We start from the raw sequence: 57,671 nt of genomic DNA on the forward strand, positions 1-57,671 counted from the left end.
GAGACCAAGGCGCCGCTGGACCCGGAGCAGCCGCCGTGCGAGCAGGCCCGCCAGGGCCTCGGCCCCAGGCCGATCAACAACAAGTACGAGATGAAGTACATCAACATCGATCCGGGCTCGATCGGCCCGCTCGGCGACCCGATCTACTCCGCCAGCTCCGCCGACCTCGGCCTGATCGACGGATCCACCGTCAAGTACGCCCGGCTGTACTGGGGCGGTACCCGCGGGATCGGCGACACCGTGCTCCCGGAGAACCAGATCGACGAGGTGTACCTGAAGGTCCCGGGCGAGACGCAGTACCGGAACATCTCCAACGACCAGCCGTCCATCGGCTACATCACCACCGACGTGGAGAGCAGCTACCAGGCGTCCGCCGACATCACCGACCTGGTCAAGAACGCCGGCAACGGCACCTACACCGTCGCCAACATGGACTCGGTGGTGAAGCCGCACAGCTGGGGCGGCTGGACGATCGTCGTCGCCTACGAGAACGACTGCAAGCCGCTCCGGCACATCCACCTCTGGGACGGCTTCCAGGTGGAGCTGCCGGACAGCCCGGCGCTGGACGTCAAGCTGTCCGGGCTGCACACCCCGGACAGCGGGCCGGTCGGCGGCAAGCTCGGCTTCGTCGTCTACGACGGCGACCTCAAGTGGACCGGCGACACCCTGTCGGTCAAGTCCACCAACGGGCCCGCGGCGCTGTTCCAGGACGCCAACCACGCGCCGGACGACGCGTTCAACTCCACCATCGAGGAGCTGGTCCCCGCCGACCAGTTCGCCCGCAACCCGTACAACCGCAACAACTTCGGCTACGACTCCAACCGCTGGGACATCTCGCCGTTCCTGCGCAACAAGGACACCGACCTGACGGCCACCTTCAAGACCCAGAAGGACGGCTACAACGTCGGCGTCTTCTACGCCTACGTCAACCTGGACGGCTCCACCGACGTCTGAGTCTCCGACGCCTCCCCGCGCCGCTGCCGCACCACCCGCGGCAGCGGCGCCGCCGCGCGCCCGGAGCGCAGCAGCCGCTCGCAGGGGCGCTCCACCCGGCGGTACAGCGCACCGGCGGCGAGCAGCGAGACCCCGGCCAGCAGCAGCCAGACGCCCGCCGTGGCGGCGCCCGGCGTGGGGCGGCCGACGGCGGTCAGCCAGCAGCGGATGCCGATCTCGTGCACCAGGTACCAGGCGTACGACCACTCGCCGAGCCGCACCGCCGCCCGGCCCGCGAGCAGCCGCGGCGCCGTGCCCGCCGCGTCCCGCTGGGCGGCCGCCACCAGCAGCGCCGCGAAGAGCGGGGCCGGGAACAACTGCGAGGCGCTGTAGGGGCCGTACCAGAGGCCGTCGGGGACGGCGGCGTGCCAGGGCACCAGGACGAGGTGCCAGCCGAGGACGGCGGCGACCGCCGGGGCGAGCCGCAGCCGGGGGAGCAGGCCGTGCCGGACGGCCAGGCCGGTCACCACGCCGAGCACGAACTGCGGGGTGCGGGTCAGCGGCAGGTAGTCCAGCAGCCAGCCGCGCAGGCCCGGGTCGGCGGGCAGCAGGGCGCCGGCGGCCCACAGGGCGGGGCCGAGCGCCGAGCAGAGCAGGGCCAGCGGCAGCCGGCCGCGCGGGCGGGCGGAGAGCCGTCGCAGCAGGAACGGGAACAGCAGGTAGAACCAGGCCTCGGCGCCCAGCGACCAGGAGGCCGGGTTGCCGCCGTACACGGTCGACGGCGCCCAGGGGTGGACCAGGACCAGCGACCAGAGCGTGGCGGCCAGCGGCAGCACCGCGCCGGTGACGGCGTCCACGCCCAGCGAGAGGGCGGTGGACAGCAGGTGCAGCGGCTGGATCCGGGCGAAGCGACGGCGGGCGAAGGTCAGGGCGCGGACCGGGGCGCCGTCGTACGTCCAGGCGAGCACGAAACCGGACAGCACGAAGAAGAACGTCACCCCCGAGCGGCCGTACCAGGCGAGCGGGCTGAGCAGCGGCAGCTCGCCGACCTTGCGGGACAGGTGGTACAGCACCACCAGCAGGGCGGCCCAGAAGCGCAGCCCGGTGAGCGAGGGCAGGCGGCGGGGCATCGGGCGCTCCGTGAGGGCGGGGAGGGGACGGGCGGCGTCGGGTGAACGAGCGGGGCGGTGGCGAGGTCACGTCGGCGCGGGGCCCGTCCACCCGGCGGTCACGCCCGGCACGCGGCCGCCCGGGCGCGTAACCTGCTGGGGCGGACGGATGGAGGGGCCGATGGCGGTGGAGGAGCAGCGGGCCGGGAGCCGGGTCAGCCGGCCCGAGATCAGGCTGGTCCGGCGCGGGTTCACCGACCCCGCCAAGGCGGTCCGGCTGCTGGACGGCCCCGGACTGGAGGGCCTGGCCGACGACCCCGTGCTGCTGGACGCGCTCGGCGCCACCGCCGACCCCGACCTCGCGCTGCTGGGCCTGGCCCGGCTGCTGGAGGCCGCCGACGAGGCCGAGCGGCACACCCTGCGCGACACCCTCACCACCTCCAAGCCGCTGCGCGACCGGCTGCTCGGCGTGCTCGGCGTCTCCACCGCGCTCGGCGACCACCTGGCCCGGCACCCGCACGACTGGCACGTGCTGGTCACCTTCGAGCTGCGCGACATGCACCCCGGCCCGGCGGACTTCCGCCGCGCCCTCGCCGAAGGCGTCCGGGGCACCGGGCACGCCCCGGAGAACGCGCTGCGGATCGCCTACCGCCGCTGCCTGCTGGCCATCGCCGCCCGCGACCTCACCGGCACCACCGCCCTCGCCCAGACCGCCGCCGAACTCGCCGACCTGGCCGGCGCCACCCTCCAGACCGCCCTGGACATCGCCGCCGAACAGGACCCGGAGGCCGCCGCGGCCTGCCGGCTCGCGGTGATCGGGATGGGCAAGTGCGGCGGCCGCGAACTCAACTACGTCTCCGACGTGGACGTCATCTTCGTCGCCGAGCCGCGCGAGGGCGTGGCCGAGCACGAGGCGGTCCGGGCCGCCACCCGGCTGGCCGCCGCGCTCACCCGGCTCTGCTCGGACACCACCGGCGAGGGCACCATCTGGCCGGTGGACGCCAACCTGCGCCCCGAGGGCCGCAACGGGCCGCTGGTGCGCACCCTGGCCAGCCACCTCGCCTACTACCAGCGCTGGGCCAAGACCTGGGAGTTCCAGGCTCTGCTCAAGGCCCGCCCGGTCGCCGGGGACGCCGAACTCGGCGCCGCGTACGTCGAGGCGCTCGCCCCGATGGTCTGGCAGGCCGCCGCCCGGGACAACTTCGTCACCGACGTGCAGCAGATGCGCCGCCGGGTGATCGACTCCATTCCGGCCCCCGAACTGGACCGCCAGCTCAAACTCGGCCCGGGCGGGCTGCGCGACGTCGAGTTCTCCGTCCAACTGCTCCAGCTGGTGCACGGCCGCACCGACCAGGCGCTGCGCAGCGGCAACACCCTGGAGGCGCTGGCCGCGCTCTCCCGCGGCGGGTACGTCGGCCGGGCGGACGCCGCCTCGCTGGACACCGCCTACCGGTTCCTGCGCTCGCTGGAGCACCGGATCCAGCTGCACCGACTGCGCCGCACCCACCTGATGCCCACCGCCGAGGAGGACCAGCGCCGGCTCGCCCGCTCGCTCGCCGCGCTGATCAACGACGACACCCGCTCCGACCCGGTGGCCGCGCTGCAGCGCGAGTGGAAGCGGCACGCGGTGGAGGTCCGGCGGCTGCACGAGAAGCTCTTCTACCGGCCGCTGCTCGACGCCGTCGCCGAACTGCCGCCCGGCGCCACCGGGTTGAGCCCGGAAGCGGCCCGGGCCCGGCTGGAGGCACTCGGCTACGCCGACCCGGCCGCCGCGCTGCGGCACATCAGCGCGCTCGCCTCCGGGGTCAGCCGCAAGGCAGCGATCCAGCGCACCCTGCTGCCGGTGCTGCTCGGCTGGTTCGCCGAATCCGCCGACCCGGACGCCGGGCTGCTCAACTTCCGCCAGGTCTCCGACGCGCTCGGCCGCACCCCCTGGTACCTGCGGCTGCTGCGCGACGAGAGCGCCGCCGCCGAGCAGCTGGCCCGGGTGCTGTCGGCCGGCCGGCTCGGCCCCGACCTGCTGCTGCGCGCCCCCGAGGCGGTGGCCATGCTGGGCGACCCCCAGGGCCTGGTACCGCGCGGCCGGGCGGCCCTCCAGTCGGAGATACTGGCCGCCGTCGGCCGGGCCGGCTCGACCGGCGCCGCGGTGGCCGCCGCCCGCTCGGTGCGCCGCCGGGAGCTGTTCCGGACCGCCGCCGCGGACGTGCTCGGCCGGCTCGGCGAGGACCCGGCCGAGGCCCTGGACGCCGCGGGCGAGGCGCTCACCGCGCTCAACGCCGCCACCCTCCAGGGCGCGCTGCGCGCCTGCGTCGCCGGCTGGGAGGCCGAGCACGGGGACCTGCCCACCCGGATCGCGGTGATCGCGATGGGCCGCTTCGGCGGGCACGAGCTGGGCTACGGCTCCGACGCGGACGTGCTCCTCGTCCACGAGCCACTGCTCGGCTCGCTGGAGCAGGAGGCGGCCAAGGCCGCCCAGGCGGTCTGCAACGAGTTGCGCACCCTGCTGGCCGCGCCGTCCACCGAACCGCCACTGCTGGTCGACGCCGACCTGCGGCCGGAGGGGCGCAGCGGCCCGCTGGTGCGCACCCTGGCCTCGTACGCGGCGTACTACCGGCGCTGGTCGCACGCCTGGGAGAGCCAGGCACTGCTGCGGGCCGAGCCGGTGGCCGGGGACGAGGAGCTGGGCGCGCGGTTCCGGCAGCTGATCGACCCGCTGCGCTACCCCGGAGCCGGGGTGCCGGAACGGGACCTGGTGGAGATCCGCCGGATCAAGGCGCGGATCGAGGCCGAGCGGCTGCCGCGCGGCGCCGACCCGACCACCCACACCAAGATCGGCCGGGGCGGGCTGGCGGACGTGGAGTGGACGGTGCAACTGCTCCAGCTCCAGCACGGGCACGAGGTGCCGGGGCTGCGCACCACCCGGACCAGGGCCGCGCTGGCGGCCGCCGTCGGGGCCGGGCTGGTGGAGCCGGCCGACGCGGAGGTGCTGGAGGCGGCCTGGGTGCTGGCCTCCCGGGTGCGCTCCGCGGTGATGCTGGTGCGCGGGCGGCCGGGGGACAGCTTCCCGGGGGAGGCCCGGGAGCTGGCCGGGGTGGCCCGCTACCTCGGGTACGGCGCCGGGCACAGCGGGGAGCTGGTGGACGACTACCGGCGCACCACCCGGCGGGCCCGGGCGGTGGTGGACCGGCTGTTCTACGGGACGGGCTGAGCCTCCGCGCGGCCGCCCTTACCGGAGCCGCCGATGCGTGAGGGGCCCCGACGGGGGGCCCTCACGCATCGGCGGCAAGATCCGTCGGGCGGACCCTAGCGTCGGGCGCTGCCGACGGCCGGCTCGCTCCACTGCTCGGGGACGGTGACCGGCTGGTCCGCGGTCTCCCGGGCGGGCACCCGGGGCAGCTTGTACACCCACTCGTGGTAGAGCCAGCGGGCGGCGAGGAAGCCGACCGTCAGGCAGATCAAGCCGCCGACGGCGTCCATCCAGAAGTGGTTGGCGGTCGAGATGATGACCGTCAGGGTGGCCAGCGGGTACAGCAGGCCGAGCACCCGGACCCAGGTCCGCCGGGCCAGGAAGAAGATCGCCAGGCCGCACCAGGTCGACCAGCCGATGTGCATCGAGGGCATGGCGGCGTACAGGTTGGAGACGTGCGCGGCCGGACCGGAGGCGAACGAGCCCCAGGTGTGGTGGGTCTGAACGGTGTCGATGAAGCCGCCGTCCGTCATCAGCCGGGGCGGGGCCAGCGGGAAGAAGTAGAAGCCGACCAGCGCGATCCCGGTGGTGACGAACAGCACCGTGCGGGCCGCGACGTAGCGCCCGGGGTGGCTGCGGTAGAGCCAGACCAGCACGCCGATCGTGATGATGAAGTGCAGCGTCGCGTAGTAGTAGTTCATCCCGGTGATGAGCCACCCGACGCTGTCCGCGGCGTGGTTGATCGAGCGCTCCACGGCGATGCCGAGGTGGTGCTCCAGATCCCAGATCCAGCTCGCGTTCCGCTGGGCCACCGCCTCCTGCTCGGGGACGGCGTTGCGGACGATCGAGTAGAGCCAGTAGCTGATCCCGATCAGCGCCAGCTCGAACCAGATCCGCGGCCGGGCCGGTGAGCGGCGCTGGTCGCGGACGCGGTTGCGCAGGGCGGCGGTGCGGGACTGGGCGGCACGGGTGGCTCCTTCGGGCCGCCGGGCCGCGGTGGCCCCGGCTGCCTCGGAACCGCCACCGTGGGCCGTGGCGGCGCGCCCGGTGTCGCCTCGCTGGATCTCGGTCGGTTCCCCCATGGGCGAGAAGTCTGCCAGACCACTCGTAGCCGTCTGCTCATCCTCTGGAAGTGGATTCTTCACCGGATGTCCCCCTCCAGGGGTAGGGGGCGGATCCCACCGGGGTAGGGGGTGCGATCGGGTCTGGTGGTTACCGGTGGGACGGACATACGTCCCATTGTCACGCCGTCCGCCGTTGGGACGTAACCGGGGTCGCCGGGAGGGCCGCAGGCCTGGATTTTCCCGGCACGAAACCGTTTCTGCATCTTGCTGAAACATATTGCAGGCCGCTAGCTTCCTGGGAAATCGATCGCCCCTTCCCCTAAGGGAGCCCCTCAGTGACCGATGCCGCGCTCCGCCCCGGGCGGAGCCCCGCTCCACCGCGCACCGGCCGGCGCAGACCCGGCCGCACGGCCGCGCTGCTGGCCGCCGCGCTGACCGCCGCCACCCTCGGCGGCGCCCCCGCGGCCCTCGCCGCCGCCCCGCCGGCCCCGCCCTCGGACGCCGCGCTGGCGGCCACCGCCGGGCGGCACGACCTCACCCGCGAGCAGTACTACTTCGTCCTGCCCGACCGCTTCGCCAACGGCGACCCCGGCAACGACACCGGTGGCATCACCGGCGGACGGCTGGACAACGGCCTCGACCCGAGCGACAAGGGCTTCTACCACGGCGGCGACCTGGCCGGCCTGATCCAGAAGCTCGACTACATCCAGAACCTCGGCACCACCGCGATCTGGATGGCCCCGATCTTCAAGAACAAGCCGGTGCAGGGCAGCGGGGCCGACGCCTCGGCCGGCTACCACGGCTACTGGATCACCGACTTCACCCAGGTCGACCCGCACTTCGGCACCAACGAGCAGCTCAAGGAGCTGATAGCCAAGGCGCACGCGCGCGGCATCAAGGTCTTCTTCGACGTCATCACCAACCACACCGCCGACGTCATCGACGACGCCGAGCAGCAGCACGGCTACCGCTCCACCGGCGCCTACCCGACCCTGGACGCGGACGGCAACCCGGTCGACGAGACCGCGATCGCCGACGCCCGCAGCCCCTGGCCGAAGACCACCAAGGACTCCTTCCCCTACACCCCGGTCTTCCGCACCCCGGCCGACGCCGAGGCCAAGACCCCGTCCTGGCTCAACGACCCGGCGCTCTACCACAACCGGGGGGACTCCACCTTCGTCGGCGAGTCCGCCACCGAGGGCGACTTCAACGGCCTGGACGACCTCGACACCCAGAACCCCCGGGTGGTCAAGGGCTTCGAGCAGGTCTACCAGCAGTGGGTCAAGGACACCGGGGTCGACGGCTTCCGGATCGACACCGTCAAGCACGTCGACCTGGCCTTCTGGCAGCAGTGGGCGCCCGCGCTCAAGGACTTCGCCGCCAAGCAGGGCAACAAGAAGTTCTTCATGTTCGGCGAGGTCTACTCCGGGGACCCGGCCGTCACCTCGCCCTACGTCACCAAGGGCAAGCTCCAGGCCACCCTGGACTTCCCGTTCCAGGGCGCGGCCCGGTCCTACGTCTCCCAGGGCGGCTCGGCCCGGAACCTGGCCGACGTCTACGGCCAGGACTACCGCTACACCAGCGCCGACACCGACGCCTACGAGCTGCCGACCTTCCTCGGCAACCACGACATGGGCCGCTTCGGCTCCTTCCTGCTCGCCGACAACCCGGGCGCCGACGACGCCACCCTGCTGAAGAAGGACCGGCTCGGCAACGAGCTGCAGTTCCTCACCCGCGGCCAGCCCGTCGTGTACTACGGCGACGAGCAAGGCTTCACCGGCGCGGGCGGCGACAAGGACGCCCGGCAGGACATGTTCGCCTCCAGGACGGCCTCGTACAACGGCGACCGGGTGCTCGGCGGCCCCTCCGGCCCCGCCGACCGGTACGGGCAGGGCGGCGAGCTCTACCAGGGCATCGCCGGCCTGGCCGAGCTGCGCCGCGCCAACCCGGCACTGGCCGACGGCGCGCAGATCGAGCGCTACGCCGCCGACGGCGCGGGCGTGTACGCCTTCTCCCGGATCGACGCCGGCCAGCAGGTCGAGTACCTGGTGGCGGTCAACAACGCCACCGAGGCGAAGACCGTCACGCTGGACACCTTCTCGGCGGGCATGGGCTTCGACCCGATCTACCCGTCGGCGGGCTCGCGGATCACCAGCGGCGCCGACCGCAAGGTGACGGTGACCGTGCCGGCGCTGTCCTCCGTGGTGTTCAAGGCGGGCGCCAAGCTCGCCCCGGTCGCCGCCGCGCCGCAGCTCTCGGTCCGGCCGCCCGCGGACGGATCCACCGGGCTCGTGACGATCGGCGCCACGCCGGACGGCGGCGGCTTCGACCGGGTCTCCTTCGCCGCCCAGATCGGCAACGGGCCCTGGCAGACCCTGGGCACCGCCGACACCGGGAAGTACGCGGTGACGCAGGACCTGGGCGCCGTCGCCCCCGGCACGGTGGTGCGCTACAAGGCCGTCGTCCAGGACTCCAGCGGCCACCTGCGCTCCGCCACCGCGAGCTTCACCACCGGCACCCCCGCGCCCGTGCCGGTGCCCACCGCCGGTGCCCGCCCGTACGCCGTCGTCCACTACAACCGGCCGGACGGCGACTACGACGGCTGGAACCTCTACGCCTGGGGCGACCTCGCCGACGGCGAGGGCACCCAGTGGCCCGCCGGGCACCCCTTCACCGGGCGGGACGCGTACGGCGCCTTCGCGTACGTGCGGCTCAAGCCCGGCGCCTCGGACATCGGCTTCATCGTGGAGAAGAACGGCGTCAAGGACGTGGACGCCGACCGGCACCTCGACGTCGGCGCCACCGGCGAGGTCTGGCTGAAGCAGGGCGACCCGACCGTCCGCACCACCGACCCGGGCCCGGCTGACAGCCCGCCCGCCGGCACCGCCGTCATCCACTACAACCGGGCCGACGGCAACTACGACGGCTGGGGCCTGCACGACTGGACCGGCGCCGCCACGCCCACCGACTGGGGCAAGCCGCTGCTGCCGGCGCGCCGCGACGCCTTCGGCGCCGTCTTCGAGGTGCCGCTCGCCCCCGGGGCGACCAGCCTCAGCTACATCCTCCACAACGGCAACGACAAGGACCTGCCCGCCGACCAGTCGCTGGACTTCGCCGTCAACGGCCGGGAGGTGTGGGTCCTCGGCGGCCGCGAGGGCTACCTGCTGCCGCAGAACCCCGCCGCCTCCTCGCAGTTGGACCTCTCCGGTGCCAAGGCCCAGTGGATCGACGCGAAGACCGTCGTCGTCCCGGCGAACTACGGTGCCACCGACCAGGCCCTGGCCGGCGGCACCAGTGCCCAGCTGGTCTACGACCCGCAGGGCGGCATCCGCGCCGACAAGGGCGTGCTGACCAAGCCGGGCCAGTGGATCCGGCTCACCCCCGTCACGGGCGGGCTGACCGGCGCCCAGAAGGCCAAGTACCCCCATCTGGCGGGTTACCGGGCCTTCACCGTGGACGCCCGGGACACCGCCCGCGTCCCGGCCGCGCTGCGCGGCCAGCTGCTGTTCACCGAACACCTGCCCAGCGGCGCCGCGTTGGCCGCCACCGGGGTGCAGACCCCGGGCGTGCTGGACGACTTGTACGCCGGCCGGACCGGAAAGGTGGACTTCGGCCCGGCGTACTACGACGGCAAGGTCGCGCTCTCGCTCTGGGCGCCGACCGCCCAGCAGGTGTCCGTCCAGGTCTTCGACAGCGCCACCGGGGGCACCCCGAGGACGCTTCCGCTGAAGCTGGACGACGAGACCGGCGTGTGGGAAGTCGTCCGGGACAGGAAGGAGTTGGACGGCAAGTACTACCTGTACCAGGTGAAGGTCTGGGCGCCCTCGGTGCAGCAGCTGGTGGTCAACACCGTCACCGACCCGTACTCGGTGGCGCTCGCCACCGACTCCGAGCGCAGCCTGGTCGCCGACCTCGACGCCAAGGAGCTCAAGCCGGCCGGCTGGGACGACCAGGCCCACCCGAAGGCGATCCCGCCCGCGCAGCAGCAGATCCAGGAACTCCACGTCCGGGACTTCTCGGTGGAGGACACCAGCGTCCCGGCCGCCGAGCGCGGCACCTACCTGGCCTTCACCGAGTCGAACTCGGCCGGGATGCAGCACCTCCGGGACCTCGCCAAGGCCGGGGTGACCACCGTCCACCTGCTGCCGACCTTCGACATCGCCACCATCCACGAGAACCGGGCGGACCAGAAGCTGCCCGCCTGCGACCTCAAGTCCCTTCCCCCGGACGGGCCGAAGCAGCAGGAGTGCGTGGCGGCCGTCGCCGCCGACGACGCCTACAACTGGGGCTACGACCCACTGCACTACAACGTGCCGGAGGGCTCCTACGCGACCGATCCGAACGGCACCGCCCGTACCGTGCAGTTCCGGCAGATGGTCCAGGCGATGCACGCGGCCGGGCTGCGGGTGGTGCTGGACGTGGTCTACAACCACACCGCCGCCAGCGGCCAGGCCGAGCGCTCCGTCCTCGACAAGGTGGTGCCCGGCTACTACCAGCGGCTGGACGCCGACGGCAAGGTGACCACGGACAGCTGCTGCGCCGACACCGCGCCCGAACACGCCATGATGAACCGGCTGGTGGTCGACTCGGTGACGTTGTGGGCCCGGGAGTACCAGGTCGACGGCTTCCGCTTCGACCTGATGGGCCTGGACCCGAAGTCCACCATGCTGGACGTACAGGCCGCGCTGCGGAAGATGACGCCCGAGTCGGACGGGGTGGACGGCAAGAACGTCTTCCTCTACGGCGAGGGCTGGAACTTCGGCACCGTCGCGAACAACGCCCGGTTCGAGCAGGCCACCCAGGCCAACATGGCCGGCACCGGCATCGCCACCTTCGACGACCGGATCCGCGACGCCGCCCGCGGTGGCAACTTCATGCTGAGCTCCGCGCCCCAGCAGGGCTTCGCCTCCGGGCTGTACACCGACCCCAACGGCTCGGCCGCGAACGGCACTCCGGAGGAGCAGAAGGCCCGGCTGCTGCACCAGATGGACCAGCTGAAGGTCGGACTGACCGGCAACCTGGCCGGCTACTCCTTCACCGACAGCTCGGGCAAGGCCGTCACCGGCGCCCAGGTCGACTACAACGGCGCCCCGACGGGGTACGCGGCCAAGCCGGGCGAGGCGGTGGAGTACGTGGACGCCCACGACAACACCGACCTGTTCGACGCTCTCGCGTACAAGCTGCCGGCAGGCACCCCGCCCGCCGACCGGGCCCGGATGCAGGCCCTCGGGCTGTCGCTGACCGCGCTCACCCAGGGCGCGGGCTTCGCCCAGGCCGGCAGCGACCTGCTGCGCTCCAAGTCGCTCGACTCCAACTCCTACGACTCGGGGGACTGGTTCAACGCGATCCACTGGGACCCCTCGCAGGGCAACGGCTGGGGTCGGGGCCTGCCGATGGCCAAGGACAACCAGGAACTCTGGCCGGCCGCCAAGTCCCTGCTGGCCAACCCGGAGTCGACCGTCGGCGCGGCCGACATCCGGGCGACCAGCGCGCAGTTCCAGGACTTCCTGCGGATCAAGCAGTCCTCGCCGCTGTTCTCGCTGCCGACCCTGGCCGACGTCCAGCGGCGGCTGTCGTACCCGCTCTCCGGCACGCCCGGTGAGACGCCCGGGGTGATCACCCTGCACCTGGACGGCACCGGGCTGGCCGGGGCCCAGAAGGGCGTCACCGTGGTGTTCAACGCCACGCCCACCGCCCAGGCGCAGACCGTGGCGGCCCTGAAGGGGACGAACCAGGCGCTGCACCCCGTCCAGGCGGGCGGGCTGGACGGGGTGGTGAAGCAGTCCGGCTTCGACGCCGCGACCGGCACCTTCACCGTGCCGGGCCGGACCGTGGCGGTGTTCGTGCAGGGCTGATTCCGCCGGCCCCGACTCCCGGGCCCCGCAGCGCCGTTCCGGTGCTGCGGGGCCCGGTTCCGTTCCGGCCGGGGTTTGGCCGGAATCAGGTGGTGGCACGGCCGGAACTGTGACGTGCCGGGCCGGTCCGGCGCTGCCGGAGGCCCGGTGGGGTCGGCGGTGGGACCGAGTGCTGGTCAGTCACCTCCGGTGGTGATCGAACTTTGTCGATGGCATGAAAACCGTGTTCAAGACTTCGTCATGACGTAACACAACTGACGAAACGTCGTGCATACGGTTTCGGTAATTAATCGGCCAATCGGTGGCATGCATCTGTCATTAACGACGCGTTTGCTGCCACGATTCCTCCGGCTGCAGACGAGGGGGCCCCACCCCCCGGTGCAGCTGCCCCAGTTCAGGTGCAGCGCGTCCCAACCTGCAAAGAAACCGCACGACTCGTGAGCACCGCATCTTGCGCCGAACCTTGCGCCGCACGTCGCACCGCACCTCGCACCGCACCTCGCACCTCTGTCGCACCCGACGGAGGCCCCCACTGCGCCGCAACCCCGCGGCCCAGGTTCTCTCCACCGTGCGCGCACCCGCGCCGGTCGGAAAAGGAGTCCGCATGTCTCGTCACGCTCACGCCCGGAAGGCGGCAGTCGTCCTGGCCGCCACCACGGCGCTGCTGGTCACCGGCATACCGGTGATCGCACAGGCCGCCCCGGACGCGCCGACCGCCGTCGCCACCCAGCAGGCGAGCCGGGCCGCGCTGATCGCCTCGGCGAACCAGCAGACCGCCTCGCTGGCCCAGGCGCTCGGCCTGAGCGGCAAGGAGCAGCTGGTCACCAAGGACGTCGTCCAGGACGCCAACGGTGCCCGCCACCTGCGCTACGAGCGCACCTACGCCGGACTCCCGGTCCTCGGCGGCGACCTGATCGTCCACCAGGACGCCGCGGGCGCCACCAAGAGCGTGACCAAGGCCAGCGAGGCCAACCTCGCCGGCGTGGACACCACCCCCGCGCTGGCCGCGCCGAAGGCCCAGGAAGCCGCGCTCGCCGCCGAGCAGGGCACCGTCGACGGCGCGCCCCGGCTGGTCGTGTGGGCCGCCGACGGCACCCCGAAGCTCGCCTGGGAGACTGTGGTCAGCGGCCGCGAGTCGGACGGCACCCCGAGCAAGCTGCACGTCGTCACCGACGCCAAGACCGGTGCCGTGCTCAGCAAGGCCGACGGCATCAAGCGCGGCAGCGGCAACGGCGTCTTCGTCGGCCAGGTGCCGCTGACCACCACCCAGAGCGGCTCGACCTACTCGCTCAAGGACGCCACCCGCGGCGGCCAGTACACCACCGACATGAGCAACGGCACCTCCGGCAACGGCACGCTGTTCAGCAAGTCGAGCGACACCTGGGGCAACGGCCTGGCCAGCAACCGGGAGTCGGCCGCCGTCGACGCCCAGTACGGCGCCGCGGTCACCTGGGACTTCTACAAGAACACCTTCGGCCGCAACGGCATCAAGAACGACGGCGTCGGCGCGATGAGCCGGGTCCACTACGACACCGGCTACGTCAACGCCTTCTGGGACGACGGCTGCTTCTGCATGACCTACGGCGACGGTTCGGGCGACACCCACCCGCTCACCGAACTCGACGTCTCCGGCCACGAGATGAGCCACGGCGTCACCTCGGCCACCGCCAACCTGAACTACTCGGGCGAGTCCGGCGGCCTCAACGAGGCCACCTCCGACATCATGGGCACGATGGTCGAGTTCTACGCCAACCTGTCCAAGGACGTGCCGGACTACCTGATCGGCGAGCTGATCGACATCAACGGCAACGGCACGCCGCTGCGGTACATGGACAAGCCCTCCAAGGACGGCACCTCGGCCGACTCCTGGTACTCGGGCGTCGGCAACCTGGACGTGCACTACTCGTCCGGTGTCGCCAACCACTTCTTCTACCTGCTGGCCGAGGGCAGCGGCGCCAAGGTGATCAACGGCGTCAGCTACAACAGCCCGACGGTCAACAACATCACCGTCTCCGGCATCGGCCGGGACAAGGCGGCACAGGTCTGGTACAAGGCGCTGACCGCGTACATGACCTCCACCACCGACTACGCCGCCGCCCGCACCGCGACCCTGAACGCGGCCACCGACCTGTACGGCGCCAACAGCGCCGAGTACAACGCGGTCGCCACCGCCTGGGCCGCCGTCAACGTCGGCTCGCTGCCCAACCCGGGCGGGGTCAGTGTCACCAGCCCGGGCAACCAGTCCACCGCGGTGGGCGGTTCGGTCAACCTGCAGATCAAGGCCTCGGGCGGGACGGCGCCGCTGTCCTACTCGGCCAGCGGGCTGCCGGCCGGGCTGGCCATCAACGCGAGCACCGGTGTGATCACCGGCTCGCCGACCGCCGCGGGCAGCTCCAACGTGACGGTCACGGTGAAGGACTCGGCCGGCAAGTCCGGTACGACCAGCTTCACCTGGACGGTCACCGGTGGTGGCGGCGGCAGCTGCACCCCGGCCCAGCTGCTCGGCAACGCGGGCTTCGAGACCGGCACGGCCTCGCCGTGGACGGCTTCGAGCGGCGTGGTGGACAACAGCTCCTCCGAGCCGGCCCACGGTGGCAGCTGGAAGGCGTACCTGGACGGGTACGGCAGCACCCACACCGACTCGCTGTCGCAGACGGTGACCATCCCGGCGGGCTGCAAGGCGACGCTGAGCTTCTGGCTGCACATCGACACCGCCGAGTCGGGCTCGACGGCGTACGACAAGCTGGCGGTGACGGTGAACGGCACCGCGCTGAAGACCTACTCCAACGCGGACGCGGCGGCCGGCTACCAGCAGCGGACCTTCGACCTCTCGGCCTACGCGGGCCAGACGGTCACCGTGAAGTTCACCGGCACCGAGGACTCCTCGCTGCAGACGAGCTTCGTGATCGACGACACCTCGATCCAGACCGGCTGAGGTCGCGCCGGCTCCTGAGGGACCGGTGAACCAGGACAGGTGAGGGCCCGGCGGCTACGGCTGCCGGGCCCTTGTCGTGTGCCGTTCCGGCTGCTGGCGCCCGGCGACCGGCCGACGACTGCCCATCGACTGCCCGCCGGACGCCCGCCGACTGTCCGTCGATACAGAAACGTATCTCCCGGGACCTTGACGGCCTTTCCCCGTCGCCCTAGGTTCAGCGCTGCAAGTTTCCGGCAAGTTACAGAAACTTCCTGCAGGCTTCACCCCCGGCTGTCCCCCACCCCAGCCACCCCCAGGAGACGACGTGGTCACCACCCCCACCCGCCGGCCCGCCCGTACGGCCGGCGCGCTCGCCGCCTCGGCCGCCCTCGCGCTGTCGCTCGGCACCGCCCTCGGCGCCCCCGCGGCCCAGGCCTCCCCGCCCGCGAACAACGGCAAGGACGTCACCGCCACCCTCTTCGAGTGGCGCTTCGACTCCGTCGCCCAGGCCTGCACCACCACCCTCGGCCCGAAGGGCTACGGCTTCGTCGAGGTCTCGCCGCCCCAGGAGCACATCCAGGGCCCGCAGTGGTGGACCTCGTACCAGCCGGTCAGCTACCAGATCGCCGGGCGGCTCGGCGACCGCACGTCCTTCAAGAACATGGTCGACACCTGCCACGCGGCCGGGGTCAAGGTGATCGCAGACGCGGTGGTCAACCACATGTCGGCCGGCTCCGGCACCGGCACCGGCGGCACCGTGTACACCAAGTACAACTACCCCGGCACGTACCAGGACCAGGACTTCCACACCTGCCGCCAGCCGATCTCCAACTACCAGGACCGCACCAACGTGCAGGACTGCGAGCTGGTCAACCTCGCCGATCTGGACACCGGCAGCAGCTCCGTCCAGACCACCATCGCCCACTACCTGGACGACCTCGGCTCGCTCGGCGTCGACGGCTACCGGATCGACGCCGCCAAGCACATCGCCGCCACCGAACTCGCCGCCATCAAGGCCAAGATGGCCAACCCCAACGCCTACTGGGTGCAGGAGGTCATCTACGGGGCCGGCGAACCCATCCAGCCCACCGAGTACACCGGCAACGGCGACGTCGACGAGTTCCGGGTCGGCACCGACCTCAAGCGCATCTTCACCGGCGACAAGCTCGCCAACCTCAGCAGCTGGGGCGCCTCCTGGGGCTACCTGCCGAGCAACCAAGCGCGCAGCTTCATCGACAACTGGGACACCGAGCGCAACGGCTCCACCCTCAACTACACCTACGGCAACACCTACACCCTGGCCAACGTCTTCCTGCTGGCCTCCACCTACGGCTCGCCCAACATCTACTCCGGCTACTCCTTCGCCAGCACCGACGACGGCCCGCCCAACGGCGGCACCGTCAACGCCTGCTACCAGGACGGCTGGAACTGCACCCACGCCTGGCGGCAGATCGCCAACATGGTCGGCTTCCGCAACGCGGTCGCGGGCACCGGGGTGACCGACTGGTGGTCCAACGGCAACAACGCGATCGCCTTCGGCCGTGGCAACCGGGGCTACGTCGCGATCAACCACGAGACCGGCGCGATCACCCAGACCTTCCAGACCGGGCTGCCGGCCGGCACCTACTGCGACGTCCAGCACGGCGACCCGCAGCCCGGCGGAGGCTGCACCGGCCCGACGTACCAGGTCGGCGCCAACGGGCAGTTCACCGCGACGGTCGGCGCGGGCGACGCGGTCGCGCTCTACGTCCAGCCCGGCACGAGCGCCTCCGACACGAGCGCCTCCGGCGCGTCCTTCAACGTCAACGCCACCACCTCGTACGGGCAGAACCTCTACGTGGTCGGCGACGCCCCGGCGCTCGGCGGCTGGGACCCGGCCAAGGCGCTGCCGCTCTCCTCGGCCGGCTACCCGGTCTGGTCGCTGGCGCTCTCGCTGCCGGCCGGCACCTCGTTCCAGTACAAGTACCTGCGCAAGGACGCGAGCGGGGCGGTGACCTGGGAGTCCGGCGCCAACCGGACGGCGACGGTGCCGGCCACCGGGAACGTCACCCTGAACGACACCTGGCGGTCGTAGGTCCGGGCCCTCGGACCCCCGTCAGCCCTGGGCTGACGGGGGTCCCCCGTACGAGTGGCCGAGCCGTTCCAAACCCCCGACAGGGGTACGGCGCTGACAGCATCGCGGGATGAGAGCCACCCCCCTCGTCCTGGACCTCGAACTGTGCGGCGGCCGCTGGGACGGCCACCGCAAGCGGGTGCACGCCACCGCCCCGCCGCCCGCCCTGCGGATGGTGCTCCGCACCCGACTGCCCGTCGCCGAGGACGGCGAGTACTGGCCGACGACCAGCGTCTACCGGCTGGACGGGGCGGACGGCGGGCTGCGGTACCGGTACTCGCACGACGAGTAGCGGGCCAGCGCCGAGTGCCCGGCTGTCCGCCCGGCGGGGTGCCTCGGCCGCGCCCGGTGGCAGCCGCGGCCGGTGTCAGCCGCGGCCGATGTACGGCATGGCCGTCGCTATCACGGTGGCGAACTGCACATTGGCCTCCAGCGGCAGCGCCGCCATGTGCCGGACGGTGCGCGCCACGTCCGCGACGTCCATGGTCGGCTCGGGCGCGATCCGGCCGTCCGCCTGCCGCACCCCCGCGCCCATCGCGGCCGTCATGTCGGTCGCCGCGTTGCCGATGTCGATCTGCCCGCAGGCGATCCGGTACGGGCGGCCGTCCAGCGACAGCGACTTGGTCAGGCCGGTGACGGCGTGCTTGGTCGCGGTGTAGGCGATCGAGTGCGGGCGCGGGACGTGTGCGGAGATCGAGCCGTTGTTGATGATCCGGCCGCCCTGCGGGTGTTGGGCCTTCATCTGCCGGAAGGCGGCCCGGGCGCAGAGGAACGCGCCGGTCAGGTTGAGGTCGACCACCGCCCGCCAGTCCTCGACCGCCAGCTCCTCCACCGGGACGGCCGGGCCGAAGGTCCCGGCGTTGTTGAACAGCAGGTCCACCCGGCCGTGGCGCTCGGCGGCGGTCGCGAACAGCGCGTCCACGGCGGCCGGGTCGGTGACGTCGGTCGGCACCACGTGGGCGGGCAGCACACCGGCGGGGAAGGCGTCGGCCGTCCCGCGCAACTGCTCGGCGCGGCGTCCGGCCAGCACCAGCCGCCAGCCGGCCGCGGCCAGCTCGACCGCGACGGCCCGGCCGACGCCGCTCCCGGCTCCGGTGACGACGGCGATCTGTTCGAGCATGGTGGCTCTCCTCGGTGGCTCGGTGGCTCGGTGCCGGCACGGGCGCACTCCGCCCGGACGCTGCCGGCGGGCGTGCTGAGGCGATCGTTCCGGATGTGCGGACCGCCGTCACTGGGCAAAGCGCCCAAAATCCGGACCGCCCGGGAGGCCGGCCGCTGTGGCCCCCGCCGTCCGGCCCCCGCCGTCCGACGGGACCGGTGAAGGCCTTTACCTGATCGCGAACAAACATTGGATTTCCGGTGGCCACCTCGCAACCGGCCGGGCCGGGGCCACGTCATAAGATCGCAGGAAGGTGCGCTTCCGCGAGGGTCCGCGCGCCGTCGCTCCGGGGCCCGCACAGCGTCGCGCCCCGGGCCTGTCCGGCCCCACCGGGGGGCCGCCGCCCGGTCAGACGGACCGGGCGCGACATCGGTCGGAGAGTCCTCACCGTGCTTAGGCAGTCGTCCCGTTCCCGTGCCGTCCTGACCGGCGCCGCCGTGCTCGCCCTGGCCGCCTCGCTCGCGGCCTGCGGAGGGTCCGACGGCGGGAAGGGGAAGGGCTCCTCGGCCGACGGCACCCCGGCGGCGACCCCCGCCGAGGGCAGCCCGCTCGCGGGCACCACCGGGACGCCCTCCGCCGAGCAGCCCACCCCGGCCAACGGGAAGGTGCTGATGCCGACCGGTCCGGCCGCGAACCTCACCAAGGTCCGGGACACCGGCGCGGGCCCGATCATGATGACCAAGGTGGCCGGTGCGAAGTCCGGTGTCACCGGCCAGGTCTGGGTCTGGCTGCCGCCCGAGTACAACGACCCCAAGTTCGCCAAGACCGGCTTCCCGGTGCTGACCCTCTACGCGGGCGGCCAGAGCAACGGCTACAACACCTGGACCGACAACCAGCTGCCGATCCAGGAGGTGGACGAGCAGCTGGCCAAGCAGGGCAAGGCCCACCCGTTCATCATGATCATGCCGGTGCAGAACTTCAACGGCGACGAGAAGAACGCGCTGGACTGCTCCGACATCCCGGGTCAGCCGAAGATGGGCACCTGGATGGCCGAGGACATCCCGGCCTGGGTCCGCGCCAACTTCCGCACCCTGAAGGGCCGCGACAGCTGGGGCGTGATGGGCGCCTCCACCGGCGGCTTCTGCAGTGCCAAGATGGCCCTCCAGTACCCGGACGTCTACAAGGCCGCGGTGCCGATCGACGGCTACTTCATCCCGGACTCCGGGCTGTGGAAGGGCCACGACGCCGAGAAGGCGGCCAACAACCCCAACCTGCTGATCACCCAGGGCAAGGCCGACGTCAAGATGTACGTCACCGCGGGCGGCGCCAACGGGTACGAGAAGGACGTGGTCAAGAGCTGGGTGGCCAAGGCCGTCGCCCCGGTGACCATCCAGTACTACGAGCAGCCGGGTGGGAAGCACCTCACGTCGGACTTCAAGAAGATGATCCCGGACACCCTGCAGTGGCTCACCGCCAACCTGGCGGGGCCGGCCTCGGACTGAGCCGGCACGGTGTGCCGCGGGCGGGTGCCGCCCCGCGCGGAGAGGGCCCTCCACCCATCGGGGTGGCGGGCCCTCCGTCCGTTCCGGGTCCTTCCGGGGTTCGTTCCGCATCCGTTCCGCGCGCCTTCCAGGCGCGTCCCGGGGGAGCACGCCCAACCCGCGCGCAGGCCCGTGACCTGCACGTCAATCGGACATTGATTCGCTTCTGATCGACTGAGAGCACCTTGGATGGGGCGGTCCTCACCGGCCGCCCCCGTCCGCCTCACCACGTCGTGAAGAGAGTGTCATGCCGATCCACCTGCTGCCTCAGCCCGCCGCCTCCGTCCCCGCCCAGGCGGAGCCCGGAGTCGACCACCGGGGCGCGGACGCGTACGGCCCGGCCTCGGACGATGAGGCGTTCACCGTCCGCTTCGCGGGGCTGCGGCTCGTCCACGCCGCCCTGCGCCGGGACCTCGCCCGGCTGCCCAACGCGCTCCGGCTGCTCCAGCCCGACGAGGAGGACAAGGGTGAGGCGATGCTGCGGCACTGGACCTTCATGACCGCGATGCTGACCTGCCACCACGAGCAGCAGGACACCCGGATCTGGCCGATCGTGCGGCGCTTCGCGCCCGAGCTGCGCCTGCTGCTCAACTGGCTGGAGGCCGATCACCACAACCTGGACCACTCGTTCACCCGGGTCACCACGCTGGTCCGGATCGCCAGCCGGGACACCGGCAGCGCCTGGCCGGTCGCGTACGCGATGGAGGACCTGGCGGCCCGGCTGGAGACCCACCTGCGGATCGAGGAGCGCCAGTTGCTGCCCCGGATGGAGCGGGTGGTCACCGGCAACTCCCGGCTCGGCGGTCTCGGCGAACTCCTCGACCTGCTGCGCTCGGCGGAGGGTCCGGGTGCGCCGGACGCGCTGGCCTGGCTGCTGGACGGGGTCGACCCGGTGCTGGTCGAGCGGCTGCTGGCCGAGTGCGACGACGATGTGGCCCGCAACTGGCCGCACTGGCAGGCGACCTACCAGCGCTGCACCGCGCCGCTGTGGGGGCCGGTGGACGGCGGCGGTCTGGGGAGCCTGGTCGACTGAGCGCCGGGTCCTTTTTCGGGCCGTTGATCTACGCGCGTGGCATGTGTCGGTGACATATGCCCGATCGCACCTCGGTTGCCGTCGCAGCCTTCGGCGGGGAGCACCCGTTGGACATGACCGTCGGCCACCTCACCGACAAGAACGCCGGCGCCCCCGCACCCCGCAGTCGCGCACCCCGCAGTCGCGCAGCGATCCCGGGCGTACCGGCGGGAACGGCGGGAACGGCGGGAACGGCGGGAACGGCGGGACGGCGGACGCGAGGACGCCAGGACGGGCAGGGCGCCGAAGCCCGTACCGGCCCTACTCCGGCAGCCGGTTGAGCCACTCCAGCGGAGCGACCCGGATCGCCTTCTGCGGCGATCCGTCCCATTCCACCGGAAGGCTGACCGCCTCCAGCGCCGCCGCCACGGCCCGGCCGACCTCCACCGTCCGCCGCCCCGCCGCTGCCGCCGACTCCTCGTCCAGTTCCTCGTCCGACTCCTCCCCGGTGCGGAACGCGCCGTAGCGCAGCATCAGTCCGTGCCCGGCCGCGGCCGCCTCGGTGTCCTGCTGGTGGAAGAAGACGAAGCCCACCGAGTCCTCGTCGGCTTCGCCGCCGATCTCCGCGTAGCCGCAACCGGCGCAGCAGGTGAAGTCCATCGCCGCGACGATGCCCTGATCCTCCAGCAGGTCGAAGGCCTGCCCCAGCCGGTCCACGTCCGTGAACTCCGGCCACCCGGCCTGCTCGGCCAGCCGCTCGCTCCACAGCGGAGCGACGATCCGCTCCGCCTCCTCCTGAGGCAGCCCCTGGTCATCGAGGACCTCGACCAGGGACTCGGCTATCTCGTCCGGCTCCTGGAAGCCGCACCGGATCAACTCGCGAGCCCGCTCGCGGGCTTCGAGCAGCACGTCGGGGGTGAGCGCCGTCTCCTGGGTCATGCCGGGATCCTCGCACCCACCACTGACAATTCCGGTCCGCGGTCCGCGCCGGTGCGCTACCGTCCGCCGATGACCTCTCTGCTGCAACCCCCGCTGATCACCCGGCTGTTGGCCGCCGAGCGCATCCTGATCGCCGGAGCCGGCGGCGGCTTCGACGTGTACGCCGGGCTGCCGATCGCCCTCGCCCTGCGCGCCGCGGGCAAGGAGGTGCACCTGGCCAACCTCTCCTTCACCCACCTCTACGGCCTGCCCGGAGAGGTCTGGCACGAGCCCGACCTGGCCCGGATCGGGCCCGACACCCCCGCCCCCGAGGGCTACTTCCCGGAACGCACCCTGGCCCGCTGGCTGCGTCTGCACGGAATGCCCGACACCGTGTGGGCCTTCCCGACGGTCGGCGTCCGGCTGCTGCGCGAGGCCTACCGCAGACTCGTCGCCCACCTGGGCGTGGACGCGGTCCTGCTGGTGGACGGCGGCACCGACATCCTGATGCGCGGCGACGAGGCCGGACTCGGCACCCCCGAGGAGGACATGGCGAGTCTGGCCGCGGTGGCGGGCCTGACGGAGGTGCCCGAACGGCTGGTCGCCTGCCTGGGCTTCGGCATCGACGCCCACCACGGCGTCAACCACGCCCTGGTGCTGGAGAACCTCGCTGCGCTCGACCGGGCCGGCGGCTACCTCGGTGCCTTCTCCATCCCGCGCGGCAGCCGGGAGGGCGCGCTCTACCTGGACGCGGTCGAGCACGCCCGGGCCGCTTTCCCCGAGCACCCCAGCATCGTCAACGGCTCGGTGGCGGCGGCACTGCGCGGCGAGTTCGGGGACGTGCGGTTCACCGAGCGGACCAAGGGCGAGAAGCTCTTCGTCAATCCGTTGATGACGCTCTACTTCGGGGTCACGGTCGAGGCGCTGGCCGCCGAGAACCGCTACCTGGACCGGTTGGAGCACACCGTGGTGACCCGCCAGATCAGCACCCTGATCGAGGAGTTCCGGGACGAACTGCCGCGACAGCGCCCGCCCCGACAGTTCCCGCACTGACCGGGGGCGGGATCGCCCGAGCAAGCCCCGGGGCCGCTCAGTGCGGGGCGAGCCGGAACTCCAGGTTGCCGAACCGCACCTGGTCGCCCGGCCGCACCCGGATCCCGCCCGCGATCCGCCGCCCGTTCACATGGGTGCCGTTGGTCGACCCGAGGTCGTACAGCACCCAGCCGCCGCCCTCGTGCCGCAGCTCGGCGTGGTGCCGGGAGACCGAGGCGTCGTGCAGCCGCAGCCCCGAGCCGGGGATCCGTCCGATCGTCAACAGCCCGGCCCCGGCCTGCGGCAGGCTCAGCCCGGGAAGCCGCTCGGTGCGCCAGGCCCGGTTCAGCCGGCCACCGAAGGCGGAAACCCGGCCGACCGTCCGCAGGACCAAGCGCTCGACCGGCCCGCCGGTGGGCAGCCCGGCCACCGCCGCGTCCAACTCGCCGCGGCTGGTGGCCTGCAGGACGATGTCCATCCGGCCGAGGAAGGTGTCGTGCGACAGCCGGCCGCTGCCCGCGCCGTCCCGGAGCACCCCGAGCGCCTGGTCCCGTTCGGCGTCGGAGGGCCGGACGGCACCGGTGGGGAGCTCAGGCTGCGTCATGGCCCGATTGTCGGATCGAGCGGCTCCGACTGTCCAGATCGCGCGGTGTCCCGGCGGGTGGTTCGTCCATCGCTTCGTGCCTCACTGAGCGACAGACGCCCGCTCCACCCGAGCGGTTCCAGCCCGTGGGCAGGGCGTTCAGCCCTTCCGGGCGGCCGCCAGGATCTTCTCCGTGGTGTGCAGGAACCGGGACGTCACCGCCCCCCGGTACTGCTTGCCGAACATCTCCCTGGTGACCCATTTGCCGTCCCGCAGGTGGACCACGATGTACGCGGCCCCCGGATCGGCGCCGAGCACCTCGACGTCGCCCTTCGCGGAGCGGTGCGGGAGCGCGAGTTCGGCTGGCAGCGGCTCGGAGAGGAAGGCGACCACCAGCCGGACGTCCGGTGTCACCTCGACGCCCCGGAACGGCTCGGCGGCGAGCAGCGCGGCCACCTCGTCGACCGTCCGCAGCAGCACCGGCACCGGGTAGCCGAGCGCCTGCTCCAGGTGCTCCGCGATCTGCGCGGTCAGTGCGGCGCGGTCCCGCTCGTCGGTGCCGAAGAAGACGTTCCCGCTCTGGATGTACGAGCGGACGTCCCGCAGCCCCAACTCGGTGAAGAGCGCCCGCAGCCGCTCCATCTTCACCGTCCGGCCCCCGACGTTGATGGCCCGGAGGAAGGCGATGTACGTGGTCGTGGTGGTCACCCGGACAGTGTGGCACCGGCCACCGACAACGCCCGCTCACCGACGGCGCCCGCCCGGCACCGCCCGCTCACCGCGGCCCGCCCGCCCGGCACCGCCTGCCCGCCCATCGCCGCCCGCCCATCGCCGCCCGCCCGGCACCGCCCGTACCCGGCGGCCGTCGGTGCCGGGTGCCAGACTGGCGCCATGGTCACCTGGCAGGATTTCGAGCAGGAGGCACCCGAACTCGCGGCCCTGGTACGCGCCCGGTTCGAGGCCGGCAAGCATCACGTCCTGGCGACGCTGCGCAAGGACGGTTCACCCCGGGTCAGCGGCACGGAGATCGACTTCGTCGGCGCCGACGCCTGGCTCGGCTCGATGTACGGCGCGGTCAAGGCGCGCGACCTCCAGCGGGACGCCCGCTTCGCGCTGCACGCCCACCCGGGCGACGAGACCATGGCGGGCGGGGACTCCAAACTCTCCGGCCGCGCGGTGGAGGTCACCGACGAGACCGAGCTCGCCGCCTTCGCGGCCGACCTGCCCGAGCCGCCGCCCACCCCGTTCCACCTGTTCCGGCTGGATCTCCAGCAGGTGGTGCACACCTCCCTGGAGGGCGACGCCCTGTGGGTGCTCAACTGGTACCCGGGCCGACCGGTGGAGCGGACCAAGCTCCACTGACCGGCCGGTCACGTCCTACGGCCCGGTCACGTCCTACGGCCCGGTCACGTCCTACGGCAGGACGGACTTGAGCGCCTCGGGCGTCCGGGCCACGATGGCGTGCCCGTCGTCCGCGGTGATGATCGGGCGCTGGATCAGCACCGGGTGCTCGGCCATCGCCGCGATCCAGCGCTCCCGCTCGCCCGCCTCCCGGGGCCACTCCTTCATCCCCAGGTCCTTCGCGACCGGCTCGTCGGTGCGGGTGATGTCCCACGGTTCCAGGCCCAGGCGCTCCAGCACCTGCTCCAGCTCGGCGGCGGTCGGCGGGTCCTCCAGGTAGCGGCGCACGGTGTACTCGAGCCCTGCGGCGTTCAGCTCGGTGAGGGCCGTCCGACACTTGCCGCAGCGCGGGTTGATCCAGATCTCCATGTCCGCCAGCCTATCGGGGCCCGGCCCGCTCCCGGGTCGCCGGGAACTCCGCCGAGTCCGACCGCGGTTCACGAACCAGCAACCGGGACGTCGGAGGGGAGCACCGCATGGACGGCGCGGCGATCATCGAGCGGCTGATGACGACGGAGGGCAGGACCGACCCGTACCCGCTCTACGCCCGGGCGCACGAGCTCGGCCCGGTGGCCCCGGCGGGGGACGGGATGTTCGTGGTGAGCGGATACGCGGCGGTCAACAAGGTGCTGCGCACGCCCGCGTTCGGCGTGGCGACCGCCGACATGATGGCCGGCCTCGCCCCGGAGTTCGCCGAACACTCCTCGCTCGCCCTGTTCGGCCGCTCGATCCTCCAGCGCAACGCTCCCGACCAGCCCCGGGTCCGCTCGCTGATCGCCTCGGTGTTCACGGCCCGCCGGGTCGCCGCGCTGCGCCCGGCGGTGGAGGCGGCGGTCGGCCGGCTGCTGGACGAGATGGCCGAGCAGGGCGCCGACGGCTCCCCGGTGGACTTCATGGACGCCTTCGCCTTCCGGCTGCCGGTCGGGGTGATCTGCGAACTGCTCGGCGTCCCCGAACGGGACCGCTACCGCTTCCGCGACCTCGCCTCCGACCTGACCGTCGCCCTGGAGATCGTCCAGGACCTCGACGAGCTGGCCGGCGCCGACCGTGCCGCCGACGAGCTGTCCGGGTACTTCACCGCGCTGATCGCCGAGCGGCTGGCCCGCCCGCAGGACGACCTGGTCAGTGACCTCGCCCGGATCGCCGCCGCGGACGGCGAGCGGCTCTCCGGCGCCGAGCTGCTGGCCAACCTGGTGCTGCTGCTGGTGGCCGGCTTCGAGACCACCACGAACCTGCTCGGCAACGGTCTCGCCCTGCTGTTCCGCCACCCCGGGGTGGCTGCCGGGCTGCGCAGCGGCGCCGTCACCCCGGCCGGGTTCACCGACGAGGTGCTGCGCTTCGACTCCCCGGTCCAGGCGACGGCGCGGCTGGCGCTGGAGGAGGGCCTGTCGGTCGAGGGCCTGCCGGTCCCGGCCGACAGCGGGCTGACCCTGCTGATCGGCGCGGCCAACCACGATCCGGCCCGGTACGACCGCCCCGCCGTGTTCGACCCGAGCCGCACCGACAGCCAGCCGCTCAGCTTCGGCGGCGGCACCCACTTCTGCCTGGGCTCCCAGCTGGCGCGGCTGGAGGGCGAGGTCGCGGTGCCCGCCCTGCTGGACCGCTTCCCCCGGCTCGCCCCGGGCGGCGTCCCGACCCGGCGTGACCGACTGGTGCTGCGCGGCTACGAGACGTTGCCGGTGACGGTCCGGTGACCGTGCGCCGGTGAGCCCGCCCGGTCCGGTCCGGTCCGCCGGCGGAAACCGGGACGTTCGGCCGTTCGTGGCTGGGCCGTCCGTGGGGGAGCATGGAGGGACGAATCCGGTCATTCCACGCGAATCCCTATGGCTGGTCAGCCAGGAGGTCCCCGCCGTGTCAGCACCCCGCCCGCCGCAGCTCGCGGTCGCGCAGCAGCGGCCGCCGCGCTGGGTGCCCTGGCTGCCGGTGATCCTGCTGGTCCTGGACCTGATCGCGGAGGCCGTCGTCCCGGACGCGGTCGCCGCCGGCTTCCTGCTCACCGCCCTGCCCGTGGTGGCCGCGTTCAGCTACGGACCGGCGCTGACCGCCGGCACCACCGTCGGCGCGCTGGGCCTCCAACTGCTGCTGGCCCTGCGGGCCGGCCACATCAACGAGCAGCACCACGTCTGGGTCTACATCGCCACCGCGCTCTCCGGGGCGATGGGGACCGCCCTGTCCTGGCAGCGCACCCGGCAGAACCGCAACCTGCTGCAGGCCCGTACGGTCGCCGAGACCCTGCAGCGCACCGTGCTGCGGCCGGTGCCCGAGCGGGTCGGCGGCCTGCGGGTGGCCGGGCTCTACCGTCCGGCCCAGGCCGACGTCCTGGTCGGCGGTGACCTCTACGAAGTGTGCGACACCGCCTTCGGCGTCCGGGTGCTGCTCGGCGACGTCCGTGGCAAGGGCCTGGGCGCCGTCCGCACCGTCGCCGACGTGCTCGGCGCCTTCCGGGCGGCCGCCCACGACACCCCGGGCCTGGTCGAACTCGCCGACCAGCTGGACCGCGCGGTGCTCCGCGACGCCGCCGACCGCGGCGACGACGAGCTGTTCGTCACCGCCGTCCTGCTCCAGTACCGCCCGGGCACCGACTGCGTGGAGATCGTCAACCGCGGCCACACCACCCCGCTGCTGCTCGGCCCGGGCACCATCGCCCCGCTGACCTGCGCCGACGAACTCCCGCTCGGCCTCGGCCACCTCGGACCCGAGGACGAGCCCGCCAAGCCGGCCACCGTCGCCCTGCCCCCGGGCCACACCGTCCTGCTCTACACCGACGGCGTCAGCGAGGCCCGCGACGCCACCGGTTCCTTCTACCCGCTCGCCCCGCGCCTCGCCGCCCTGGGCAGCACGGCGCCCGACCAGGTGGTCTCCTTCCTCGCCCAGGACGTCCACCAGTACGCCGGCCTGCTCGCCGACGACCTCGCCGTCCTCGCCCTCACCCCTGGACGGGCCCGCCCCGCTCCCACGGGCTCGCGAACGGCACCGCCCGCTCCCGCGGGCCCAACCCCGCCACCGCCAGCGGCTCCGGGTCGTACTCCGCACTGACCGGCCGCAACTCCCGGTAGAACCCCGCCACCACCCGCTGATCCGCCCGCCGGAACCCCTCCCTGTCGTCCCATCCGGCCATCACCGCCCCCGAACTCACCGTCGAATACGGCCTCGGAATCGGCCCGTGAGGCCGGGTGCGCGACCGTGTGGTCGTGATCGGGCCCGCGCCGCCGTCGACGCCGGACTCAGCCGCCCTTACAGCAACGGCCGCACCGAGGGCGTCAACACGCGAACCAAGCGGATCATGAGGCAGATGCACGGCCGTGCCGGGTTCCCCCTGCTCCGCCAACGCATCCTCCTCCAGTGACCACCACGCAGCGTCACCACCGATTACGGGACGGAGCCAATCGCTGGACACGTCCGTCGCTCGCCCCGCCGGAACCGTTGCCCAGTGGCTCCCGGTGGTTGGCAGGGGGGCCGTGACACGCGTGCATCCGAACGGCCTATCGGCAAACCAGCTCCCAGCGAACTACCGTTCGTGCACGCCTGTAAGGCGTTCGAGTGAGGCCTGCTCGACCGCATGGAGCGGCGGTCCCGGTGCCTGCCACTCTGTGGACCATGATCACCAGAAGGTCCCTCTTCTCCGCTGCGGCCTCCGCCGCGGCCGTGGGCTCGCTCTCCGGCCTCTCCGCGACCTCGCACGCCGCCGAACCGGTGCGCGACGCGAACTCGCTGACGATGGCCCGCCGGATCCTGCTCACCGACGAAGCCCACAACGACCTGACCCTGGAATACCTCAGACTCCTCACCGGAAAGTCCCCGATGCGGGCCGCCCGTGAACGCGACGTCCTGGTGGTGGGGGCCGGGGTGGCCGGGATGGTCTGCGCCCGGCTGCTGCGCGCCGCCGGGCACCGGGTGCGCGTGCTGGAGGCCAACCGCAGCCGGGTGGGCGGCCGGGTGAAGACCTTCCGGGGCGAGGTCTGGCAGGACTCCAGGCTGCGGGCGGAGGCCGGCGCCATGCGGATCCCTTCCAGCCACGTCCTCACCCTCGCGCTCGCCGACCACCTCGGCGTCGCCCGCCGCCCGTTCCACCTCCTCGACACCGACCCGACACCCGACCGCACCTCCGGCGACAGCCGGGTCACGTACACCTCCTGGACGGGCGAGACCTTCAGCACCGGAACGCGGCCCCCGTACTTCGCGCCACCCGCCCTCGGCTCACGGCTGATCCACGTCAACGGCCAGACCGTCACCAAGGCCGCCTACGCCGCCGACCCACGGCCCGTCAACAAGTCCTTCGGCTGGGACAGCGGGCAGACCGCGGCCGCCGCCCTCGACGAGGCGCTGGCCACCGCCCGCTCCTACACCCAGACCAGGAACCCGGACGGCACCTGGTCGGACAAGGGCATCGAGGACCGGGTCGACGGCGCGGCCCGCCTGCTGCACGAACTGGACGGCTACTCCCTCCGTCGCTACCTGACGGACATCGCGCACTGGGACGAACCGCAGATCCAGGCGGTCGGCACCCTGGAGAACCTCACCAGCCGCCTCTCCTACGGGTTCCTGCACTCGGCCCTGGACGCCGTCGACATCAACCCGGCCGTCACCTACTTCGAGTTCTCCGACGGCACGGACGCCCTCACCACCGCCCTGGCCCGAGGCCTGCCGATCGAACAGGACCGCGTGGTCACCAAGGTCCTGCTCGACCCCTCCGGCAGCGTGACCGTCCTCGCCGCTCCCGAGACCGGCCCCGAGGACGAAGCCTGCGCCGGCGCCATCGGTGCACCGGTGCACGAGTACCGGGCCGACGCCGTGGTCCTCGCCGTACCGTTCGCTGCGCTGCGCCACGTCGACTTCGACCCGCTGCTGCCGTACGGGAAGCGGCGGGCGATCAACGAACTGCACCACGACACCGCGCACAAGGTGCTGCTGGAATTCACCGAGCGCTGGTGGGAGTGGGACGAGGACAACTGGCGCGGCCGGACGGGCGACGCGTACCGCCCCGCGCCCCACGGGCCCGCCCGGCCGGCCACCGGTGGCGGCTGCGTCAGCGACGAGGCCAGCCGCTTCGTCTACTTCCCCTCCCACCCCAGTGACCTGGGCGCACCCGGCGGCGTCGTGCTCGCCGCCTACAACTGGGCGGAGGACGCGATGCGCTTCGACGCCCTCGCCCCCGACGACCGGCGCACCGAGGCGCTCGACCACCTCGCGGCCCTGTACGGCAACCGGATCCGGCAGTTCGCCACCGACCGTTCGGTGTCACAGTCCTGGCTGCGCAACCGATGGGCACTGGGCGAGGCGGTCGTCGAGACACCCGGCCAGCTGACCAGCCTCGGACCGCACGTCGCCACGCCCGTCGACGGCCGGCTCTACTTCGCGGGGGACCACTGCCAGCCGCGCTACCACGCCTGGATCGCGGGTGCCGTGGCCTCCGGGGTGGAGGCCGCGCTCCAGGTCAACACCAGTGCCTGACCCTGTCACCTCACGCACGGCCGCGCCGGTTCCGGGCGTCGGGCCCACGACACCGGCTCCGTCACCCGACTGTCCCGGCCCCGAGCCGACACCGCCTGCGGCCACCTCCCCGCCCGCGACCATCGCACCGGGCACCGCGCATGCCTCGCCGAGCGCGGTGCCGCCGGCGAACCAGACCCCGTCGGCAGTGCCACGGCCCACCGCCCAACCCCCTGTCCCACCGGCCCCGCAGCAGTCGACCGCCGCCGCGCTCCAGCGACCCCCCGCGCCCGCCGTCCCGGCCCCGGCTCCCGTTCCGGTTCCTCCCCCCGCCGCGGCGGCCGCCGAGTCCGCCCCACAGGAAGGGCCCGCGCCAGCCGCAGCCGAGCGGACCACCACACCCGCCGACCGCCCTACCGGGTCCGCCGCGGTGACACCGAGCCCCACCGCGCTCAGCAGCGGTGTCACGGCCCCGGCCACCGTCGCCGCGCCACACATCTCGCAGCCCTCGACCCTGGAACCCGCGGACCTGTCCGTGGTCCTCGTCTCCCTGCTCCTCCTCGCCGTCCTGCTGCCCGCGGCGGTGAGCGCCGTCGCGTCGTCCCACTGGAGGAACCGTTGATCTTCGTCGTCGTGCCCGTCGTGGCGATCGCCTTCAGCGTCGGGCTCCTGGTCGCCGTGGCACGACTCAGACCCGGCGGCATGACCCCGCACGCCGCGTTGGCGCCCGTGCCCAACGTGCTGGCCTCGGTCGTCGTGCTCCTCTCCAGCTTCGAGGTCGTCACCGGCTGGGCCAACCGCGCCAGTTCACACCCGCTCCACCCACCGGGCGTCGTCTTCGTGGTCGACGTCCTCGCGGCGGCCTGTCTACTGGCCTATCCGGCGGTCGCCGGCCTCCCCTACACCCTTCGCAACCGAATCCTGGTCGGCATGTTCGCACTGCCGGTCGGAGCCCTGCTGGCGCTCTCCTGGGAGCTGCAGCGATGACCGGTCCAGGGGCGATACCGCCCGCGAACGTGTGGACGCAGCCGGGATGGTCGGCATCGCACCTGCTGGACGCGCCTGCTCTCGCTTCGACCCGGGGCACATCCGGGGGCATGAGGGCCCAAAGCCCCACAAGATGCAAGATGCATCACTCGGGGCTCGTTGGCTCAGGCGCCAGAGGCACTGCACAGAACTCCTGCCGAGATCGAACCCAGTGCACTCCCATTTCGCATCGCGAAGCCCAGAGCGTTCGGGGTGAGTCGGCAGCCTAGCGTTTCCGCAGGTCAGAGCCTTGCCTGACCTGCGGAAACGATGAGAGACCAAACAGCGTCTCCGCAGGCCGGGGGGCCTACAGGTCGTAGTACAGCTCGAACTCGTGCGGGTGGGGCCGGAGGGCGATCGGGGCGATCTCGTTGGTGCGCTTGAAGTCGATCCAGGTCTCGATCAGGTCCGGGGTGAAGACGTTGCCGGCGAGGAGGTACTCGTGGTCGGCCTCGAGGGCCTCCAGGACGGCGGGGAGGGAGGAGGGCACCTGGGGGACGTTGGCGTGCTCCTCGGGGGCGAGCTCGTAGAGGTCCTTGTCGACGGGCTCGAGCGGCTCGATCTTGTTGCGGATGCCGTCGAGGCCGGCCATCAGCATGGCGGAGAAGGCCAGGTACGGGTTGGAGGACGGGTCCGGGGCACGGAACTCGATGCGCTTGGCCTTGGCGTTGGAGCCGGTGATCGGGATGCGGATCGCGGCCGAGCGGTTGCGCTGCGAGTAGACGAGGTTGACCGGCGCCTCGAAGCCGGGCACCAGGCGGTGGTAGGAGTTCACCGAGGGGTTGGTGAAGGCCAGCAGGGAGGGGGCGTGCCGGAGCAGGCCGCCGATGTAGTAGCGGGCGGTGTCGGAGAGGCCGGCGTAGCCCTGCTCGTCGTAGAAGAGCGGGGAGCCCTCGGTCCACAGCGACTGGTGGACGTGCATGCCCGAGCCGTTGTCGCCGAAGATCGGCTTCGGCATGAAGGTGGCCGTCTTGCCGTTCCGCCAGGCGACGTTCTTGATGATGTACTTGAACAGCATCAGGTCGTCGGCGGCGTGCAGCAGGGTGTTGAACTTGTAGTTGATCTCAGCCTGGCCGGCGGTGCCGACCTCGTGGTGCTGGCGCTCGACCTCCAGGCCGGACTTGGCCAGTTCCAGGGACATCTCGGCGCGCAGGTCGGCGAAGTGGTCGACCGGAGGGGTGGGGAAGTAGCCGCCCTTGTACTTGACCTTGTAGCCGCGGACGTCGCCCTCGGCGGCTCCGCTGTTCCAGGCGCCGGCCTCCGAGTCGATGTGGTAGAAGGACGCGTTGGCGCTGGTCTCGAACCGCACCGAGTCGAAGACGTAGAACTCGGCCTCGGGCCCGAAGAAGGCGGTGTCGGCGATGCCGGACGAGGCGAGGTAGGCCTCGGCCTTCTTGGCGACGTTGCGCGGGTCGCGGCTGTAGGCCTCGCCGGTGACCGGGTCCTGGATGAAGAAGTTGATGTTGAGGTGCTTCTCGGCCCTGAAGGGGTCGAGGCGGGCGGTGGCGAGGTCCGCGACGAGGGCCATGTCGGACTCGTGGATGGCCTGGAAGCCGCGGATCGACGAGCCGTCGAACATCAGGGTCTCGGACGGATCGAAGGTGGCCGCAGGGACGGAGAAGTGCTGCATGACGCCCGGCAGGTCACAGAACCGGACGTCGACGAACTTGACGTCGTTGTCCTGGATGAACTGCTTCACTTCGGCGGCGTTGTTGAACATCCATCCTCCTCGGCGTGCGCATTGGGACGGCTCACCCTAGGAATGGGTCGTTTCCAGTCGGTGACCCGCTCGTTTCCTAGATGTTAACCGCGACCGCCGGACGGGCGGCAAAGCCCTACGGGACAGGGCAAATCACCCCGCCGACCTGGGGGGCGTCCGAGAAGTGGTCTGGACCATTGGGTAAGCCCGGCGAGCGGGATTCACCCGGTCGTGGCGGAGCCCCGGAGCGACACCCGGCCGACACCCGACCGGAGCCTGACCGCGCCCCGCCGGGAGGGGAGCCGGTGCCGGTCCGCGGCGTGAGCCCGGTTAGTGTGGATTCGTGGACACCAGAGAAGCGTTGGGATCGTGGATCGACGGCCCCAAGGCGGCCGCCGAGAAGATGGGCGCCGACTTCGGATACCGCGGCGAGCGCCTCGGACTGCCCAAGGAGGGCCCTGGTTCGATCGCGGGCCCCGGCCGACGGATCGGCGCGCTGTTCGTGGACGGCTGGCTGGTCTCGCTGGTCTCCTACGGCCTGCTCGCCAAGGGGGACCCGGCCGAGGCCAACCTGTGGACCCTCCCGCTCTTCTTCCTGGTCGCGGTCGTCCTGCTCGCCACCACCGGCACGACGCTCGGCAAGCGGCTGTTCGGCCTCCGGGTGGTCCGCCTCGACGGGCGCCGCGCGACCATCCCGCAGGTGCTGCTGCGCACCGTGCTGCTGTGCCTGGTGGTGCCGCCGCTGGTCTGGGACCGCGACACCCGCGGTCTGCACGACAAGGCGGTCGGCACGGTCGAGGTCCGGATCTGACCGGGAGCCCCCGACGGACCCCGCGACGGAGGCCCTGACCGGGAGCCCCCCGACGAAGGCCGGAGTCACAGCGGCCGGAACGTCGAACGGCCCCGCCCCGGAGGTTCCGGGGCGGGGCCGTTCTGTGCTGTCGTCAGGGGAGGGGAGGGTCAGCGGGCCTGGCCGCCCTTGGGCATCCGGGCGCCCTTGGGCATCGGGCCCTTGGGGATCGGCGCCTTGGAGAGCAGGTCGCCCAGCGCGCGCAGGCGATCGTTGGTCTCGGTGACCTGGGCGGCGGTGATGGCGCGGGGCAGGCGCATCAGGTGGATCTGCAGCTTCTTCAGCGGGACCTCACCCTCGCCGGTGCCCACCACGATGTCGTGCACCGGCACGTCGCCGACCACCCGGGCCATCTTCTTCTTCTCGGAGGCCAGCAGCTGGCGCACCCGGTTCGGGTTGCCCTCGCCGATCAGTGCGATGCCGGCCCGGCCCACGGCGCGGTAGACCGCGTCCTGGTTACGGGTGACCGCGACCGGGGTGGAGTTGGAGCTCCAGCCGCGCCGGATGTTGTTCAGCACCGCAGCGACAGCGCCCGGCTGGCCCTCCATCTGCCCGAACGCGGCGCGCTCGGCCCGGCGCCCGAAGACGATCGCCATGGCCAGCACGGCCACGATGAAGCCCAGGATGCCCAGGTAGATCGGATGGTCGATTGCGAAGCCGATGGCGAGGAACACGCCGAAGGTCAGCAGGCCGACGCCGGCGATGATCAGGCCGATCTTGGTGTCGACCTTCTTGGTCATGGTGTACGCCAGGCGGATCTGCTTGAGTCGCCCTGGGTTCTCGGATGTTTCCCTCGCCATAACGCTCATGGTACGTGGCGCGGGTACGGGATATCCAAGCCCGGGTACCCGTTCGCCCGAACCGTGACCCGGGGACCGTGCACCGTCGCGCACAGCGACGTCGGGCCTCAATGCCCTACGGAGCGTCCCCCGCCCGCCCCGCGCTCCCCGCCGGAGCGTCGTTCCGCCGGTCGGCCGCGTGCTCGCGGTTCTCGCACACCGCCGCCCAGGCGTTGCGTCGGGCGTGCCGCTGTCCGGGTGCCAGCAGGACGCTCTCGGCGAACCGCAGCGCCGCCCCCACCGACCGGATCCGCACCTGCAGCTGCATCCCGAACAGCTCCTCTCACGACTGGTCGTGGCTGAGAAGAATCGAACGCCCACCAGGCGTCCATCGTCCCCACCCCGTGTTACCAGTCCGTGACCAGGCAGTCAAAGCACGGTGAACCGTCGGAAGGGCGGAGCCGAAGCCCCGCCCTTCCGACGGTTCACGTGATTCACGCGGTTCGCGTGGCCGAAAGCCGACGTCGACGTCGAGGCCTGCGTCGACATCGAGGCCGACGTCGAGACCGACGTCAGACCGCGGCCTGCTCGCGCCGCTCCAGCGCCTGTCGGTACAGTCGCCCGGCCCGGTACGAGGAACGCACCAGCGGGCCCGACATGACTCCGGCGAAGCCCAGCTCCTCGGCCTCCTCCTGGAGCTCGACGAACTCCTGCGGCTTCACCCAGCGCTCGACCGGGTGGTGGCGCAGCGAGGGGCGCAGGTACTGGGTGATGGTGATCAGCTCGCAGCCGGCCCCGACCAGGTCGGCCAGCGCCTGGCTGACCTCCTCGCGGGTCTCGCCCATGCCCAGGATCAGGTTGGACTTGGTGACCAGCCCGGCCGCGCGGGCCTGGGTGATGACGTCCAGGGAGCGCTCGTAGCGGAAGGCCGGGCGGATCCGCTTGAAGATCCGCGGGACCGTCTCGACGTTGTGCGCGAGCACCTCGGGGCGGGCGGAGAAGACCTCGGCCAGCTGCTCGGGGACGGCGTTGAAGTCGGGGATGAGCAGCTCGACGCCGGTGCGGCCGGCGACGCGCTCGGCGGTCATCGCGTGCACCTGGCGGACGGTCTCGGCGTACAGCCAGGCGCCGCCGTCCTCCAGGTCGTCGCGGGCGACGCCGGTGATGGTGGCGTAGTTGAGGTCCATGGTGACGATGGACTCGGCGACCCGGCGCGGCTCGTCGCGGTCGAACTCGGCGGGCTTGCCGGTGTCGATCTGGCAGAAGTCGCAACGGCGGGTGCACTGGTCACCGCCGATGAGGAAGGTCGCCTCGCGGTCTTCCCAGCACTCGAAGATGTTGGGACAGCCGGCCTCCTGGCAGACCGTGTGCAGTCCCTCCTTCTTCACCAGCGACTGGAGGGCGTTGTACTCCGGGCCCATCTTCGCGCGGGTCTTGATCCACTCGGGCTTCCGCTCGATGGGGGTCTCGCTGTTGCGGACCTCCAGGCGGAGCAGCTTCCTGCCGTCGGGCGCGACAGCGGACACGTGCGACTCCTAGAACTAGACGGGGTACCCCCAGGGTACGCCTGTGGTTGTACGGCCTATGCCGGGCCTGCCGCCCTGCAATCGCAGGGCAACACGGCTACCGGCCAGTAGATTCCCAATGAGCGGGAGGGTTCAGCGGCTGAGCGCCGGCTCCGGCAGCTCGGCGAACACGTCCCGCAGGTGCCGCTCGACCGACGGCACCGCCTCGCCGACCGGGAAGTCGCGCCCCAGCTCGCCGGCCAGCGAGGCGACGCCCGCGTCCCGGATGCCGCACGGCACGATCTTGTCGAAGTACGTCATGTCCGGGTCGCAGTTGAGCGCGAACCCGTGCATGGTCACCCCGCGGGCGACCCGTACACCGATCGCGGCGAGCTTGCGGTCGCCGCCGCGCTGCCCCGCGTTGGACGGCGCGTACTCGGGGCCGGCCAGGCGAGGGTCGATGCCCAGCGGCAGGCCCATCCGCAGGGTGAGCTTGCCGATGTCCACCACCTCGGACGGGTCCACCACGGCGTCGGGGAGGTTCTCGCCGAGCACCCAGACCCCGCTGCGGCCCTCGACCCGGGTGGTGCCGATGCCGAAGTCGGCGGCGGCGCGGATCAGCGCCTCCTCCAGGCGGCGGACGTACGCGATGACGTCGATCGGGTCGGGCAGCTTGATGATCGGGTAGCCCACCAGCTGGCCGGGGCCGTGCCAGGTGATCTCGCCGCCCCGGTTGACCTCGACCACCGGGGTGCCGTCCAGCGGGAGGTCGGCGGGGTTGGTGCGCTTGCCCATGGTGTAGACGGGCGGGTGTTCCAGCAGCAGCACCGTGTCGGGGATCTCGTCCGCGACCCGCAGTGTGTGCAGTCGCTGCTGCTCCTCCCACGCCGCCTCGTACGGGACGACCTGCTCGCCTATGCCCATTCGAACGAAACGCACGTTCTCGCTCACCGCTGCCGCTCCTTGCCAGGCGTTCGAGACCAACCTCGCCACTGTACGCCCACGCCCGTCGCACCCGTTCGGCCGTCCCGGGTAGGCGCCCCTGGTCAGTCGGGCCCGCCCCCGCCCCCGCTCCGGTCGCCGGCCCGGCCCCTGTCTCCGCTCCCGCTCCCGTCGTCGGCGAGCAGTTGGAGTCGCAGGGCCAGTTGGAGCTCCAGCGAGCGCTCCGGGTGGTTCCAGTCCCGTCCGAGCAGCGCCTCGACCCGGTCCAGCCGCTGCACCACCGTGTTCACGTGGACGTGCAGCTCGTCCTTGGCCCGGGTGAGGCTGCCGCCGCAGTCGAAGTAGGCGCGCAGGGTGCGCACCAGCTCGGTGCCGCGCCGGGCGTCGTACTCGAGCAGCGGGCCGAGCGTGGCGCCGACGAAGCCGTCCACGTCGTGGCCGTCGCCGAGCAGCACCCCGAGGAAGCCGAGGGCGCGGGCCGAGGCGCCATCCCCGGCGCGGCCGAGCACCCGCAGGGCCCGTACGCAGCGCAGGCCCTCGGTGTAGGAGGCGGCCAGCGCGGCGGGGCCGGCGGCGGGGCGGCCGGCCCCGACGGTGACGGCGAAGCCCGCGAGCCGGGCCAGTCGTTCGGCGGCCCGCCGGGCGGTCTCCTCGGGGTCGTCGGTACTGCCCGGCACGACGGGCACCAGCAGGACGACCGTCTCGCCGTGTTCGGCGCTGACGCCGCGGGAGCCGAAGAGGTAGCGCCGGGCCGCGCCGGCCAGCCGTCCCCGGTCGTCGCCGTCGCGGTCGGCGGGCTCTGCGGTCAGCATCAGGTGCGGCCGGGCGAGGTCGACCCCGAGTCGGCGGCCGCGCGCGGTGAGCCCGGCCGGGTCGCGCTCGGGGGCGGTGAGCAGGTCGGTGAGCAGCTCGCCGCGGACCCGGTTCTCGGTCTCCGCCACCGAGCGGCGCAGTAGCAGGAGCAGCGCCGTCACCACACCGGCCCGCTCGAACAGCCGCCGGTCGGCGTCGTCGAGGTCGGGCCGACCGCGCAGCACCAGGGTGCCGAGTGCGTCGTGCCCTGCCAGCGCGGCGCACACCCACAGGTCGCCGTGCCGTACGGACCGGCCCTCGGCGCGGGAGGCGGCCACCGCCCCGGCGAGTTCGGCGGCGGGCCGTCCGGCCAGCGGCTCGCCCTCGGCGTCCAGTACGGCTGTCTCCCCGCCCAGCAGGTGGGCGACGGCGGCGGCGACGTCCGGCACCTCGGCGCCGCGCAGGACCAGGTCGGTGAGCCGGTCGTGGGCCTGCTCGGCGCGCTGGACGGCGGCGGAGTGCGCCCGGACCAGTTCGTTGGCGGCGTTCAGCTCGGCGAGCGCGGCCCTGGTGTCGGCCAGCGACTTGGCGGTGTCCAGCGCGATCGCGGCGTGTGCGGCCAGGGTGCAGAGCAGGGCGACCTCGTCGGGGGAGAAGGCGCGCGGCGAGCGGTCGGCGGCGAACAGGACGCCGATGACGTCCCCGCCGAGCAGCAGCGGCACGCCGATGATCGCCACCAGGCCCTCGTCCAGCACCCCGGCGTCGATCGTGCCGGTGTGGTGGAAGCGTTCGTCGGTGCGGTAGTCGGGGGTGGCGTACGGGCGGGCGGTCTGGGCGACCAGCCCGCCCAGGCCGTCGCCGAGGCTGAGCCGCAGGGTCTGGAACAGGGCCGAGACCGAGCCGTCGGTGACCCGCATGTAGGTGTCGCCGGCGGCGATGTCCGGCAGGGTCAGGTACGCGGTGTCGGTGCCGAGCAGCATCCGGGCCCGGCGGACGATGGCCTGCAGGACGGCGTCCAGGTCGCGGGAGGCGGCGAGATCCCCGGCGGTGTCGAACAGGGCCGTCAACTCTGCTTCGCGGCGCCGGTGTTGGCGCAGCGCCCGGTGCACCCGGAGGGCCTGCCAGGTGGCGTCGTCGATCTCGGCGAGGACGCCGGCCGGCGCCCCGCGGCGGCGGGCGTCGGCCAGCACCTCGGCGAAGTCCTCGGTGGCGGCGCCGGAGGCGAGCAGGTCGAGCAGCCGGCGCAGCGCGGGCGCGGCGCTCTCGTCGGGGTGGTTCATGGTGCGGGCCGCCAATCGGCGTCGGTTCCGTCGGTGCCGAGAACTCGCGATGCTATCGGCTCAACCCTCAGGTGACAGCGGGCTTTGCGGCCGGGGAACCGTCCGCCGAGGGCTCCTCCGCGGGCCGCTCCTCGAGCTCCGCCAGGTCCTGCCCCCTGGTTTCCCGCCCGCACAGCACCGCCAGTACGGTGACCGCCGCCGCGATCGCCACGTACACCGAGACCGGGGTGGCAGTGCCGTAGTCCTTGAGCAGCGCGGTCGCGATCAGCGGGGCGGGTGCGCCGGCCGCCACCGAGGCGAACTGGGCGCCGATCGAAGCCCCCGAGTAGCGCAGTCGGGTCGCGAACAGCTCGGAGAAGAAGGCCGCCTGCGGCGCGTACATCGCGCTGTGGAACACCAGGCCGACGGTCACGGCGACCACCAGCTGAGCGAAGGACCTGGTGTCCACCATCCCGAAGAACACGAACGCCCAGACCCCGACCCCGGCCGCGCCCACCAGGTACACCGGCTTGCGGCCGACCCGGTCGGACAGTGCGCCGAACAGCGGGATCAGCGCGAACTGGATCGCCGAGGCGATCAGTACGGCGTTCAGCGCGCTCTGCTTGTCGAAGTGGGCGTGGGTGACGGCGTAGGTGAGGACGAAGGTCGTCATCACGTAGTACGAGATGTTCTCCGCCATCCGCGCCCCCATGGCCACCAGCACCTCCCGCCAGTGCTGCCTCAACACCCCCACCAGCGGGGCCGGTTCGGTGGTCGGCCGGTTCCGTACCGCCTGCCGGAACAGCGGCGACTCCTCCACCGCCAGCCGGATCCACATCCCGACCCCGACCAGCGCCGCGGACAGCAGGAACGGCACCCGCCACCCCCACGCCAGGAACGCGCTCTCCGACTGCACCGCCGTCATCAGCGACAGCACCCCGGCCGCCAGCAGGTTCCCGGCCGGCGCCCCGCCCTGCGGCCAGGACGCCCAGAACCCGCGCCGCCGCTGGTCCCCGTGCTCCGACACCAGCAGCACCGCTCCGCCCCACTCCCCGCCGAGCGCGAACCCCTGCACCAGCCGCAGCGCGGTCAGCAGCACCGGGGCCGCCATCCCGACCGAGTCGTACGTCGGCAGCAGTCCGATCGCCGTCGTCGACCCGCCCATCAGCAGCAGGCTCACCACCAGCAGCCTCTTCCGCCCCACCCGGTCCCCGAAGTGCCCGAACACCAGGGCCCCGATCGGCCGCGCCGCGAACCCGATCGCGTACGTCAGGAACGACAGCAGCGTCCCGGTCAGCGGATCGGTGTTGGGGAAGAACAGCTTCCCGAACACCAGCGCCGCGGCCGTTCCGTAGAGGAAGTAGTCGTACCACTCGATCGTCGTGCCGATCAGACTCGCGGCCACCACTCGCGGGAGTGAACTGGTCGCCGTCGAACCACGTGCGGGGGCGTTCATGGGTCACCACTTCCAGGCGGGGGACGATGTCGCCACAAGGTAGGAACCCCACGCCCCGGGGACTATGTGGCTGACCCACATAGTCCCCGGGCGGTCCATGGCGAGCTGTCCCATGACCAGAGCGCGACGGCCCGCGCCCCCGGGGTGGGGCGCGGGCCGTCGATGCGGGTTCTCCCGCGGCCCCGTCTCAGCGCGCCGTCCAGCCGCCGTCGATGGGCAGGCTGGCGCCGGTGATGTAGGAGGCGGCGGGGGAGCAGAGCCAGAGGGCGAGTTGGGCGACCTCGGTGGGTTCGATGAGGCGCTTGACGGCGGTGCGGTCGAGCATGATCCGCTCGACCACCTCGTCCTCGGGGATGTCGTGGGTCAGCGCCTGGGCGGCGATCTGCTTCTCCATCAGGGGAGTTCGGACGTACCCGGGGTTGAGGCAGTTGCTGGTGACGCCGTACGGGGCGCCCTCCAGGGCGACGGTCTTGCTGAGGCCCTCCAGGGCGTGCTTGGCGGTGACGTACGCGGACTTGAAGGCGCTGGCGCGCAGGCCGTGGACGGAGGAGATGTTGACGATCCGGCCCCACTCCCGCTCGTACATGTGCGGGAGGGTGCGGCGCAGGATGCGGAACGGCGCCTCGACCATGACGCGTTGGATGAGGGTGAAGCGTTCGACGGGGAACTCGTGCACGGGCGCGACGTGTTGGAGCCCGGCGTTGTTGACCACGATGTCGGCGTCGGCCGGCAGGGCGTCCACGGCCTCGGCGTCGGCGAGGTCCGCGACGATCGCGTGCCCGCCGATCCGGTCCGCGAGCTCCCGGGCCGGGCCGGCCGCGAGGTCGACGACGTAGACCCGGGCGCCGGCCCCGGCGAGGGCTTCGGCGCAGGCCCGGCCGATGCCCGAGGCGGCCCCGGTGACCAGGGCCGTGCGGCCGTCGAGCGGGCGGGCAGTAGAGGTGTCCATGGCAGAGAACGGTAGGAATCCGGCGGCGCGGCTCCCATGTGGCAGACCGACACAGCATCCCGGTGTGTCATGGAGTCAACCACCACCGGCACCGGTTGACGGTTCGGGCCCGTATGGCCAAACCCATCCTGGCCCCGCTTCCCCACAATGGGCGCGGATGCTTCACCCGTTCGGAGGATTGCTCGGTCAGATCCACCCATAGCGCCCGAATGCTCGCTACATTCACGCCGATTCCCGACAGGGGGCGCCGCCCCGGGCGAGCCGAACTGCTGGTGGAGCCCGGTGCGACGTCCGAGAGGTGTTGACTGACATGCCCCAACGGCCTGCAACCGACAGCCCGGCGTACGGACCGCTCGACCCGCTCGGCCAGCGCCGAGGCCCGGTCGGCCGGGGCCTTCCGGACGCCCCCGACACCCTGACCGCCGACACGCTGACCGCGGACACCCTGACCGCCGACGCGCTGACCGCGGACACCCTGACCGCCGACGCCCCGACCGCCGACGAACTGCGGCTGCCCGCGCAGGCCACACCCACCCGGCACGACGCCACCGCCGCACCCGCCCCCGCGACCACCAGCGGCCACGGCAGCCACACCGGCCACTCCGGCCCGACCCCGCAGAACGGCCAGCTCGCCGCCCTGATCGAGGAGGCCGGCTTCTCGCACGCCGGCCTGGCCCGCCGGGTCGACCAGCTCGGCTTGGAGCACGGCCTCGACCTGCGCTACGACAAGACCTCGGTCACCCGCTGGCTGCGCGGCCAGCAGCCCCGCGGCGCCACCCCGGCGCTGATCGCCGAGGTCTTCACCCGCCGCCTCGGCCGCCGCCTCACCGCCCAGGACCTCGGCCTGGACGCCTGCGCCCCGGTCTACGCGGGCCTGGAGTTCGCCGAGACCCCGCAGGAGGCGGTGGACATCGTGGCGAGCATGTGGCGCAAGGACAACGGCCCGCAGTCCGAGTTGCGCCGGATCGCCTTCACCCCGGCCGGCCTGGTCGTCCCCAGCCGGGACTGGCTGATCGGCCGCACCGACGAGCGGGTCGCCCGGGACGGCTCCACCCTGACCCGCCCGGACGCCGCCACCGGCCCGCCGGGCGTCACCCCCACCGCACCGGCGCAGGGCGTCACCAGCGCGCCCGGTGCCCCCGCCGTGAGCCCCGCGCGCACCCAGCCCCCCGGCGCCCCGGGCGCTCCCGGCGCCCGCAGCACCGCCGGGACGACCGGCACCGCCGCCACCATCGGCCGGGTGCCCACCCAGAGTCGCCGCCCGCCCGCCGCCGTGGAGCCGCCGTACCCGGACCCGGCCCGCGACGCCCGCCCCACCCTGCGGGTCGGCCGCGGCGACATCGCCGCCATCCGGGCCGTCGGCGACCTCTTCCGGGCGCTCGACCATGCCTACGGCGGCGGCCACGCCCGGCAGGCGCTGGTCCGCTACCTGGAGAGCGAGGCCGAGCCGATGCTGCGCGGCCGCTACGGCGAACAGATCGGCCGCGCCCTGTTCGGCGCCGTCGCGGACCTGACCAGGCTGGCGGGCTGGACGTCCTTCGACATCGCCGCGCACGGCCTCGCCCAGCGCTACTTCGTCCAGGCGCTGCGCCTCTCCCAGGCCGCCGGGGACCGCGCGCTCGGCGGCTACGTCCTGGTGACGATGAGCCAGCAGGCCGTCCACCTGGGGCACGGCCGGGAGGCCGTCCAGCTCGCCAGGGTCGCCCAGCAGGGCGTCGGCACCGCCGTCCCGCCGGTAGTCCAGTCGCTGATGCACGCGGCCGAGGCGCGCGGGCACGGCCTGCTGGGCGACGTCCGGTCCTGCACCACCGCGCTGGTACGGGCCGAACGCTCGCTCGCGGCCTCCCGGACGGGTGACGAACTGCCCTCCTGGGCGCGGTACTTCGACGAGGCCCAGCTCTCCGACGAGTTCGCCCACTGCTACCGCGACCTCCAGCAGTGGCGCACCGCCGCGCAACACGCCGAGAAGTCGCTGCGGCTTCGTTCACCCGCCTACGCGCGCAGCCGGATCTTCTGCCGGCTGGTGCTGGCCACCGCCCGGCTCGGCATGGGCGACCTCGACGAGGCCTGCACCATGGCCACCGACGCGCTGCGGGCGGCGGGGGAGATGCGCTCGGCCCGCTCGCTGGAGTACGTCCGGGACTTCCACCGCCGCCTCACCCCCTACCGGGGCAGTCAGGTGGCCCGGGCCTTCGAGGAGACGGCCCGCCAGGCGGGCGTGATCTGACCGCAGCAGGTGCGCGAGGGCCGGGAGCTCACCAGCTCTCGGCCCGGACCCTCGGCCGTTCGGCACCGGCAGCCGTCGGCGGCCGCACTCCGCCCCGCACCCGCTGCGCCACCAGCGGGAACACCGGCACCGACAGCATCCCGGCGCTCACCAGGGTCGCCGCCGTCGAGGACGGCAGGTGCCCGGCCTGCACCTCGGTCGTGGTGATCACCACGACCGGCGGCAGTGCCGTCGCCCCGTACAGCCCTAGCGCCGTACGGTCCCGCCGGCCGAGCCCGGCCGGGGCGAGCAGTGCGGCGGGCACGCCGCGCACGGCGAGGAACAGGAGCAGGAACACCGGGACGAGCAGCAGCGTGCCGGGGTCGTCCAGCAGCGCGTCCAGGTCGAAGTTCATCCCGCTGACCACGAAGAAGATCGGCACCAGGAAGCCGAAGCCGATGCTCTCCAGCTCGGCCTCGACCACCTCCTCCTCGGCCCGCCGGATGTCGGAGAGCAGCAGCCGGGAGACGGTGCCGGCGGTGAAGGCGCCGAGCAGCATGTCCGGGTCCAGCCAGAGCGCGGCCGCGACCATCACGGCCAGCACCAGGATCACGGCGCGGATCGCGAACTGCCCGGAGGTGTGCAGGGTGCGCCCGATCAGCCGGGTGGTTGCGCCCAGCCGAGGACGTCCTGGCACGCCGTCGGTCTGTCACCCCGGCAGACCGCTGGCGTGTCCGTTCCTCCCCAGGACCGGCCTCAGGCCGCCACCTCCGCCTCCCGCGCACCGGCCGGCAGCCCGAGGTCGCCCAGCACCGCCTGGGCCGCCCGCCGGCCGGAGACCAGCGCGCCCTGCACGGTGCTGGTGTCCCGGTGGTCCCCGGCGACGTACAGTCCGGCCACCAGCCGCACCGGGCGGCGGGGGTTGTGCGGCGGCGGCATGGCCGGCAGCGCGTCCGGGACGTGCCGCACGCTGAGGAACTGCCAGCCCGCCGTCGGGACGCCGTACAGCTCGACGAGCCGGGCCCGGACGGCCGGTTCCAGCGTGGCCGGGCCGCCCGCGTCGAAGGAGCGCCGCCCGAGCACGGTGGTGGCGATCAGCGCCTGGCCGGCCGGGGCGTAGGACGGGTGCAGTTCGCTGAGCACCAGCGAATGCGAGACCAGCGGCGGGTGCCCGTTCGGCCGGTCGGCGTCGAGCAGCAGGACGGCCTCGCCGACCGGGGCGCGGTCGGCCGCGTGGAAGAAGGTGGTGACGGGGTGGAAGTCCGGCAGGCGGAGGCCGGGCAGCAGTTCGGCGGCCGAGCGGGCGTCGGTGGCGACCACCACGGCCTGGGCGCCGATCCGCCCGTGGGCGAGGGTCTCCACGCCGTCGGCGCCGATCGAGGTGACCTGCACCCCGGTCCGTACGGAGCCGACGGGCAGCGCGGCGGCCAGCTGGGCGGGCACCGCCGAGATCCCGTCGGCGGGCAGACAGAGCCGGCCGCGCGCGTAGGAACGCAGCACCAGGTCGGCGATCCGGCTGCTGGTGCCGAGGGCCGGGTCGCTCAGCAGGGCGCTGAGCAGCGGGCGCAGGAAGCCGTCGACGGTGCGCGGAGCGAGTCCGTGGCCGGCCAGCGCGCGGGCGGCGGTGGTCTCCGGGCGGGTCTGGAGTCGGGCGGCCGGGGTGGTGGCGATCCGGCCGAGCCAGCTGCCCAGCCGGGCCTTGTCCAGCGGGCTGCCGAGCGGGGCCCGGAGGGCGGCCTGCCGGGCGGCGGTGAGCTGCGGGTCCCCGGCGCGGTAGCGGCGGCCGGCGCTGTGCACGAGTACGCCGGGTGCGAGCGGGCGCAGGTCCAGGCGGTCGAGGTCGAGCGCTCGGCGCAGTTCGGGGAAGGCGGTGTTCAGCAGGTGGCTGCCGTCGTCGAGGCGGAAGCCGTCCAGCTCGCGGGTGGCCATCCGGCCGCCGATCCGGTCGGTGGTCTCCAGGACCTGGACGGTGAGGCCGTGGCCGGTGAGTGCGCGGGCGGCGGCCAGGCCCGCGAGTCCGGCGCCGACCACGACGACGTCCGGGTCGGACGGGCGACGGGCGCGGCGGGTGAAGTCGTACGTGGGCACTGGAGTGCTCCCTCCCTGGTCCCGGGGCTCCGGCCGACGCAGGCAGCGGGGTGCCGGGACACGGTCCGAGGAAGGTGATGCCCAGTCAGTGTGAGCATCAGACAAGTGCGGTGGACCGGATGCGGGGCTCCGGAGGGGTGGTGTGGCACCGGGCGGGGGCGCGGTCACGGACAGTGCGCCGTGGCGCCCGGGTTACGGGGTCGTCGGGCGCGCACGGTCACCGGGGGCGTGCGACGCGCCCGCCATGTGCTCCCGTGCGCCCCCTCCCGGAGCCCCGTCCGACCCCCGCCCGGCATATGCCCCTGGCCAGGGCGAATGCCGTACGGGGACTACGCAGAACGAACCGTCGCACCGCCGCCCGCGGAGCCGCCCCGTCACCACGGCGAGGCTTCGAACCGCCGCCCGCGGAAGCGCCCCGGAGTCCTCGCGAGGCCTCAGAGCGCCGCCCTCACCGCCGAGTCCAGGTCCGGGTGCGCGAACCGGAACCCGGCGTCCAGCAGCCGACGCGGCACCACCCGGTGGCTGCCGACCACCTCGACCGCCAGCTCCCCGAGCACCGCCTTGAGCACCGCCTCCGGCACCGGGAACGGTGTCGGCCGCCCCAGCGCCCGCCCGAGCGCCGCGGTCAGCTCGGCGTTGGTGGCCGGCTCCGGCGCGGTGAGGTTGAAGGGGCCGGAGAGGTCGTCCCGGTCGATCAGGAACCGCAGCGCGGCCACCTCGTCGGCCAGCGAGATGTAGCTCCAGTACTGCTTCCCGCTGCCGAGCCGCCCGCCCAGGCCCAGCTTGAACAGCGGGAACAGCCGCCCGCCCGCACCGCCCGCGGCGGAGAGCACCATCCCGGTGCGCGGGTGGACGACCCGGATCCCGGCCCGCTCGGCCGGCCGCGCGGCCGCCTCCCACTCCAGGCACACCTCGGCCAGGAAGTCGTCCCCGGCGGGAGAGTCCTCGTCGATCACCTGGTCGCCGGTCTGCCCGTACCAGCCGACCGCGGAGGCGCTGACCAGGACCGTCGGCGGCTCCTTGAGCTCGGCCAGCGCGACGGCCAGCGTCTCGGTGCCGTACACCCGGCTCTCCCGGATCTCCCGCTTGTAGGAGTCCGTCCAGCGGCGGTCACCGACCCCGGCGCCGGCCAGGTGCGCCACCGCCTCGACCCCGGCGAGCCCGGCCCGGTCGACCTCGCCGAGCAGCGGGTTCCAGCCGATCGCGGTGCTGCCGTCGGGCTGTGGCCCGGTCCTGGAGCGGTGCCGGACGAGCCGGACCACGTCATGGCCGTCCGCCAGCAGGGAGCGGACGAGCGCCGAACCGATCAATCCCGTGGAGCCTGTGACAGCGATGCGCATGGGCTCATCCTCGCAGTTCTTATCCTCTGTCACCTTTCGCACGCGCCCCATTAGCATCAGCCGGCATGACCCGTGATGACGATCCGACCATCCGCCTGGCCCGCCCCGAGGACGAGCGCGGACTCGCAGCGCTCAACCGGGCCACCTGGTCCACCCTGTCCGACGTCTCCGCGGAGCCGCCCACGGAGGACGGCGTCTTCGACGAGCGGCACACCCCCGAGCAGTACCTGCTCGCCGTGCTGGACGGCCGGATCGTCGGCTACGTCCGCCAGGTCCCGGCGACGCCGCTGGCCGTCAACCGGCACGTCCGGCAGATCCAGGGCCTGGCCGTCGACGACACGGTGCGCGGCCGGGGCATCGGCCGCCGACTGGTCGAGGCCGCCTGCGCGGCGGCCCGGGCCGACGGTGCCCGCAAGATGACCCTCCGGGTGCTCGGCTGGAACGCCCCGGCCCGCCGGCTGTACGAGAGCTGCGGCTTCGCGGTCGAGGGCGTGCTGGCCGAGGAGTTCCTGATCGACGGGCGCTTCGTGGACGACGTCTGGATGGCCCGCCGGCTCACCGACTGAACCCGCCCCGAGACCTGACGATCCGTCAGGTCGGGTGCTGCAGAGTCGTGACGTACCTGCCCTGTCTGCACGGCCACCCCGCCGGGTACCGTACGCCCGTGAGCAACTCGACGCCTCCCGGGTGGTACCCGGTCCCCGGTGCGGACGGCACCCCCGGTCACGAGCGCTGGTGGGACGGCAACGCCTGGACCAGCGAGGTCCGGCCGCTCCAGAGCGGCGCCGGACAGCTCGCCGACGCCCCGACCCAGCACTGGCAGCCCGCCACCCCGCCGCAGCCCGGTTACGGCTACCCGGCGCAGAGCGGCCCGGCCGCCCCCGGCTACGGCTACCCGGTCCAGGACGCGTCCCAGAACCCCGGTTACGGCTACCCCGGCCAGACGCCGTACCCGGGCGCGGCCTACGGCTACCCGCCGCCGGCCGGCCCCGGGAAGAACCGGACCGGCGTGATCGTCGGCGTCTCGGTCGCCGTACTGGCCGTCGGCGGGATCATCGCCGGGATCGTGGTCAACAGTGGCGGGGACACCAAGGCGGACCCGACCCCCAACCCCACGGTGACGGTCACCCGGAGCGCCAGCCCGTCGCCGACCCCGCCCCGGCCCACGCCCAAGCCCGTCCCGACCCTCAAGAGCACCGTCCCGGACCCGCAGCACGCGATCACCGTCCCGGTGTACGACGGCTGGGACGCGGCGGCCAACTCCACGCACTCCACGGTCTACCTCGGCAGCGGCCGCTACACCTGCGCCGACGGCAACTCCTGCATCCGCGGCCAGTTCTCGATCGAGAAGGACACCGTCCAGGGCGACACCCCCAAGGCGGCCTCCGACGCCGCCATGCCGGCCTACGCCGGGACGATCTTCACCGGGATCACCTCGCACACCGACTCCGGCTCCGGCTACGTCACGGTGGCCGGCGTGCTCGGCTACGCCACCCGCTGGCACGTCCGCACCTCGGACGGCACCCAGGGCTACGTCCTGCTGGCCGCCGTCCCGGCCAAGGGCGGCGGCTACGTCGTCTTCGAGGGCGGCGTCGACGACGACCCGGCCGCCCCGGACGCCGGGGTGCTGGACCAGATCCTCAAGGGCATCAAGCAGGACGGCACCGCCGCCACCCCCGGCGGCAGCACCTGACCCTCGGGAGCTGCGGCAGGATCCGCCCGGAACCCAGGCCCTGGCCGGCCGATCTTGCCGGGCCCGCGACGCGTCCCCAGCCTTCGGCCGGGAGGTACCCCCAGGCATCCGGCCTGGACGCACGCCCGAATCGCCCGAGTACGGCCCAGTACGAGGACGATCCGGGGCGCACGCCCAGCCGGGCGCCCAACGCCGCGGGCTGATCCGCCGAGATCGGCCGGACAGACCTAGTCCCCGTAGCGCTCCCAGAGCTTGGGGAAGCGTTTCGCCATGACGTCCGGGTCGTCGAAGTCCAGCGTCGCCCCGGCCGGCCGCCCCGCCTGCCGCCCGCCCACGTCGGGCAGCGGCAGGCCGGTCAGCTGCTCGTACGCCTCGTCGGCGGCGTAGCCGAGGTCCTCGGCCTCGCCGTCCTCCTCCTCGTCGAACTCGGGCAGCAGGTCCGCCAGGTCGTCCGGCTCGACCAGCCCGCCCTCGAAGATCTCCCGGCCCTGGCCGATCAGCCAGCAGCGGAAGTAGTCGAAGGTGTCCTCGGAGGCGCCGTCCAGCAGCAGGTGGGCGGCGCCCCACAGGTCGTAGCGGTAGGCGCGCTGGAACCGGGCCTCGAACAGCCGGGCGAAGTCGATCACGTCGTCGGGAGTCAGCTGGACGAGGCGTTCCACCAGCCGTTCGGCCTGTTCGTCGGGATCGCCGTCGGCGGCCTCCCAGGTGTCGTCGATGATCTGCCAGAAGTCGGTCTCGTCCATCACGGCTCAAGCATCCCTGTTCCGTCGTCTCCACGCATGCCATGACCCGGCGGATTCCGCATCCCGGGAATACGCCGGAGCCCCGCGCCGTCCGGGAACGACACGGGGCTCCGTACGACCGCGGTGCGGCCGTGCGCCTTACAGGCCGAGCTCGACCTCGAACTCGCCGGCCTCCAGGATCTCCTTGACCGCGACCAGGTAGCGGGCGGCGTCGGCGCCGTCCACCAGGCGGTGGTCGTAGGAGAGCGAGAGGTAGGTCATGTCACGGATGCCGATGGCGGTGCCGCCGTCGGCCTCGATGACGACCGGGCGCTTGACGGTGGCGCCGATGCCCAGGATGGCGGCCTGGTTCGGCGGCACGATCACGGTGTCGAACAGCGCACCGCGCGAGCCGGTGTTGCTGATGGTGAAGGTGGCGCCGGACAGCTCGTCCGGGGTGATCTTGCTGTCGCGGACCTTGGCGGCCAGCTCGGCGGTCTTCTTCGAGATGCCGGCGATGTTGAGGTCGCCCGCACCCTTGATGACCGGGGTCATCAGACCCTTCTCGGAGTCCACCGCGATGCCGATGTTCTCGGTGTCGAAGTAGGTGATGGTGCCCTCGGCGTCGTTGATCCGCGCGTTGACGACCGCGTGGACCTTCAGGGCCTGGGCGGCGGCCTTCACGAAGAACGGCATCGGGGAGAGCTTGACGCCCTCGCGGGCGAGGAAGCCCTCCTTGGCCTTGGCGCGCAGCGACATGATCTTGGTGACGTCCACCTCGACCACGCTGGTCAGCTGGGCCTGCTCGTGCAGGGCCTTCATCATGTTGTCGCCGATGACCTTGCGCATGCGGGTCATCTTGACCGTCTGACCACGCAGGGCGGACGGCGCGACAGCGGCCTTCGGCGCAGCGGCCGGGGCGGCGGCGACCGGGGCCGGAGCGGCCTTGGCGGCCTCGGCGGCGGCGATGACGTCCTGCTTGCGGATGCGGCCGCCGACGCCGGTGCCGGCGACGGAGGCCAGCTCCACGCCGTGCTCGGCGGCGAGCTTGCGCACCAGCGGGGTGACGTAGGCGTCACCGGCGTCGGCCGCCGGAGCGGCCGGGGCGACCGGCGCCGGGGCGGCAGCCGGAGCCGGAGCAGCCGGGGCCGGAGCAGCCGGGGCCGGAGCAGCCGGGGCCGGAGCAGCCGGGGCCGGAGCCGGAGCAGCGGCCGGGGCCGGGGCCGGAGCGGCAACGGGAGCCGGAGCGGCAGCGGCGGCACCCGGAGCACCGATCAGCGCGAGCTGGGCGCCGACCTCGGCGGTCTCGTCCTCGCCGACCAGGATCTTGACGACGACGCCGGCGACCGGCGACGGGATCTCGGTGTCGACCTTGTCGGTGGAGACCTCGAGCAGCGGCTCGTCGACCTCGACCGTCTCACCCTCGGCCTTCAGCCAGCGGGTGACGGTGCCCTCGGTGACCGACTCGCCCAGGGCGGGCAGCAGCACCGGGGTGGCGTCGGCGGCCGGGGCGGCAGCCGGAGCAGCCGGGGCCTCGGCGGCCGGGGCCGGCGCGGCGACCGGGGCCTCGGCGGCCGGGGCCGGCGCGGCGACCGGAGCGGCCTCGGCCACGGGGGCCGGAGCGGCGGCCGGGGCGCCGGTGCCGTCGTCGATGATCGCCAGCTCGGCGCCGACCTCGACGGTCTCGTCCTCGCCGACCTTGATCGAGGAGAGGATGCCGGAAGCCGGGGCCGGGATCTCGGTGTCGACCTTGTCGGTCGACACCTCGAGCAGCGGCTCGTCGACCTCGACACGCTCACCCTCGGCCTTCAGCCAACGGGTGACGGTGCCCTCGGAAACGCTCTCGCCCAGCGCGGGCAGTGTTACTGAGACCGCCATGGTTTCAGCGACTCCTATCAAGTCTTGCGTACGGGAAGTACTGGAAACGGGGGGTGGTGGGCGCGATCAGTCGTGCGCGTGCAGCGGCTTGCCGGCCAGCGCCAGGTGCGCCTCGCCCAGGGCCTCGGACTGGGTCGGGTGCGCGTGGATGAGCTGCGCGACCTCGGCCGGCAGGGCCTCCCAGTTGTAGATCAGCTGGGCTTCGCCGACCTGCTCGCCCATGCGGGCGCCGACCATGTGGACGCCGACCACGGCGCCGTCCTTGACCTGGACGAGCTTGATCTCGCCGGCGGTCTTCAGGATCTTGCTCTTGCCGTTGCCGGCCAGGTTGTACTTCAGGGTGACGACCTTCTCCTTGCCGTACAGCTCGACGGCCTTGGCCTCGGAGATGCCGACGGAGGCGACCTCCGGGTTGGAGTAGGTCACGCGCGGGACGCCGTCGTAGTCGATCGGCATCGGCTTGAGGCCGGCCAGGCGCTCGGCGACCAGGATGCCCTCGGCGAAGCCGACGTGGGCGAGCTGCAGGGTCGGGGCGAGGTCGCCGACGGCCGAGATGGTGGGCACGTTGGTGCGCATGTACTCGTCGACCAGGACGTAGCCGCGGTCCATCGCGACGCCGTTCTCCTCGTAGCCGAGGCCGGCCGAGACCGGGCCGCGGCCGATGGCGACGAGCAGCAGGTCGGCGTCGATCTGCTTGCCGTTCTCGGTGGAGACGCGGACACCGGACTCGGTGTACTCGACGCCCGAGAAGCGGGCCTTCAGCTCGAACTTGATGCCGCGCTTGCGGAAGGCGCGCTCCAGCAGCTTGGAGGAGTTCTCGTCCTCCAGCGGGACGAGGTGCGGCAGCGCCTCGACGATGGTGACCTCGACGCCGAAGGACTTCCAGACCGAGGCGAACTCGACGCCGATGACGCCGCCGCCGAGGATGACGGCCGACTTCGGGATCCGGTCGAGCTTGAGGGCGTGGTCGGAGGAGATCACGCGGTTGCCGTCGATCTCCAGACCCGGGATCGAGCGCGGCACCGAACCGGTGGCGAGGACGATGTGGCGGCCCTCGATGCGCTGGCCGTTCACGTCCACGGAGGTCTGCGAGGAGAGCTTGCCCGCGCCCTGGATGAAGGTGACCTTGCGGGACGCCACCAGGCCCTGCAGGCCCTTGTACAGGCCGGCGATGACGTCGTCCTTGTACTTGTGGACGCCGTTGATGTCGATGCCCTGGAAGGTGGCCAGAACGCCGAACTCGGCGGCCTCCTTCGTCTCGTCCGCGATCTCGGCGGCGTGCAGCAGAGCCTTGGTCGGGATGCAGCCGCGGTGCAGGCAGGTGCCGCCCAGCTCACCCTTCTCGACCAGGGCAACGCTCAGACCCAGCTGAGCGGCGCGGAGCGCCGCGGCGTAACCGCCGCTTCCGCCTCCGAGAATGACTACGTCGAAAACGGTGCTGGCGTCGTTCGCCACGTCACGTCCTCCATGCAATGGGGTGGGTCGCCGGGCCGGTCGCGGTCCGGTGGGTCGGAAGCCTTTGTGGGGCGCCCAGTCGTGCCGGAAATACATCTTCGCACTTGTTCGCGGTGGCTGATGTCCGGGTCCGCCCCAGGGGAGTCCCACGGAGTGGTCACCGGGGCGGGAATGCCCCCGACGGAAGGGCATCATCGCAGCTCAAGGCCTTGTTGACAGCCGCCGGACGGGCGTCTTCCACCCGCTTCGCAGCCACCTCTTCCGCAGTGCGGAACAAAGTTTCGCCCGTGGCGAACAAGGGTGCGGTGAGGCGTCCCGGTCTACTCGCAGGTAACCCGTACGGAAACGCCGACGGGGGCCCGGCGCACTCGCGCCGGGCCCCCGTCGAGGCCGGGGCCTGGAGGATCAGGCCTTGCCGTTGGCCGCGGTCTGCTCCGCGAAGCGGACCAGGGTGCGCACCGCGCTCGCGGTGCCGCCCTTCGGGGTGTAGCCGAACGGTGCGCTCTCGTGGAACGCCGGACCGGCGATGTCCAGGTGCGCCCAGTCGATGCCCTCGGCCACGAACTCCTGCAGGAACAGGCCGGCCACCAGGCCGCCGCCCATCCGCTCGCCCATGTTCGCCAGGTCGGCGATGGTCGAGTCGGTCATGCCCTTCTTCAGGTCGGCCGGCAGCGGCATCGGCCACGACTGCTCGCCGACCTCGCCCGCGAGGGCGTGCAGGTTGGAGCGCAGCTCGTCGTTGTTGGCCATCACACCGAAGGTGCGGGTGCCCAGGGCCAGCACCATGGCGCCGGTCAGGGTGGCCACGTCGACGATGACGTCCGGGTTGTCCTCGCCGGCCTTGACGATCGCGTCGGCCAGCACCAGCCGGCCCTCGGCGTCGGTGTTCAGGACCTCGACGGTCTTGCCGCCGTACATGCGGAGCACGTCGCCCGGGCGGGTGGCGGTGCCGGAGGGCATGTTCTCGGCCAGCGCGAGCCAGGCGGTCACGTTGACGGCCAGGCCCAGGCGCTTGGCGGCCACCACGGCGGCGAACACGGCGGCGGCGCCGGCCATGTCGCACTTCATGGTCTCGTTGTGGCCGGCCGGCTTCAGCGAGATGCCGCCCGAGTCGTAGGTGATGCCCTTGCCGATGAAGGCCAGCGAGGCCTTCGCCTTCGGGTGGGTGTAGGCCACCTTCACCAGCCGCGGCGGGTTGGTCGAGCCGTTGCCGACGCCCAGCAGGCCGCCGTAGCCGCCCTTGGTCAGCGCCTTCTCGTCCAGCACCTCGACCTTGAGGCCGTGCTCCTTGCCGGCCGCCTGGGCGATCGCGGCGAAGCTCTTCGGGTTCAGGTCGTTCGGCGCGGTGTTGACCAGGTCGCGGGCGCGGTTCATCTCCTCGCCGATCGCGGTGGCCCGCTCCACGGCGGCCTTGGCGTCCTTGCTGCCCTTGCGGGCGGTCAGCACGACCAGCTCGCCGACCGGCTCCTTGCCGTTGCCGTTGCCCTTGTAGGCGCCGAAGGCGTACGAGCCGAGCAGGCCGCCCAGCGCGACCGCCTCGACCTCCTCCGCGGACTCGGCCGGCAGGGCCAGCGCGGCCTTCTTGGTACCGGCCAGGGTGCGGGCGGCGACACCGGCGGCGCGGCGCAGCGCCTCCAGGCCGTAACCGCCCTCGGCCGCCTCGCCGAGGCCGACCGCGAGCACGAGCGCGGCCTTCAGGCCGGCGGGGGAGGCCACCTTGACGGCCTCGCCCTCGGCGCCGGTCGCGCCCAGGGTGCCGAGGATCTCGGCCAGCTTGCCGTCGAACGCCTCGTTCACGGCCTCGGCACCAGGGGTCAGCACGATCCCCTTGGGGCCCTTCGCGAGACCGACCACCAGGGCGTCCGCACGCAGCGAGGCGGCGGAGGAGGTGCTCACAGACAATGCAGTCACGTAATGCGTCCTGTTCTTTCGCGGTCCACGGCCGGTCGCGGCGTGACTGCCGAACCGGCGCAGCCCGACGTGCAGGGCCGTCCGCCGGCGGGCCCTGGATTCCGGGCCCCCTGGTGCGCGCGTCCGTCGGAGCGGCCGCGCACGCCAGAGGCCCCGGCTCCTCGGTGCGCGCCGGGCGGGCAGGACCTGCCACGGTGCAGGGCTGCGGTGCTCCACGCATGGTAGTCCGCATGGTGGGATCACGCGCCGCCCGGTGTCAGCCGAGCAACGCCAGGGCGAACAGCGTCCCGGTCGCGGCGGTCTCGGCCATCGCGCCGAGCACGTCCCCGGTGATGCCGCCGAACCGGCGGACACAGCGCTCCAGCAGCAGCCGGGAACCGGCCACCCCGAGCACAACGGCCAGCGGGAGACGGGCTGCTGACCACCCGTCGAACGATCCGGCGGCGGCCAGGGCCAGGACGGCGGCGAGCGTTCCGGCGACGGCCCCGGCGGGTGTGACGGTGCCCGCCACCATCGCCCCCAGCCCGCCCGGCCGGGCGGCCGGCACCGACCGCAGACAGCCCCAGGCGAGCGCGCACCGCGCGGCCACCGCCGAGGCGAGTACGGCGAGTGCGCCGCGCGGCATCGACTGCCCGAACTGCCCGGCCAGCGCGGCGACCTGGGCCAGCAGCGCCAGCAGCAGGGTCAGTACGCCGAACGGGCCGATGTCGGACTGCTTCATGACCCGCAGCGCGTCCTCGGCCGGCTTGCCGCTGCCCAGCCCGTCGGCGACGTCCGCCAGGCCGTCCAGGTGCAGTCCCCGGGTCAGTGCGGCGAGCACCCCCACCGCCGCCACCGCCCCCAGCAGCCCGCCCGCCCGCCAGGCCACCAGCGCACCCACCGCGGCGGCGATCCCGCCCAGCACCGCCCCGACCACCGGAGCCGCCGTCATCGCCCGGCCCGCCGCTTCCCGGTCCCACCGCTCCACCCGCACCCGCAGCACGGACAGCGTCCCGAACGCGAACCGCAGCCCCTCGCCCCACGTCGCTCGCTCACCGCCGCCGGCCATCACGCACTCCTCCACCGCACTCGCCCTGCCCCGACCGAACCCCTTGCGCCCCCGACAGACAGAATCCCCGCGCCCCGGGAGGGGCGCGGGGAACTGCGGGAGGCGGAAGGCCACCGGCCCGAAGCCCGAACACCGAAGCTCAGCTGACGGAGCGTCCGGACACCGGCTCCTGTTAAAGCCTCCTGAGCAGATCCGCCGCCGACGGCAGCTTCGGCTGCTCCTTCGGCGCCGACGGCACGAACGGCCTCGGCGCCTCCTCGGCGAGCGCGTCGCCCGCCGCCTGGAGCAGCGGCAGCGCGAGCACCGCGCCGACGCCCTCGCCCACGGTGACGCCCTGGTCCTGCAGCGGGGTCAGGGTGAGCCGGTCGTACGCCTTGGCCTGGGCCGGCTCGCCGCTGGACTGCCCGGCCCGCCACCACTCCGGCGCCCGGAAGGCGATCCGCTGGGCGACCAGCGCACAGGCCGAGGAGACCACGCCGTCCAGCACCACCGGCAGCCGTCGGACGGCGGCCTGCAGCAGGAAGCCGGTGATCGCCGCGAAGTCGGCCCCGCCGGTGGCGGCGAGCAGCGCGAGCTGGTCGCCGAGTACCGGCCGGGCGCGCCGCAGCGCGTCCCGGATGGTGGCGCACTTGACCATCCACACGCGGTCGTCGATGCCCGAGCCGCGCCCGCAGACCGCGGCCGCGTCCGTGCCGCACAGCGCGCCGACCAGGACGGCGGCCACCGTGGTGGAGCCGACCCCGAGGTCGCCGAGCAGCACCAGGTCGGTGCCGGCGTCGGCCTCCTCGTCGGCCACGGCCATGCCGGCCCGGAAGGCCCGGACGGCCTCCTCCGGGGTGAGGGCGTCCTCGACGTCGATCCGGCCGGAGCCGCGCCGGATCCGGTGGGCGACCACCTCGTCCGGGAAGTTCGCGGGGTCGGTGTCCACCGCGACGTCGACGACCCGCAGTTCGGCGCCGTAGCGGGCGGCCAGCCGGGCCACCGGGGCGCTGCCGTCGAGCACGGCCCGCACCCGGGCCGCGGTGCCGCCGTCGGCGGGCAGCCGGGAGACGCCGAGCGCGGCCACGCCGTGGTCGGCGGCGAACAGCAGCACCTTGGGCGCCGAGACCGGCCGCACCGGGGAGCGCCCCTGTACGGACGACAGCCAGCTGCCCAGCTCCTCCAGCTTGCCGAGGCCGCCACGCGGCCGCCCGGCCTCCTGCCAGCGTTCCTCGGCGGCCCGCCGGGCGCTGTCGTCGGGGCGCTCGACGAGCGAGGAGAACGTATCGAGATCCACGGTCGTGTCCATCGTCCGGAAGGCTACACGCCGCGGGTGTGCGGGCTCGGCTTGACCGTCAGAACCTGTCCCGCGACCACCAGCAGGACCCGCTCCGAGGTGTCGGCGACGGCCATGTTGAGCCGGCCGAGGGTGTCGCGGAAGCGCCGCCCGGCGGCGGTGGCCGGGACGACGCCCATGCCGACCTCGTTGCTCACCGCGACGACCGTGCGCGGGGTGCCCGCCCAGGCCGCGGCCAAGGCCTCGCAGCGGCGCTGCACCGCGGCCTCGCCGCCGTCCGCCCAGGCCAGGTCGTCCCAGGCGTCGCTCTCGTCCATCACGGTGGTCAGCCAGAGCGCCAGACAGTCGATCAGCACCGGCGCCGGGTCCTCGGAGTCGGCCAGCACGGCCTCCAGCTCGCAGGTCTCGGCGGTGCGCCAGCCCGCCGGCCGGCGGTCCCGGTGCAGGGCGACCCGCTGGGCCCACTCGGCGTCGCCGTCCCGGGTGCCGCCGGTGGCCACGTACAGGACGTCCGGGTGGCCGGCGAGCAGCTGCTCGGCACGGGTGGACTTGCCGGAGCGCGCGCCGCCGAGCAGCAGCGTGCGGGGGAGCGGGGGGTGGGTCGCC

At 72.9% G+C, this 57,671-nt stretch carries 43 protein-coding genes and 1 pseudogene (1 of these 44 running past the window's edge); 19 read left to right on the top strand and 25 right to left on the bottom strand.

Annotation, left to right across the window (positions count from 1 at the left end; all coding sequences use genetic code 11):
• A partial coding sequence (locus tag ACZ7BZ_RS30450; RefSeq protein WP_470361135.1) for a hypothetical protein occupies positions 1-954 on the top strand: 954 nt, incomplete at its 5' end.
• On the opposite strand, the gene ACZ7BZ_RS30455 is transcribed toward ACZ7BZ_RS30450, so the two are convergent.
• Positions 921-2,063, bottom strand: coding sequence for an acyltransferase family protein (locus ACZ7BZ_RS30455; RefSeq protein ID WP_470361136.1), 1,143 nt, complete (start codon positions 2,061-2,063; stop codon positions 921-923). The two genes, ACZ7BZ_RS30450 and ACZ7BZ_RS30455, sit on opposite strands and share 34 nt — an antisense overlap.
• Positions 2,064-2,223: 160 nt before the next feature.
• Here ACZ7BZ_RS30455 and ACZ7BZ_RS30460 point away from each other — a divergent pair, with 160 nt between their 5' ends.
• Positions 2,224-5,250, top strand: a complete 3,027-nt coding sequence (locus tag ACZ7BZ_RS30460; protein ID WP_470361137.1) for a bifunctional [glutamine synthetase] adenylyltransferase/[glutamine synthetase]-adenylyl-L-tyrosine phosphorylase — start codon at positions 2,224-2,226, stop codon at positions 5,248-5,250.
• A 95-nt stretch (positions 5,251-5,345) separates the two neighbouring features.
• On the opposite strand, the gene ACZ7BZ_RS30465 is transcribed toward ACZ7BZ_RS30460, so the two are convergent.
• Positions 5,346-6,311, bottom strand: coding sequence for a phosphatase PAP2 family protein (locus ACZ7BZ_RS30465; protein ID WP_470361138.1), 966 nt, complete (start codon positions 6,309-6,311; stop codon positions 5,346-5,348).
• A gap of 317 nt (positions 6,312-6,628) precedes the next feature.
• On the opposite strand from ACZ7BZ_RS30465, the gene pulA reads away from it, so the two are divergent.
• From pulA to ACZ7BZ_RS30485, 4 genes are all read left to right on the top strand, one after another.
• A complete protein-coding gene (pulA, locus tag ACZ7BZ_RS30470) occupies positions 6,629-12,148 on the top strand; it encodes a pullulanase-type alpha-1,6-glucosidase (protein ID WP_470361139.1) in 5,520 nt (1,839 codons plus the stop codon).
• Positions 12,149-12,752: 604 nt separating this feature from the next.
• Complete coding sequence (locus tag ACZ7BZ_RS30475; protein ID WP_470361140.1) at positions 12,753-15,083, top strand: M4 family metallopeptidase; 2,331 nt, start codon at positions 12,753-12,755, stop codon at positions 15,081-15,083.
• A 304-nt stretch (positions 15,084-15,387) separates the two neighbouring features.
• Positions 15,388-17,136, top strand: a complete 1,749-nt coding sequence (locus ACZ7BZ_RS30480) for a carbohydrate-binding module family 20 domain-containing protein (protein ID WP_470361141.1) — start codon at positions 15,388-15,390, stop codon at positions 17,134-17,136.
• 109 nt (positions 17,137-17,245) lie between these two features.
• Positions 17,246-17,467 (top strand): hypothetical protein, encoded by a 222-nt coding sequence (locus ACZ7BZ_RS30485; RefSeq protein ID WP_470361142.1) that lies wholly within the window; start codon positions 17,246-17,248, stop codon positions 17,465-17,467.
• A gap of 75 nt (positions 17,468-17,542) precedes the next feature.
• On the opposite strand, the gene ACZ7BZ_RS30490 is transcribed toward ACZ7BZ_RS30485, so the two are convergent.
• Positions 17,543-18,295 carry an SDR family oxidoreductase gene (locus tag ACZ7BZ_RS30490; protein ID WP_470361143.1) on the bottom strand — a complete coding sequence of 251 codons (753 nt, stop codon included), beginning with the start codon at positions 18,293-18,295 and terminating at the stop codon, positions 17,543-17,545.
• Between the two features lie 428 nt (positions 18,296-18,723).
• Here ACZ7BZ_RS30490 and ACZ7BZ_RS30495 point away from each other — a divergent pair, with 428 nt between their 5' ends.
• A complete protein-coding gene (locus ACZ7BZ_RS30495) occupies positions 18,724-19,776 on the top strand; it encodes an alpha/beta hydrolase (protein WP_470361144.1) in 1,053 nt (350 codons plus the stop codon).
• 286 nt (positions 19,777-20,062) lie between these two features.
• Positions 20,063-20,848 carry a hemerythrin domain-containing protein gene (locus tag ACZ7BZ_RS30500; protein WP_380455838.1) on the top strand — a complete coding sequence of 262 codons (786 nt, stop codon included), beginning with the start codon at positions 20,063-20,065 and terminating at the stop codon, positions 20,846-20,848.
• Positions 20,849-21,148: 300 nt separating this feature from the next.
• Here ACZ7BZ_RS30500 and ACZ7BZ_RS30505 read toward each other — a convergent pair whose 3' ends face one another.
• On the bottom strand, positions 21,149-21,766 hold the full coding sequence (locus ACZ7BZ_RS30505; protein ID WP_470361145.1) for a DUF6891 domain-containing protein: 618 nt from the start codon (positions 21,764-21,766) through the stop codon (positions 21,149-21,151).
• Between the two features lie 69 nt (positions 21,767-21,835).
• Between ACZ7BZ_RS30505 and ACZ7BZ_RS30510 the strand changes: the two genes are divergently transcribed.
• Complete coding sequence (locus tag ACZ7BZ_RS30510; RefSeq protein ID WP_470361146.1) at positions 21,836-22,798, top strand: DUF1152 domain-containing protein; 963 nt, start codon at positions 21,836-21,838, stop codon at positions 22,796-22,798.
• 37 nt (positions 22,799-22,835) lie between these two features.
• On the opposite strand, the gene ACZ7BZ_RS30515 is transcribed toward ACZ7BZ_RS30510, so the two are convergent.
• Together ACZ7BZ_RS30515 and ACZ7BZ_RS30520 are read right to left on the bottom strand one after the other, a co-directional pair.
• Positions 22,836-23,381 carry an FHA domain-containing protein gene (locus ACZ7BZ_RS30515; RefSeq protein WP_380455833.1) on the bottom strand — a complete coding sequence of 182 codons (546 nt, stop codon included), beginning with the start codon at positions 23,379-23,381 and terminating at the stop codon, positions 22,836-22,838.
• Positions 23,382-23,519: 138 nt separating this feature from the next.
• On the bottom strand, positions 23,520-24,068 hold the full coding sequence (locus ACZ7BZ_RS30520; protein ID WP_470361147.1) for a DUF1697 domain-containing protein: 549 nt from the start codon (positions 24,066-24,068) through the stop codon (positions 23,520-23,522).
• A 183-nt stretch (positions 24,069-24,251) separates the two neighbouring features.
• Here ACZ7BZ_RS30520 and ACZ7BZ_RS30525 point away from each other — a divergent pair, with 183 nt between their 5' ends.
• Positions 24,252-24,722, top strand: a complete 471-nt coding sequence (locus tag ACZ7BZ_RS30525) for a pyridoxamine 5'-phosphate oxidase family protein (protein ID WP_470361148.1) — start codon at positions 24,252-24,254, stop codon at positions 24,720-24,722.
• 51 nt (positions 24,723-24,773) lie between these two features.
• Here the strand turns inward: ACZ7BZ_RS30525 and ACZ7BZ_RS30530 are convergent, their stop codons facing one another.
• Positions 24,774-25,130, bottom strand: coding sequence for an arsenate reductase family protein (locus ACZ7BZ_RS30530; protein ID WP_470361149.1), 357 nt, complete (start codon positions 25,128-25,130; stop codon positions 24,774-24,776).
• Between the two features lie 107 nt (positions 25,131-25,237).
• Here ACZ7BZ_RS30530 and ACZ7BZ_RS30535 point away from each other — a divergent pair, with 107 nt between their 5' ends.
• The 5 genes from ACZ7BZ_RS30535 (at position 25,238) to ACZ7BZ_RS30555 (ending at position 31,178) form a co-directional block, all read left to right on the top strand.
• Complete coding sequence (locus ACZ7BZ_RS30535) at positions 25,238-26,455, top strand: cytochrome P450 (protein WP_470361150.1); 1,218 nt, start codon at positions 25,238-25,240, stop codon at positions 26,453-26,455.
• Positions 26,456-26,612: 157 nt separating this feature from the next.
• The gene (locus ACZ7BZ_RS30540; RefSeq protein WP_470361151.1) at positions 26,613-27,797 is read left to right on the top strand and encodes a PP2C family protein-serine/threonine phosphatase; all 1,185 of its coding nucleotides are present in this window, start codon (positions 26,613-26,615) and stop codon (positions 27,795-27,797) included.
• Between the two features lie 561 nt (positions 27,798-28,358).
• Entirely contained in the window at positions 28,359-30,212 is a 1,854-nt protein-coding gene (locus tag ACZ7BZ_RS30545) for a flavin monoamine oxidase family protein (RefSeq protein WP_470361152.1), read from the top strand.
• Between the two features lie 409 nt (positions 30,213-30,621).
• Entirely contained in the window at positions 30,622-30,813 is a 192-nt protein-coding gene (locus ACZ7BZ_RS30550; RefSeq protein WP_470361153.1) for a hypothetical protein, read from the top strand.
• Positions 30,810-31,178, top strand: a complete 369-nt coding sequence (locus ACZ7BZ_RS30555) for a hypothetical protein (RefSeq protein WP_470361154.1) — start codon at positions 30,810-30,812, stop codon at positions 31,176-31,178. The genes ACZ7BZ_RS30550 and ACZ7BZ_RS30555 overlap by 4 nt, the downstream gene beginning before the upstream one ends.
• 346 nt (positions 31,179-31,524) lie before the next feature.
• On the opposite strand, the gene glnA is transcribed toward ACZ7BZ_RS30555, so the two are convergent.
• The gene (glnA, locus tag ACZ7BZ_RS30560) at positions 31,525-32,937 is read right to left on the bottom strand and encodes a type I glutamate--ammonia ligase (RefSeq protein WP_350515858.1); all 1,413 of its coding nucleotides are present in this window, start codon (positions 32,935-32,937) and stop codon (positions 31,525-31,527) included.
• 322 nt (positions 32,938-33,259) lie between these two features.
• Here glnA and ACZ7BZ_RS30565 point away from each other — a divergent pair, with 322 nt between their 5' ends.
• On the top strand, positions 33,260-33,727 hold the full coding sequence (locus tag ACZ7BZ_RS30565) for an RDD family protein (protein ID WP_470361155.1): 468 nt from the start codon (positions 33,260-33,262) through the stop codon (positions 33,725-33,727).
• 149 nt (positions 33,728-33,876) lie between these two features.
• Here the strand turns inward: ACZ7BZ_RS30565 and ACZ7BZ_RS30570 are convergent, their stop codons facing one another.
• The 7 genes from ACZ7BZ_RS30570 to ACZ7BZ_RS30600 all read right to left on the bottom strand — a co-directional run bounded on the left by ACZ7BZ_RS30570 (position 33,877) and on the right by ACZ7BZ_RS30600 (position 41,448).
• Positions 33,877-34,566 carry a DUF4191 domain-containing protein gene (locus tag ACZ7BZ_RS30570; protein WP_470361156.1) on the bottom strand — a complete coding sequence of 230 codons (690 nt, stop codon included), beginning with the start codon at positions 34,564-34,566 and terminating at the stop codon, positions 33,877-33,879.
• 115 nt (positions 34,567-34,681) lie between these two features.
• On the bottom strand, positions 34,682-34,873 hold the full coding sequence (locus ACZ7BZ_RS30575) for a hypothetical protein (RefSeq protein ID WP_380455789.1): 192 nt from the start codon (positions 34,871-34,873) through the stop codon (positions 34,682-34,684).
• Positions 34,874-35,117: 244 nt separating this feature from the next.
• Positions 35,118-36,071: a lipoyl synthase gene (lipA, locus tag ACZ7BZ_RS30580; protein WP_470361157.1), complete on the bottom strand. Its 954-nt coding sequence runs from the start codon at positions 36,069-36,071 to the stop codon at positions 35,118-35,120.
• A gap of 132 nt (positions 36,072-36,203) precedes the next feature.
• Positions 36,204-36,974: a lipoyl(octanoyl) transferase LipB gene (lipB, locus tag ACZ7BZ_RS30585; RefSeq protein ID WP_470361185.1), complete on the bottom strand. Its 771-nt coding sequence runs from the start codon at positions 36,972-36,974 to the stop codon at positions 36,204-36,206.
• 122 nt (positions 36,975-37,096) lie between these two features.
• On the bottom strand, positions 37,097-39,064 hold the full coding sequence (locus ACZ7BZ_RS30590; protein ID WP_470361158.1) for a helix-turn-helix domain-containing protein: 1,968 nt from the start codon (positions 39,062-39,064) through the stop codon (positions 37,097-37,099).
• 67 nt (positions 39,065-39,131) lie between these two features.
• Positions 39,132-40,499, bottom strand: coding sequence for an MFS transporter (locus tag ACZ7BZ_RS30595; protein WP_470361159.1), 1,368 nt, complete (start codon positions 40,497-40,499; stop codon positions 39,132-39,134).
• A 187-nt stretch (positions 40,500-40,686) separates the two neighbouring features.
• Positions 40,687-41,448, bottom strand: a complete 762-nt coding sequence (locus ACZ7BZ_RS30600) for a 3-hydroxybutyrate dehydrogenase (protein WP_470361160.1) — start codon at positions 41,446-41,448, stop codon at positions 40,687-40,689.
• 310 nt (positions 41,449-41,758) lie between these two features.
• Between ACZ7BZ_RS30600 and ACZ7BZ_RS30605 the strand changes: the two genes are divergently transcribed.
• Positions 41,759-43,675 carry a regulator gene (locus ACZ7BZ_RS30605; RefSeq protein ID WP_470361161.1) on the top strand — a complete coding sequence of 639 codons (1,917 nt, stop codon included), beginning with the start codon at positions 41,759-41,761 and terminating at the stop codon, positions 43,673-43,675.
• A 28-nt stretch (positions 43,676-43,703) separates the two neighbouring features.
• Here ACZ7BZ_RS30605 and ACZ7BZ_RS30610 read toward each other — a convergent pair whose 3' ends face one another.
• The 3 genes from ACZ7BZ_RS30610 to ACZ7BZ_RS30620 form a co-directional block, all read right to left on the bottom strand.
• Positions 43,704-44,351 (bottom strand): cation:proton antiporter domain-containing protein, encoded by a 648-nt coding sequence (locus ACZ7BZ_RS30610; protein WP_470361162.1) that lies wholly within the window; start codon positions 44,349-44,351, stop codon positions 43,704-43,706.
• Positions 44,352-44,410: 59 nt separating this feature from the next.
• Positions 44,411-45,742: an NAD(P)/FAD-dependent oxidoreductase gene (locus ACZ7BZ_RS30615; RefSeq protein ID WP_470361163.1), complete on the bottom strand. Its 1,332-nt coding sequence runs from the start codon at positions 45,740-45,742 to the stop codon at positions 44,411-44,413.
• Positions 45,743-46,176: 434 nt separating this feature from the next.
• The gene (locus ACZ7BZ_RS30620) at positions 46,177-47,082 is read right to left on the bottom strand and encodes a TIGR01777 family oxidoreductase (RefSeq protein WP_380455771.1); all 906 of its coding nucleotides are present in this window, start codon (positions 47,080-47,082) and stop codon (positions 46,177-46,179) included.
• Positions 47,083-47,147: 65 nt separating this feature from the next.
• Between ACZ7BZ_RS30620 and ACZ7BZ_RS30625 the strand changes: the two genes are divergently transcribed.
• Both ACZ7BZ_RS30625 and ACZ7BZ_RS30630 read left to right on the top strand, forming a co-directional pair.
• Positions 47,148-47,648 (top strand): GNAT family N-acetyltransferase, encoded by a 501-nt coding sequence (locus tag ACZ7BZ_RS30625; RefSeq protein WP_380455768.1) that lies wholly within the window; start codon positions 47,148-47,150, stop codon positions 47,646-47,648.
• Between the two features lie 98 nt (positions 47,649-47,746).
• Positions 47,747-48,775: a DUF2510 domain-containing protein gene (locus ACZ7BZ_RS30630; RefSeq protein ID WP_470361164.1), complete on the top strand. Its 1,029-nt coding sequence runs from the start codon at positions 47,747-47,749 to the stop codon at positions 48,773-48,775.
• A 227-nt stretch (positions 48,776-49,002) separates the two neighbouring features.
• Here ACZ7BZ_RS30630 and ACZ7BZ_RS30635 read toward each other — a convergent pair whose 3' ends face one another.
• The 7 genes and pseudogenes from ACZ7BZ_RS30635 to cobU form a co-directional block, all read right to left on the bottom strand.
• On the bottom strand, positions 49,003-49,518 hold the full coding sequence (locus tag ACZ7BZ_RS30635) for a DUF4240 domain-containing protein (RefSeq protein ID WP_465747595.1): 516 nt from the start codon (positions 49,516-49,518) through the stop codon (positions 49,003-49,005).
• 138 nt (positions 49,519-49,656) lie between these two features.
• Positions 49,657-51,375 carry a 2-oxoglutarate dehydrogenase, E2 component, dihydrolipoamide succinyltransferase gene (sucB, locus tag ACZ7BZ_RS30640; RefSeq protein ID WP_470361165.1) on the bottom strand — a complete coding sequence of 573 codons (1,719 nt, stop codon included), beginning with the start codon at positions 51,373-51,375 and terminating at the stop codon, positions 49,657-49,659.
• A 66-nt stretch (positions 51,376-51,441) separates the two neighbouring features.
• Positions 51,442-52,830, bottom strand: a complete 1,389-nt coding sequence (gene lpdA / locus ACZ7BZ_RS30645; protein ID WP_380455762.1) for a dihydrolipoyl dehydrogenase — start codon at positions 52,828-52,830, stop codon at positions 51,442-51,444.
• 405 nt (positions 52,831-53,235) lie between these two features.
• The gene (locus ACZ7BZ_RS30650) at positions 53,236-54,741 is read right to left on the bottom strand and encodes a leucyl aminopeptidase (RefSeq protein WP_470361166.1); all 1,506 of its coding nucleotides are present in this window, start codon (positions 54,739-54,741) and stop codon (positions 53,236-53,238) included.
• Positions 54,742-54,997: 256 nt separating this feature from the next.
• Entirely contained in the window at positions 54,998-55,789 is a 792-nt protein-coding gene (locus tag ACZ7BZ_RS30655; RefSeq protein WP_470361167.1) for an adenosylcobinamide-GDP ribazoletransferase, read from the bottom strand.
• Between the two features lie 172 nt (positions 55,790-55,961).
• Positions 55,962-57,077 (bottom strand): nicotinate-nucleotide--dimethylbenzimidazole phosphoribosyltransferase, encoded by a 1,116-nt coding sequence (locus ACZ7BZ_RS30660; protein WP_470361168.1) that lies wholly within the window; start codon positions 57,075-57,077, stop codon positions 55,962-55,964.
• Between the two features lie 11 nt (positions 57,078-57,088).
• Positions 57,089-57,671: pseudogene (gene cobU / locus ACZ7BZ_RS30665) on the bottom strand (bifunctional adenosylcobinamide kinase/adenosylcobinamide-phosphate guanylyltransferase) (its annotated part continues 11 nt past the right edge of the window); the annotation flags it as partial.

It is taken from the genome of Kitasatospora sp. NPDC036934 (genome assembly GCF_055608425.1).

Coding starts and splice junctions, on each gene's coding strand:
- ACZ7BZ_RS30515 (WP_380455833.1), bottom strand. CDS start 23,381: ATGACGCAGCCTGAGCTCCCCACCGGTGCCGTCCGGCCCTCCGACGCC.
- ACZ7BZ_RS30595 (WP_470361159.1), bottom strand. CDS start 40,499: ATGAACGCCCCCGCACGTGGTTCGACGGCGACCAGTTCACTCCCGCGA.
- ACZ7BZ_RS30465 (WP_470361138.1), bottom strand. CDS start 6,311: ATGGGGGAACCGACCGAGATCCAGCGAGGCGACACCGGGCGCGCCGCC.
- sucB (WP_470361165.1), bottom strand. CDS start 51,375: ATGGCGGTCTCAGTAACACTGCCCGCGCTGGGCGAGAGCGTTTCCGAG.
- ACZ7BZ_RS30570 (WP_470361156.1), bottom strand. CDS start 34,566: ATGGCGAGGGAAACATCCGAGAACCCAGGGCGACTCAAGCAGATCCGC.
- lipB (WP_470361185.1), bottom strand. CDS start 36,974: ATGGGCATAGGCGAGCAGGTCGTCCCGTACGAGGCGGCGTGGGAGGAG.
- ACZ7BZ_RS30525 (WP_470361148.1), top strand. CDS start 24,252: ATGGTCACCTGGCAGGATTTCGAGCAGGAGGCACCCGAACTCGCGGCC.
- ACZ7BZ_RS30635 (WP_465747595.1), bottom strand. CDS start 49,518: ATGGACGAGACCGACTTCTGGCAGATCATCGACGACACCTGGGAGGCC.
- ACZ7BZ_RS30510 (WP_470361146.1), top strand. CDS start 21,836: ATGACCTCTCTGCTGCAACCCCCGCTGATCACCCGGCTGTTGGCCGCC.
- ACZ7BZ_RS30535 (WP_470361150.1), top strand. CDS start 25,238: ATGGACGGCGCGGCGATCATCGAGCGGCTGATGACGACGGAGGGCAGG.
- ACZ7BZ_RS30500 (WP_380455838.1), top strand. CDS start 20,063: ATGCCGATCCACCTGCTGCCTCAGCCCGCCGCCTCCGTCCCCGCCCAG.
- ACZ7BZ_RS30530 (WP_470361149.1), bottom strand. CDS start 25,130: ATGGAGATCTGGATCAACCCGCGCTGCGGCAAGTGTCGGACGGCCCTC.
- glnA (WP_350515858.1), bottom strand. CDS start 32,937: ATGTTCAACAACGCCGCCGAAGTGAAGCAGTTCATCCAGGACAACGAC.
- ACZ7BZ_RS30625 (WP_380455768.1), top strand. CDS start 47,148: ATGACCCGTGATGACGATCCGACCATCCGCCTGGCCCGCCCCGAGGAC.
- ACZ7BZ_RS30660 (WP_470361168.1), bottom strand. CDS start 57,077: ATGGACACGACCGTGGATCTCGATACGTTCTCCTCGCTCGTCGAGCGC.
- ACZ7BZ_RS30460 (WP_470361137.1), top strand. CDS start 2,224: ATGGCGGTGGAGGAGCAGCGGGCCGGGAGCCGGGTCAGCCGGCCCGAG.
- ACZ7BZ_RS30505 (WP_470361145.1), bottom strand. CDS start 21,766: ATGACCCAGGAGACGGCGCTCACCCCCGACGTGCTGCTCGAAGCCCGC.
- ACZ7BZ_RS30605 (WP_470361161.1), top strand. CDS start 41,759: ATGCCCCAACGGCCTGCAACCGACAGCCCGGCGTACGGACCGCTCGAC.
- ACZ7BZ_RS30600 (WP_470361160.1), bottom strand. CDS start 41,448: ATGGACACCTCTACTGCCCGCCCGCTCGACGGCCGCACGGCCCTGGTC.
- ACZ7BZ_RS30485 (WP_470361142.1), top strand. CDS start 17,246: ATGAGAGCCACCCCCCTCGTCCTGGACCTCGAACTGTGCGGCGGCCGC.
- ACZ7BZ_RS30455 (WP_470361136.1), bottom strand. CDS start 2,063: ATGCCCCGCCGCCTGCCCTCGCTCACCGGGCTGCGCTTCTGGGCCGCC.
- ACZ7BZ_RS30590 (WP_470361158.1), bottom strand. CDS start 39,064: ATGAACCACCCCGACGAGAGCGCCGCGCCCGCGCTGCGCCGGCTGCTC.
- ACZ7BZ_RS30655 (WP_470361167.1), bottom strand. CDS start 55,789: ATGGCCGGCGGCGGTGAGCGAGCGACGTGGGGCGAGGGGCTGCGGTTC.
- ACZ7BZ_RS30545 (WP_470361152.1), top strand. CDS start 28,359: ATGATCACCAGAAGGTCCCTCTTCTCCGCTGCGGCCTCCGCCGCGGCC.
- ACZ7BZ_RS30575 (WP_380455789.1), bottom strand. CDS start 34,873: ATGCAGCTGCAGGTGCGGATCCGGTCGGTGGGGGCGGCGCTGCGGTTC.
- ACZ7BZ_RS30620 (WP_380455771.1), bottom strand. CDS start 47,082: ATGCGCATCGCTGTCACAGGCTCCACGGGATTGATCGGTTCGGCGCTC.
- ACZ7BZ_RS30475 (WP_470361140.1), top strand. CDS start 12,753: ATGTCTCGTCACGCTCACGCCCGGAAGGCGGCAGTCGTCCTGGCCGCC.
- ACZ7BZ_RS30490 (WP_470361143.1), bottom strand. CDS start 18,295: ATGCTCGAACAGATCGCCGTCGTCACCGGAGCCGGGAGCGGCGTCGGC.